The 57,671-nt window shown below is 38.2% G+C and carries 51 protein-coding genes and 1 pseudogene (2 of these 52 running past the window's edge); 21 read left to right on the plus strand and 31 right to left on the minus strand.

The genetic code is table 11. The features are described from left to right. Both hxsB and F938_RS08410 read right to left on the minus strand, forming a co-directional pair. Window positions 1–6, minus strand: partial view of a His-Xaa-Ser system radical SAM maturase HxsB gene (gene hxsB, locus F938_RS08405; RefSeq protein WP_005030889.1) — the 5' end (the start) only. 1,416 nt of this gene lie to the left of the window's left edge; 6 of the gene's 1,422 nt are visible here — the first part of the coding sequence; its start codon is at window positions 4–6; its stop codon lies off the left edge, out of view. A 1-nt stretch (window position 7) separates the two neighbouring features. Continuing rightward, window positions 8–280, minus strand: coding sequence for a hypothetical protein (locus F938_RS08410; RefSeq protein WP_005030890.1), 273 nt, complete (start codon window positions 278–280; stop codon window positions 8–10). Between the two features lie 348 nt (window positions 281–628). On the opposite strand from F938_RS08410, the gene F938_RS08415 reads away from it, so the two are divergent. The 3 genes and pseudogenes from F938_RS08415 to F938_RS08420 all read left to right on the plus strand — a co-directional run bounded on the left by F938_RS08415 (window position 629) and on the right by F938_RS08420 (window position 5,764). Then, entirely contained in the window at window positions 629–4,162 is a 3,534-nt protein-coding gene (locus F938_RS08415) for an AAA family ATPase (protein ID WP_005030891.1), read from the plus strand. Window positions 4,163–4,589: 427 nt separating this feature from the next. After that, window positions 4,590–4,778, plus strand: a pseudogene (locus F938_RS24995) (hypothetical protein); the annotation flags it as partial. A gap of 53 nt (window positions 4,779–4,831) precedes the next feature. Next, on the plus strand, window positions 4,832–5,764 hold the full coding sequence (locus F938_RS08420; protein WP_005030892.1) for an IS5 family transposase: 933 nt from the start codon (window positions 4,832–4,834) through the stop codon (window positions 5,762–5,764). A 1,128-nt stretch (window positions 5,765–6,892) separates the two neighbouring features. On the opposite strand, the gene F938_RS08425 is transcribed toward F938_RS08420, so the two are convergent. The 5 genes from F938_RS08425 to ppx all read right to left on the minus strand — a co-directional run bounded on the left by F938_RS08425 (window position 6,893) and on the right by ppx (window position 12,083). Next, window positions 6,893–7,462, minus strand: coding sequence for a YggT family protein (locus F938_RS08425; protein ID WP_004827896.1), 570 nt, complete (start codon window positions 7,460–7,462; stop codon window positions 6,893–6,895). Between the two features lie 25 nt (window positions 7,463–7,487). Then, complete coding sequence (gene proC / locus F938_RS08430; protein WP_005030894.1) at window positions 7,488–8,318, minus strand: pyrroline-5-carboxylate reductase; 831 nt, start codon at window positions 8,316–8,318, stop codon at window positions 7,488–7,490. Then, window positions 8,315–9,694 (minus strand): tRNA lysidine(34) synthetase TilS, encoded by a 1,380-nt coding sequence (tilS, locus tag F938_RS08435; RefSeq protein ID WP_080740828.1) that lies wholly within the window; start codon window positions 9,692–9,694, stop codon window positions 8,315–8,317. The genes proC and tilS overlap by 4 nt, the downstream gene beginning before the upstream one ends. Beyond that, on the minus strand, window positions 9,631–10,455 hold the full coding sequence (locus tag F938_RS08440) for an acetyl-CoA carboxylase carboxyltransferase subunit alpha (RefSeq protein WP_004827891.1): 825 nt from the start codon (window positions 10,453–10,455) through the stop codon (window positions 9,631–9,633). The genes tilS and F938_RS08440 overlap by 64 nt, the downstream gene beginning before the upstream one ends. Window positions 10,456–10,562: 107 nt before the next feature. Beyond that, window positions 10,563–12,083 (minus strand): exopolyphosphatase, encoded by a 1,521-nt coding sequence (ppx, locus tag F938_RS08445; RefSeq protein WP_005030896.1) that lies wholly within the window; start codon window positions 12,081–12,083, stop codon window positions 10,563–10,565. 293 nt (window positions 12,084–12,376) lie between these two features. On the opposite strand from ppx, the gene trxA reads away from it, so the two are divergent. From trxA to F938_RS08460, 3 genes are all read left to right on the plus strand, one after another. Continuing rightward, window positions 12,377–12,703 carry a thioredoxin gene (gene trxA, locus F938_RS08450; RefSeq protein WP_005030897.1) on the plus strand — a complete coding sequence of 109 codons (327 nt, stop codon included), beginning with the start codon at window positions 12,377–12,379 and terminating at the stop codon, window positions 12,701–12,703. A 344-nt stretch (window positions 12,704–13,047) separates the two neighbouring features. Then, the gene (gene rho / locus F938_RS08455) at window positions 13,048–14,316 is read left to right on the plus strand and encodes a transcription termination factor Rho (protein ID WP_004827884.1); all 1,269 of its coding nucleotides are present in this window, start codon (window positions 13,048–13,050) and stop codon (window positions 14,314–14,316) included. Between the two features lie 381 nt (window positions 14,317–14,697). Beyond that, window positions 14,698–14,970 carry a hypothetical protein gene (locus F938_RS08460; protein ID WP_005030898.1) on the plus strand — a complete coding sequence of 91 codons (273 nt, stop codon included), beginning with the start codon at window positions 14,698–14,700 and terminating at the stop codon, window positions 14,968–14,970. A 1,026-nt stretch (window positions 14,971–15,996) separates the two neighbouring features. Here the strand turns inward: F938_RS08460 and F938_RS08465 are convergent. The 3 genes from F938_RS08465 to pheS form a co-directional block, all read right to left on the minus strand. Continuing rightward, a complete protein-coding gene (locus F938_RS08465) occupies window positions 15,997–16,293 on the minus strand; it encodes an integration host factor subunit alpha (protein WP_004827881.1) in 297 nt (98 codons plus the stop codon). Further along, window positions 16,290–18,671: a phenylalanine--tRNA ligase subunit beta gene (gene pheT / locus F938_RS08470; protein ID WP_005030899.1), complete on the minus strand. Its 2,382-nt coding sequence runs from the start codon at window positions 18,669–18,671 to the stop codon at window positions 16,290–16,292. Before pheT ends, F938_RS08465 begins: the two co-directional genes overlap by 4 nt. 128 nt (window positions 18,672–18,799) lie before the next feature. Continuing rightward, entirely contained in the window at window positions 18,800–19,780 is a 981-nt protein-coding gene (pheS, locus tag F938_RS08475) for a phenylalanine--tRNA ligase subunit alpha (RefSeq protein WP_004827876.1), read from the minus strand. Between the two features lie 217 nt (window positions 19,781–19,997). Here pheS and F938_RS08480 point away from each other — a divergent pair, with 217 nt between their 5' ends. Next, the gene (locus tag F938_RS08480) at window positions 19,998–21,035 is read left to right on the plus strand and encodes a hypothetical protein (protein WP_005030901.1); all 1,038 of its coding nucleotides are present in this window, start codon (window positions 19,998–20,000) and stop codon (window positions 21,033–21,035) included. Window positions 21,036–21,078: 43 nt separating this feature from the next. Here F938_RS08480 and F938_RS08485 read toward each other — a convergent pair whose 3' ends face one another. The 4 genes from F938_RS08485 to F938_RS08500 all read right to left on the minus strand — a co-directional run bounded on the left by F938_RS08485 (window position 21,079) and on the right by F938_RS08500 (window position 23,233). Continuing rightward, window positions 21,079–21,627 carry an NADAR family protein gene (locus F938_RS08485; RefSeq protein WP_005030903.1) on the minus strand — a complete coding sequence of 183 codons (549 nt, stop codon included), beginning with the start codon at window positions 21,625–21,627 and terminating at the stop codon, window positions 21,079–21,081. Window positions 21,628–21,874: 247 nt separating this feature from the next. After that, a complete protein-coding gene (locus F938_RS08490) occupies window positions 21,875–22,405 on the minus strand; it encodes a P-loop NTPase family protein (protein ID WP_005030904.1) in 531 nt (176 codons plus the stop codon). A gap of 90 nt (window positions 22,406–22,495) precedes the next feature. Further along, entirely contained in the window at window positions 22,496–22,693 is a 198-nt protein-coding gene (locus tag F938_RS08495) for a hypothetical protein (RefSeq protein ID WP_004827866.1), read from the minus strand. Window positions 22,694–22,816: 123 nt separating this feature from the next. Then, window positions 22,817–23,233, minus strand: coding sequence for a hypothetical protein (locus tag F938_RS08500; RefSeq protein ID WP_005030906.1), 417 nt, complete (start codon window positions 23,231–23,233; stop codon window positions 22,817–22,819). A 419-nt stretch (window positions 23,234–23,652) separates the two neighbouring features. On the opposite strand from F938_RS08500, the gene F938_RS08505 reads away from it, so the two are divergent. Further along, window positions 23,653–24,522 (plus strand): hypothetical protein, encoded by an 870-nt coding sequence (locus tag F938_RS08505; RefSeq protein ID WP_005030908.1) that lies wholly within the window; start codon window positions 23,653–23,655, stop codon window positions 24,520–24,522. 44 nt (window positions 24,523–24,566) lie between these two features. Here the strand turns inward: F938_RS08505 and rplT are convergent, their stop codons facing one another. Both rplT and rpmI read right to left on the minus strand, forming a co-directional pair. Further along, window positions 24,567–24,926 carry a 50S ribosomal protein L20 gene (rplT, locus tag F938_RS08510; RefSeq protein WP_004723060.1) on the minus strand — a complete coding sequence of 120 codons (360 nt, stop codon included), beginning with the start codon at window positions 24,924–24,926 and terminating at the stop codon, window positions 24,567–24,569. A gap of 11 nt (window positions 24,927–24,937) precedes the next feature. Further along, on the minus strand, window positions 24,938–25,132 hold the full coding sequence (gene rpmI / locus F938_RS08515) for a 50S ribosomal protein L35 (protein WP_002054552.1): 195 nt from the start codon (window positions 25,130–25,132) through the stop codon (window positions 24,938–24,940). Window positions 25,133–25,356: 224 nt separating this feature from the next. Between rpmI and F938_RS08520 the strand changes: the two genes are divergently transcribed. The 3 genes from F938_RS08520 to F938_RS08530 all read left to right on the plus strand — a co-directional run bounded on the left by F938_RS08520 (window position 25,357) and on the right by F938_RS08530 (window position 28,284). Next, entirely contained in the window at window positions 25,357–26,607 is a 1,251-nt protein-coding gene (locus F938_RS08520) for an MFS transporter (RefSeq protein ID WP_004827860.1), read from the plus strand. Window positions 26,608–26,741: 134 nt separating this feature from the next. After that, window positions 26,742–27,527 (plus strand): TonB family protein, encoded by a 786-nt coding sequence (locus F938_RS08525; RefSeq protein ID WP_004827859.1) that lies wholly within the window; start codon window positions 26,742–26,744, stop codon window positions 27,525–27,527. 52 nt (window positions 27,528–27,579) lie between these two features. Beyond that, window positions 27,580–28,284 (plus strand): energy transducer TonB family protein, encoded by a 705-nt coding sequence (locus F938_RS08530; protein ID WP_004827857.1) that lies wholly within the window; start codon window positions 27,580–27,582, stop codon window positions 28,282–28,284. Here F938_RS08530 and F938_RS08535 read toward each other — a convergent pair. From F938_RS08535 to thrS, 7 genes are all read right to left on the minus strand, one after another. Beyond that, window positions 28,281–28,706 carry a YqaA family protein gene (locus F938_RS08535; protein WP_005030910.1) on the minus strand — a complete coding sequence of 142 codons (426 nt, stop codon included), beginning with the start codon at window positions 28,704–28,706 and terminating at the stop codon, window positions 28,281–28,283. The two genes, F938_RS08530 and F938_RS08535, sit on opposite strands and share 4 nt — an antisense overlap. 4 nt (window positions 28,707–28,710) lie before the next feature. Beyond that, a complete protein-coding gene (locus tag F938_RS08540) occupies window positions 28,711–29,133 on the minus strand; it encodes a hypothetical protein (protein ID WP_005030911.1) in 423 nt (140 codons plus the stop codon). A gap of 34 nt (window positions 29,134–29,167) precedes the next feature. Beyond that, on the minus strand, window positions 29,168–29,455 hold the full coding sequence (locus F938_RS08545) for a hypothetical protein (RefSeq protein ID WP_005030913.1): 288 nt from the start codon (window positions 29,453–29,455) through the stop codon (window positions 29,168–29,170). Between the two features lie 82 nt (window positions 29,456–29,537). Further along, window positions 29,538–30,155, minus strand: coding sequence for a glutathione S-transferase N-terminal domain-containing protein (locus F938_RS08550; protein WP_004827849.1), 618 nt, complete (start codon window positions 30,153–30,155; stop codon window positions 29,538–29,540). 196 nt (window positions 30,156–30,351) lie between these two features. After that, window positions 30,352–30,669 (minus strand): DUF7709 family protein, encoded by a 318-nt coding sequence (locus tag F938_RS08555; RefSeq protein WP_005030914.1) that lies wholly within the window; start codon window positions 30,667–30,669, stop codon window positions 30,352–30,354. 86 nt (window positions 30,670–30,755) lie between these two features. After that, the gene (gene infC, locus F938_RS08560) at window positions 30,756–31,307 is read right to left on the minus strand and encodes a translation initiation factor IF-3 (protein WP_080633117.1); all 552 of its coding nucleotides are present in this window, start codon (window positions 31,305–31,307) and stop codon (window positions 30,756–30,758) included. Between the two features lie 5 nt (window positions 31,308–31,312). Continuing rightward, the gene (gene thrS, locus F938_RS08565) at window positions 31,313–33,235 is read right to left on the minus strand and encodes a threonine--tRNA ligase (protein ID WP_004827843.1); all 1,923 of its coding nucleotides are present in this window, start codon (window positions 33,233–33,235) and stop codon (window positions 31,313–31,315) included. A 256-nt stretch (window positions 33,236–33,491) separates the two neighbouring features. Between thrS and F938_RS08570 the strand changes: the two genes are divergently transcribed. After that, window positions 33,492–34,565 (plus strand): hypothetical protein, encoded by a 1,074-nt coding sequence (locus tag F938_RS08570; RefSeq protein WP_005030916.1) that lies wholly within the window; start codon window positions 33,492–33,494, stop codon window positions 34,563–34,565. Between the two features lie 60 nt (window positions 34,566–34,625). On the opposite strand, the gene F938_RS08575 is transcribed toward F938_RS08570, so the two are convergent. The 3 genes from F938_RS08575 to F938_RS08585 form a co-directional block, all read right to left on the minus strand. Then, window positions 34,626–35,786: an alanine racemase gene (locus tag F938_RS08575; protein WP_005030918.1), complete on the minus strand. Its 1,161-nt coding sequence runs from the start codon at window positions 35,784–35,786 to the stop codon at window positions 34,626–34,628. An 85-nt stretch (window positions 35,787–35,871) separates the two neighbouring features. After that, entirely contained in the window at window positions 35,872–37,146 is a 1,275-nt protein-coding gene (locus tag F938_RS08580) for a D-arabinono-1,4-lactone oxidase (protein ID WP_004827835.1), read from the minus strand. A gap of 12 nt (window positions 37,147–37,158) precedes the next feature. Continuing rightward, on the minus strand, window positions 37,159–38,925 hold the full coding sequence (locus F938_RS08585; protein ID WP_005030919.1) for a neutral/alkaline non-lysosomal ceramidase N-terminal domain-containing protein: 1,767 nt from the start codon (window positions 38,923–38,925) through the stop codon (window positions 37,159–37,161). A 121-nt stretch (window positions 38,926–39,046) separates the two neighbouring features. Between F938_RS08585 and F938_RS08590 the strand changes: the two genes are divergently transcribed. The 5 genes from F938_RS08590 to F938_RS08610 all read left to right on the plus strand — a co-directional run bounded on the left by F938_RS08590 (window position 39,047) and on the right by F938_RS08610 (window position 47,205). Continuing rightward, a complete protein-coding gene (locus F938_RS08590) occupies window positions 39,047–40,096 on the plus strand; it encodes an AraC family transcriptional regulator (protein ID WP_005030921.1) in 1,050 nt (349 codons plus the stop codon). Between the two features lie 233 nt (window positions 40,097–40,329). Then, window positions 40,330–41,976: an acyl-CoA synthetase gene (locus F938_RS08595; RefSeq protein ID WP_005030922.1), complete on the plus strand. Its 1,647-nt coding sequence runs from the start codon at window positions 40,330–40,332 to the stop codon at window positions 41,974–41,976. A 164-nt stretch (window positions 41,977–42,140) separates the two neighbouring features. Further along, window positions 42,141–42,668, plus strand: a complete 528-nt coding sequence (locus F938_RS08600) for a hypothetical protein (protein ID WP_005030923.1) — start codon at window positions 42,141–42,143, stop codon at window positions 42,666–42,668. 759 nt (window positions 42,669–43,427) lie between these two features. Continuing rightward, a complete protein-coding gene (locus tag F938_RS08605) occupies window positions 43,428–45,230 on the plus strand; it encodes an acyl-CoA dehydrogenase C-terminal domain-containing protein (RefSeq protein ID WP_010590750.1) in 1,803 nt (600 codons plus the stop codon). A 193-nt stretch (window positions 45,231–45,423) separates the two neighbouring features. After that, window positions 45,424–47,205 (plus strand): acyl-CoA dehydrogenase C-terminal domain-containing protein, encoded by a 1,782-nt coding sequence (locus F938_RS08610; RefSeq protein WP_005030924.1) that lies wholly within the window; start codon window positions 45,424–45,426, stop codon window positions 47,203–47,205. 64 nt (window positions 47,206–47,269) lie between these two features. On the opposite strand, the gene F938_RS08615 is transcribed toward F938_RS08610, so the two are convergent. Next, window positions 47,270–47,614, minus strand: coding sequence for a hypothetical protein (locus F938_RS08615; RefSeq protein ID WP_004827821.1), 345 nt, complete (start codon window positions 47,612–47,614; stop codon window positions 47,270–47,272). A 355-nt stretch (window positions 47,615–47,969) separates the two neighbouring features. Between F938_RS08615 and F938_RS08620 the strand changes: the two genes are divergently transcribed. Beyond that, window positions 47,970–48,464: a phosphate-starvation-inducible protein PsiE gene (locus F938_RS08620; protein ID WP_005030925.1), complete on the plus strand. Its 495-nt coding sequence runs from the start codon at window positions 47,970–47,972 to the stop codon at window positions 48,462–48,464. Window positions 48,465–48,616: 152 nt separating this feature from the next. On the opposite strand, the gene F938_RS08625 is transcribed toward F938_RS08620, so the two are convergent. Then, window positions 48,617–49,114: an RcnB family protein gene (locus F938_RS08625; protein ID WP_005030927.1), complete on the minus strand. Its 498-nt coding sequence runs from the start codon at window positions 49,112–49,114 to the stop codon at window positions 48,617–48,619. A 167-nt stretch (window positions 49,115–49,281) separates the two neighbouring features. Here F938_RS08625 and F938_RS08630 point away from each other — a divergent pair, with 167 nt between their 5' ends. Beyond that, complete coding sequence (locus F938_RS08630) at window positions 49,282–49,728, plus strand: hypothetical protein (protein ID WP_004827813.1); 447 nt, start codon at window positions 49,282–49,284, stop codon at window positions 49,726–49,728. Window positions 49,729–49,754: 26 nt separating this feature from the next. On the opposite strand, the gene F938_RS08635 is transcribed toward F938_RS08630, so the two are convergent. From F938_RS08635 to znuD, 3 genes are all read right to left on the minus strand, one after another. Next, complete coding sequence (locus F938_RS08635) at window positions 49,755–51,149, minus strand: tetratricopeptide repeat protein (RefSeq protein WP_005030928.1); 1,395 nt, start codon at window positions 51,147–51,149, stop codon at window positions 49,755–49,757. A 79-nt stretch (window positions 51,150–51,228) separates the two neighbouring features. Next, window positions 51,229–52,692 carry a phospholipase D family protein gene (locus F938_RS08640; RefSeq protein WP_005030929.1) on the minus strand — a complete coding sequence of 488 codons (1,464 nt, stop codon included), beginning with the start codon at window positions 52,690–52,692 and terminating at the stop codon, window positions 51,229–51,231. A gap of 147 nt (window positions 52,693–52,839) precedes the next feature. After that, the gene (gene znuD / locus F938_RS08645; protein WP_005030931.1) at window positions 52,840–54,942 is read right to left on the minus strand and encodes a zinc piracy TonB-dependent receptor ZnuD; all 2,103 of its coding nucleotides are present in this window, start codon (window positions 54,940–54,942) and stop codon (window positions 52,840–52,842) included. 135 nt (window positions 54,943–55,077) lie between these two features. Between znuD and F938_RS08650 the strand changes: the two genes are divergently transcribed. Then, window positions 55,078–55,848, plus strand: coding sequence for a DUF4184 family protein (locus tag F938_RS08650; RefSeq protein WP_005030932.1), 771 nt, complete (start codon window positions 55,078–55,080; stop codon window positions 55,846–55,848). Window positions 55,849–56,097: 249 nt separating this feature from the next. Then, window positions 56,098–57,671 carry the 5' portion of an aspartate--tRNA ligase gene (gene aspS / locus F938_RS08655; protein ID WP_005030933.1) on the plus strand. The gene runs 214 nt beyond the window's last position, so the window shows 1,574 of its 1,788 coding nt (coding positions 1–1,574); it begins with the start codon at window positions 56,098–56,100; its stop codon lies beyond the right edge, outside the window.

A 57,671-nucleotide genomic window follows, 5' to 3' on the forward strand; every position in this document is an offset into this window, starting at 1 on the left:
AATCATTTTACTTACTTATACTTGCTAAAATAATTGCATCAACAAAAGACTTTTGTTGTGGACTAATTTGCTTATCCAACGCTTGACGTAATTTAAAATCATCTAAGAAATTAAGAATGAGGCTTTTTTGTTGTGAATTCTCAACTTTAAAAAAGAAACGTTGGGAGTCTAATTGCTCCACGTCATAAGATGTTGGACAAAATCTCAATGCCTGTATGATTTCACTCAATGACATCTCAGTATGAATATCAAATCCAAATTGTATTAATTTTTGACTCACTTTTACTCCATAAAATGATAATTTTTATTTAATGTTCTAATAGTAGCTTACGTATAAGCATTTTGATGCAACATATAAAAACATTTCGTTATTGTGCAATGCATATTATAGTCAAAAAATACTCAAATTACGTTTTTTGAAAGCAGTCCATAACACACTTAAAAGTGTCTACAAAATCAGTGGCTATTCAGAGAATAGACTATTTTTGGAGATTGGATCTTACCAAACTAAATATTTTTAAGACCTTAATATTCAATATCCTTCTATAATCTTGCACAATATATTAGTAACTAGCGAATAATTATAAAGCGGTGTTATAGCTCCAAAATATTAAATAGGATTTTATTAATGACAACCCATTTATCTGTGCGGTTAACTTGGCATGACTCAGCTTGGAATGGCCGTATCTGCAAAAAACCATCGTGCAATGTATCTTGTGTGCAACAACAACATATTCGAGAATCAAGAAAACTCGATTTTGAAGAAGAATATGCAAATGTATTGTTTTCCGATCTAGATAAATTACCACCATGTTCCCGAGACGTGGGAGCTTATGGGGAATATGGTTATACGATCACACACAATGATCCACTTGAACACCGGCGTTTACCTAGTGGCTCTGAAGACCTAAGCAGTTTTACCTGCTGTCCTTCACCATATAGATGGATGAGGGAAGAAAACTTGCGAGATATCGTTGAGTCGGAGAGATTCAAACTACAACCAAATGATGATGGCAGAGAGGTAGGCTGGGTATATGAACCTGATCGTCAACGAAAACTGCTTAACCACTTTTGGAACAAGCTAGAACCCAAAAAATCTTTAGTATTTTACTATTTGAATCAATCTAATCCACTATCCGAAGAACACTCACGAATTCTTATTGGTATAGGTAGGATCAACAAAATCGGTCAGCAAGTTTACTTTGGACAAACAGATAGATTTACTGACGACTACCCTATTTGGTCTAGGGCAATAACTCAAGATTTTCCAAATCAAGGCGTACGTTTACCTTATCAAGAGTATCTTGATGCGGGCTTTGATGTTGCGACAATTCTATGTCCAGTCCCAAATTCTGCTGTAAAAGACTTTTCATATGTCGGGGAACATGTAAGCGACGATGTTGCATTAAGTGTTGTAGAACGCTTTATCCAATCAGTTCAACAGGTGAAATTAGAAAACAAAGTCGCTGGCGAGTGGGATAAACATTTGGCGTGGCTCAATGAAATCCTTACAGAATTATGGACTGGCCGAGGTGCTTTTCCTGGAATAGGTAGCGTATTACAGTACCTCGGATGCTCCCAAGGAGCTGCATATCAGCGTTTTGTACTTGCCCCGTTAATAAAAGAAGGCATTAATATCTGGCAACATCTAGTTGGAATTCTAGAAGATAATCGAGAACCCGAGGAGAGCCCATACAAAAGTGGATTGATAGCCGCACGTGCTCGATGGCTGAAACTGACATCACGACGAAAACTGCTAGAAACACTAGCAAGATTTGAATTAACAGCAAAACAAGTTGAGCGAATTGCAAATCCAGAGCTACGAACCATCAGCAGGATATTGCACACCGATGATGAACTGGTATCCAATCCCTATTTAATCTGTGAGCATGATATTGGTACATCGGATTCAGACCCAATCTGTTTAGATACAATTGATCATGGCATGCGACCAGAAGGATATGCTGCTTTATTTCCATCCAATGATGAAGTTTTACAAGATGATCCAAGAAGAGTAAGAGCTATAGCAGTAGATGTACTGAAGCAAGCCGCTGCGAATGGAGATAGCCTGCTATCAATGAGTGAACTGCTTGTGTGGATTAAAAAACGGTTCCCAGAGCACAGACAATGTAAGCCTGATACAGAGCTTCTTGAGTTTGATAAAGATTTTTACGATCTCGTGCTTGCTACCAGCTTTAATGAAAGCCAAGGCTGGGCTGCTCTAAAAACACTCCATGATAAAGAGAAAAGCATAGCAACCCTTATAAAGCGCAGAGTCAAACGAACAAATCAAGTAAATTGGGATAACGATCAATGGCAAAAATATTTATGTAAAAGCCCCAAAATTGGACAACCTACTAATGAACGAGAAAGACAAGCTATCTCTGAAAAACTAAACGCTCTAGAAATACTCTACACTCAACGAGTGAGTGTTCTGACTGGTGGTGCTGGAACTGGAAAGACTACCGTTTTGAAAGTATTTATTGATGGGTTGGAAAAACTGGATGGGAAACAGCCATTATTATTATTGGCTCCAACAGGAAAAGCTCGAGTTAGAATGTCTTCAGCTACTGGGCGTAGAATAGAAACAATTCATCAATTTCTTTTGAAGCAAGGCTGGTATGATCCTGAACTATTTTTTCTAAATCATGAAAGTAAAAAACAGCCCTATATTGCAAAAACGGTAGTCATTGATGAATGCTCAATGATTTCATCAGATATTTTTGCTACTTTACTGGATGCACTTGAGAAAGATCAAATAACTAGGCTTATTTTGGTTGGAGACCCAAATCAATTGCCCCCAATCGGTCCAGGAAGACCATTTGCAGACATAATTAAATGGCTGAAAAATAATGCACCTCAGTGCGTTGCCAAATTAAATACTTGCATGAGAACAATTTCGGACAATGAAGATAGCATCAGCACAGGATTGGAATTGGCGAATAGCTATTGCGCAGATAGTGATAATCCTAGTGATGACGAGTTGTTAAGCTTACTCGCTCAAGGTAAAAATCAAGGGGATGTACGAATTCATTTTTGGAAAGATGAAAATGATTTAATGCAAAAAATACAAGGTTGCTTTAAACAAGATTTGGGAATTGACATAAAGGATTACAAGTCTTTTTCCAATTCATTAGGATTTGACTCCAAACAGTGGAATGCAGTAGAAAAGTGGCAAATTCTTTCACCAACTAGACGCGACTCTCTAGGAACTGATGAACTCAATAGGTTAATACAGGCTCAGTTCAAAGGTGGGCTTTTATCAAATTGCAGAAATCCTTGGCAGAAAAAATATTCAAAACCTTTTGGTGATTCTGAAATTATCTGGTCAGATAAAGTTATTCAGATTCTTAATGAAAAACGAGAAGGCTGGCCCAGAGATAACAGTCTTAATTATATTGCAAATGGTGAAATCGGCTTGGTAGAGAAAACAGAAAAGGACTATTTACAGGTCATTTTCTCAACCCAAACAGAAACCTCTTATCGCTACTACAGAGGACAAGTCAATGGCCTTATTGAACTTGCCTACGCACTAACAGTCCACAAGGCACAAGGTAGTGATTTTGATACGGTTTATTTGATTATTCCTCAATCAGCAAATACTTTAACACGTGAATTGATTTATACAGGTTTAACACGATTTAGGAAAAATCTAGTACTATTAGTCCAAGGTGATATTCAACCATTACTGAGACTCCGACAAGCTGGTAATTCTGATGTAGAACGCCGCAATTCTTTCATTTTCGACCTAATGATGCGACCACAGGAATCTCAAAGATTATTCACCGAAAACCTAATTCACAGGGCTAAAAACGGTGAACCAATGCGATCAAAAAGTGAGGTTATTGTTGCGAATATTCTTCTAGATCTTGGCTTAAACCCAAGGTATGAGGAACCGCTCTATGCAAAGAGCAACGATTTAGACTTTCGCTTACCAGATTTCACAGTCAGCTTTGAAGGAGATACTTATTACTGGGAACATCTTGGTATGTTAACAATGCCATCCTATCGTGATGCATGGAACAGAAAGATACAGTGGTATAAAGATAATGGTTACTGGGAGCAAGTAATAACATCTGAAGATAGCCCAGATGGCGGAATTGATGCAGCATCTATCGTATCTACCGCTAAACTAAAGATACTGTTAGAAGATGATGATTAGATTTTAATACTAATCTCTACGTAATTAATTGTAATTGGAATAGTTAAGTCCAGTATGACTGCTCAATAAGAGTATATTAATTTAATTAAAAATAGAGCTATCAGGCTCTATTTTTAATTCATAATATTTTGGTTTTATAGGATTCCGTTTCATACCCCATCTTAAACGCTTCAATTTTATTAAATCTATTCTTATCATCAGACCTCACAGCAAATTTAGAATGAAGAACTAAAATGCCATCAAGGTCACTTTGCACGGGTGGACTCATATTAGAGAAAGATTCAGGTATTATTGCCAAAAAACCACCTATTGAAGTTGGTGGTTATAAGAAATTAATGGCATGAACGCACTCATCATGATTCTATACAGCGCTGGTTCAGAGATTTTCTCTTAGAAATCTGTTAAATATAATAGATTAACCATTCAGGTAGCATATGACAAAGAAGTTGATATCACTTGCTCTGTAGGTAAACTCCGTCTACCAATTGAAATAAAAGGTCAGTGGCATCGCTACCTTTGGACAGGAGTTGACCAACAACTTGATAAATTATATACCACTGATTGGAGAGCCGAAGGTAGAGGTATTTATTTAGTACTTTGGTTTGACAAGAGAACGGCTTTGTTGCACAAATCTATCGTTAAGGGCTTCTTCAGCAATATAATTTCTGAATGAAGAAACCTGCACCTAAAATTTATCGCACAACCAATTGGTCATCCTACAATCACGCTCTGATAAATCGAGGAAACCTCACCATTTGGTTTGATCCTACAACCCAATGGTATGCCAAATCAAAAGGCACACATGGTCGAAATCAAACTTATTCCGATGCAGCAATTCAATGCTGTCTCATGATTAAATCTCTTTTCCGTTTGTCGTTACGCATGGTCACAGGCTTTGTCCAAAGCCTGATTAAACTGTGTGGTCTAGATTGGACAGCTCCAGATTATTCCACCCTTTGCAAAAGACAAAAGCATATTGATATTCAAATTAGCTATCAAAAGAGTTGCAATGGACTGCATCTACTCGTCGATTCCACGGGCTTGAAGTTTTTAGGTGAGGGTGAATGGAAACTTAAAAAGCATCAGTCCGAATATCGTCGCCAATGGCGTAAACTCCATATTGGTATAGATGCTAAACCCCTACAAATACGGGCAGTTCAGCTCACGACCAACAATGTAAGTGATTCACAGGTACTTGGTGATTTACTTGATCAAATCCCGTTGGATGAGCAGATTGATTCAGTCTATACCGACGGGGCTTATGACACAAAACAATGCCGTCAGGTCATTGCAGATCGGCAAGCGTATGCAGTGATTCCACCCAGAAAAAATGCCAAGCCATGGAAAGATAAAAAGATGGGCTCGCTAGAGCGCAATGACTTGCTTAGAACAGTTAAGCGTTTAGGAAGAACTATTTGGAAGAAATGGTCAGGCTATCATCGGCGAAGTTTGGTTGAAACCAAGATGCATTGCATCAAATTATTAGGAGATAAACTCAGTGCAAGAAACTTTCAAAGCCAAGTCAATGAGATTCATGCACGTGTGGCAGTATTAAATAAATTTACGGAATTAGGTCAGCCACATACCCAAGTTGTCACTTAAATTTGGACAACCCGGGGAAAGTTTTGCTTTTAAATGTTTGTGCAACAAAGCCTATTGTTAATCCCAATTTTTCTAATAAAAAGTAAATATTATTTAACATAGTTTTTAATATTTATTAAAAATATTGATCAGTATACATACGATTCTGTCTGATCTCTTATGATGTTTTTAAATATGTCCTTATGAGTTTTTATAAACTTATAGATTATTTACCTAATATATAAGTCTTTATTGAGGGCTCTAATATTGATAGAGCTAAGCTGAGATCACTGAATACGATAGAATATAAAACCTTAAAAAATATAGCTAAATTGCCCAATTGTTCATACAAAGGTTTTAATTTCAAGCATGTATACTTAATCAACTTTATGCTTTTTATATGAATTTTAAAAAAAGTTTTGTTGAAACAGTTTTTTTATTTTTGACTTACAGATGGTCTTGCTATCGCGAGGCGACATGAATGTCACCATGTTGAGCGGGGGGATATGAGCAAAAACAAAGCACTGCTTTGTTTGCAGCGCAAGAAAGCGACTAAATAAAAATTAGTTAAGCAAAGTGAAGCACCACCTACACAAAACGATTTAGACTTTAGATGTAAGGTTTGGCAATGAAAGCATTCTCTCATTCAAAAATTAATTTAAAATATTGATTTTAAACTATAATTTTTCAAAAGATTAGCGATAGATTTAAATTAACGTGAGTTCGATGCAACCACATCTTTAACTTATTGAAAAACATTAAGTCTCGGCGGAGTCTTGCTGAGTTTTCACCCAATTTCAGGATCAGCCTGCGGCTCGCCATACTTTTGTTTTGGCATGAGGAGCGAAGCTCCGCAAGGGCAACCATCTTGCGCAGCGGTATCTCTGCTCACCGCAAAACTCGTCAACCACTAGCAACATATTTAATTAGTCGCAGAAACAATACCTTGTAGAAGTAGTCCTGCCTCAAACAGTTGCGGATGACGCTTCCAAGTATCATATTTCATCAAGAGTTTTTATCGAACTCAGGTTAAATTAAATTCACGATTAAAAAAGACATCCATAACCTATAAAAAAACCGAGTTGGTTATACAACTCGGTTTTAAATAAAAAATCATCAATTTATTTGACGCTAAAAGCATATTGCCTATTAAAGACCAGTTAGTAGCGCAATTGCAGCATATTCCATGACTTTTTCAGCAATGATCAATGCCAAGATAGCCAAAATAGGAGAAAGATCAATCATCCCCATATTCGGCATAATTCGACGGAACGGCGCCAATAATGGCTCAGCCAACTCTTGAATCACTTCAATATAAGGTGATCTTGATTGAGTAAACATCACCACCCAACTCAAAATAATCGTCGCAAAAATTAAATAACGACAAAAGCGAATCAAGTCCTGAATCATGGTCACAAAAGTGAGAATAATGAGGTGTACAGGACTATTTGGCATTGCACCTTGCAAATACATCATGCCAAAGATTTTGAGTAGATATAACACCACCACTAAAACCAAAGCAGCAGTATTGACACGCCCTTTCGCCATCGTCGGAAAAATTCGGCTAAATAGATCTACAATCTTGGTTGCTTTGACTGTCGACATCACCACAGGGTTGTATGGACTGACCATCGCCAATTGCATTAAAAAACGAAAGAATACGAGCAAAATCGCTACGTTAATAATAATGCCAAAAATTTGCGCAGAATTTGCACCCATACTTGAACGTTCCTAAAATCAAAAATTATTTAATACTGTCACTTAATTCTTGAGCCAATTCCTGACTACGCTTTTGCGCAGCAGCCAAAGCTGTTTGAATATTTTGAGAGATTTGAGCGCGATCAAATACTTCTAAAGCCGCTTGAGTTGTCCCATTAGGGGAAGTTACATTTTTACGTAAATCAGATGGAGCGCTTGAACTGGTAATTGCCATTTGTGCTGCGCCCAATGCGGTTTGCAAAGTCAATGCTGTTGCCACCTTTTCATCCAACCCCATATTTTTACCAGCACGTATCATACTTTCCATCATATAGAAGAAATATGCAGGACCTGAACCAGAAACTGCGGTTACAGCATCAATCTGTGCTTCTGAATTTACCCAAAGGGTTAAACCAGTTGCCGCAAGAACCTGCGTGGTCAATTCACGGTCTTTTGCACTTACTTCTGGATTGGCATAGATACCATGTGCACCAGTTTGAACCAATGCAGGAGTATTCGGCATTACACGGACAATTCGCTCACTGCCCGTCAAATCTGAAATCGTTTTAATTTCAGCACCTGCAACAATAGAGATCAGCAATTTATCATCAAGTAAACCTTTCAAGGGCTTAAGCACGCTCCCTAAAACTTGAGGTTTTACTGCAAATACAACAATATCTGCTTGTTTAATCGCTTCAATATTGTCTTCAGTGACATGGACATCTTTTTCTTGTAACAACAGTCGAATTTTTTCAAAGGGATCAGAAACTGTAATACGTGTAGCAGGTAAGCCACGACTCAATAAGCCACCAATTAGGGCTTGAGCCATATTCCCACCACCAATGAAAGTAATATTACAATTTAAAGCTGCACTCATGAATCACACTCGACCTTAGTTTTTATCTTAGAGATTAAATTTGGTTGCCAACCACCGATTTCACAGTATTCAGACTGTGCCAACCAAAAACCATTTGGTGTAAACACCCCAAGCATAACATTATCTACACTTAATATTTGAATTGTATGACGCATCCAAGGAAAAATATGTGCTTCTTGAATCGCCTTTTTTAAAGGCCAAGTACCTATTCTGCCATAAAGATGAATTTTTTCACCACCTAAACGTGGTTTCAATGTCAGCTTCTGATTAAATAATGCAAAAGACAGACCTATTTTAGAGCGTTCAATTTGAAATACACCAGATGTGAATTGTAGTTGCTGATGAAGTTGAAATTGATATGTTTGCTCGGGAACTTGCTGTTTCGATTGAGCTGCTAAATAGTGTTGCTGTTCAACGCGATATAAATGATTTTGGTAACGCAAGTAATAGAAATGATTCCAATGTAATGCTGCTTGTGAATCTGTTTTAGAGTCAATCACTTCATCCTGTAGGCGCTGCACCATTTCAAAAGCAGGTCGATAGGTGTCCTGCCCCTTCATCCATGTAGATAGAAGTTGGCGCTGTCTTGCCAATGACAATTGCTTGAGTTTTATTAAATCAAGCTTTTCTTCATTTCCACAGAAACTAAGATCTTGTTGTAGCACTTCATTGAGAATTTCATTGGCATCTTGCATCAAATAACTGGTGCGCGCCAATGCTTGTTGCATTTTGGGGTAACGGCTTTGCAAAATATGCCAAAGTTCATGTCTACACCACGCACGATCATACTGGGTATCTAGATTAGTCGGATCATTGACATAGGCAATCTGTAACTGTTGCACCCATTGGCAAATCTGCTCACGTGAGATATCCAACAAGGGTCGCCAAATGGTCAATTGTTCGCGCTGATCTTTTGATTTCATCGCAGATAATCCGGCAACACCTGCACCAGACAATAGGCGTAAAATCAGGGTTTCAGCTTGATCTTGTTGATGATGGGCTAGTACCAATACTTCGTCGGTTTTTATATGTTGAAGGTAAGCATCGTAACGGGCTTGACGCGCTTGATTTTCAAGATTGCCTTCTGCAACTTGAACATTTTGAATAATATAAGGAATCTGTAAGATGGTACATTGTTGAGCAACAAAATCAGCCCATTCATCACTGGCTGTTTGTAGCTGATGATTGACGTATATTGCACGAACGTGATGAGGGAAAAACTGCACCATCAAATGCAGCAATAACATGGAATCCATGCCACCACTACATCCGATGAGGAAATGCGTATTCTCAGCAAATTGAGCGTGTTGTTTTAAGAAGCGAGACCTAAATTGTCGCTGCCAAACTTCATTAAACGTTGATAACGTGCTTCGCATCGATCTTCCGCAGTCATAGGCTGTAATTCATCAAGCGCTTGTTTTAACACATCTTTGAGTTTTTCCATAACCTCAAATGGTTGCAAATGTGCTCCCTCGCCTTCATCGACAACATATTCAACTACACCTAACTCTTTGAGTTTGTCTGCCGTAAGTGCAAGTGCCTCACTGGCTTGTTCCGCTTTGTCCGCTGTTTTCCATAAAATAGAAGCGCAGCCTTCTGGTGAAATCACTGAATAAATACTATGAGAAAGCATAACCACACGATCTGCCACACCAATTCCCAAAGCCCCACCAGAACCGCCTTCACCTAAAACTGTTGCAATAACAGGAACTTTTAAGCTTGAAAGTTGAGCAAGACTGGTTGCAATCGCTTCTGCTTGACCACGTTCTTCAGCACCAATGCCTGGGTAAGCCCCCATCGTATCAATAAATGTGAATACTGGAAGATTAAAACGTTCTGCCATATCCAGCAAACGCTGTGACTTACGATAGCCTTCTGGGTTACACATCCCAAAGTTATGCTGTAATTTTTCACGGGTACTACGACCACGATGCTGACCAACGACCATGACAGGCTGACCATTAAAACGCGCCAATCCGCCAACCATTGCACCATCATCACCATAAAGACGATCGCCATGTAAGGTATCGAATTCAGTAAAAATTTCGCCTACATAATCCAAAAATTGCGGGCGTTCAGGATGACGTGCAATTTGAACCGTTTTCCAAGCTTTAGATTGAGCAGCTTTATTTTTCATAAGTCGAGTATTATCCCTAATTCACCGATGCCTCACACATCGGAAGTTCAGGATCAAGTGCTATTGAATGGTTTATACAATTCATTCAATCAACACAAGACCTTTAGTTAATCGATAAACTGTTCCGACTGAATATTCAATTCAATGTCCCAATGCTTAAATTGCACTTGCTCATCATGCAAATCTGCAACCAGTAAAGGCCATTGCTTGGCATCGCCAGAAACGCTGAGTTGCCATTGTTGCGCATTATCCACTGTCAATTCAATGGCAGGAAGCATCTCATCACTGCGACTGTGATTGAGTAAAACAGCGAGACGGAGGAGCAAACATAGGTGTAGCAGCTTGTTTCCACCTACTTTTAGCACATCAAGTTTGGCATCGGTACGTAATTTACGACGATGGTGAGCGACCAAATGTGACAAATGATTCTGATCAATTTGTGAGAAACCAGGAATGTCGGAATGCTGTAAGAGATAAGCACTGTGTTTTTGATAACCACTATGACTGATTGCCAAACCAATTTCATGTAAATAAGCTGCGCGACGCAATAGATCACTATCATCACTATTTAAATGTAAGGTATTTGCTACACCATTAAAGAGATGTTGTGCTGTTTCAACCACACGTTCAGCTTGTTTGGCATCTGCACCATAACGCCCCACCATCGCTTGCACACTACGGTCTCGAATATCTTCATGTTGAAAACGCCCAAGCAAGTCATACATGACGCCTTCTCGTAATGCACCATCAGAGTAAACCAGCTTATCGATATTCAGTACTTCAAAAACAGCATAGAGAATCGCAATACCCGCAGGTAAAACAGCACGACGATCTTCTTTTAATCCATCAAACTCCATATCGGAGATATGTTTAAATTTTAAAAGTTTGTCTTTTAATTTTTCTAAACCTTCTCGAGTTAAATTCTCTTGTTCATCACTCCATCCCATATTGACAGCAATTTGACGACACGCTTTGATTGTTCCACTCGAACCCACCACAGTGTCCCATCCAGCTGCCTTATATGTATTGGCAATAGAAGATAGTTCTTTACGTGCAGCAACAACTGCTTTTTCAAAAGCTTTACTGTTGATATCACCTTCAGGGAAATAGGCTTTTGTGAATGCCACACATCCCATTTGTAAAGATTCAGTATGAATTGGCTCAAATTCTTCACCAATAATTAATTCTGTAGAACCGCCACCAATATCAATCACCAGACGGCGCCCACTATTGACCATGGTATGAGAAACACCTAAATAAATTAAACGTGCTTCCTCTCGTCCTGCAATGATTTCAATCGGTTTAGGTAGAATTTCAGCTGCTTTTTGAATGAATTCATGCCCATTTTTTGCTTGACGCAAAGCGTTCGTCGCAACAATCCGTAAACGATTCGGTTGCACTGAACTCAATCTACCTACAAAACGTGCCAAACAGGCTAAACCACGTTGTTGCGCTGCTTCAGTTAAGTTTTTATTCTCGTCCAATCCAGCAGCAAGCTGAACTTTTTCTGACATCGAAGCAACTTTTTTAACTTCACCATGATCCACTCGAGCAATTGCTAAATGGAAGCTATTCGACCCCATATCGATGGCAGCAAGTAATTCTTCATCAATCAAAAAATCAGACATTATTTATACAAACTCATACTGAATTGTTGCTTAGATTAATTCACATGCACGCTTTTTAAAAGCCATTTATTTAGACAATTTGATGAGTCATTATTTTTTCAGCATATATGACAATTATGTGACAATTAGATTGAGTTTTCTAAGGAACCGATTGTAAATATCGTGAGCATCAATTGGACATTCTCACAAATAAGAATGAAAATTTAAACATTTCCCTACATTGTTAAAGATGTCTATGTAATACTTAGCTTCATAGATTGATTCATCTTTAAAATATTTTTGGAGCAAAATCCATGTCTGGCAATATCGTAAACACAACTGATGACAACTTCGCAGCAGACGTTCTTGAATCAGATATTCCTGTAATTGTAGATTTCTGGGCAGGTTGGTGTGCACCATGTAAAGCGATTGCACCTGTTCTTGAAGTACTTTCTTCAGAATTTGAAGGCAAAGTAAAGATTGTTAAAGTGGATGTGACTGCATGCGAAGCAACTGCAGTTAACTATAATATCCGTAACATTCCAGCATTATTGATGTTTAAAAATGGTGAAGTGGTTGCTCAACAAATCGGTGCAGTGCCGAAATCTAAACTGACTGCTTTCATCGAAGAAAATATTTAATTTGCTGAATTTATAGATTATTTGTATAAATCTGCAAAAATAAAAAATACGCTTGATTTTCTGGCGTATTTTTTTTCGACTATAATTTGACAAACTTGTTGATCTCACTTATATTTCATGCTCAAGGAACATAAGGATTCTCTGCCTGTTTCTTAAAGGACAACACATAAGATCGCCGTTCGGCAACAGAAATTGTTTTACATATTTCTCCTCGAAAGAACTACATAGACTCTGAGTTTGTTTTTGTGTCTATACAACATCAACTCACCTATTGCACTGTTGGCGACTTTTGCTTCTTTTCTCTTTATCTGTGTTCCACACATCCTTATTCAATCTGACCATTTATGAATTTAACTGAACTCAAGAAAAAACCGATTGGCGAACTCATTAAAATTGCTGAGTTTATGGGCCTTGAAGGAATGGCTCGTAACCGTAAGCAAGACATCATTTTTGCCATCCTAAAGCGCCATGCAATGAATGGTGAAGAAATCTTTGGTGATGGTGTTCTTGAAATTTTGTCTGATGGTTTCGGCTTTCTACGCTCGGCTGCAGGTTCTTATCTTGCAGGTCCTGATGACATTTATGTTAGCCCATCACAAATCCGTCGTTTCAACCTACGCACAGGTGATACGATTACGGGAACGATTCGCCCACCCAAAGAAGGTGAACGTTACTTTGCATTATTAAAAGTTAATCAAATTAACTATGACACACCTGAAAATTCACGTAATAAAATCTTATTCGAAAACCTAACCCCATTGTTTCCAACTGAGCAATTGGTAATGGAACTAGGAAATGGTTCAACGGAAGATTTAACTGCACGTGTTGTTGACTTGGTTGCTCCTATTGGTAAAGGTCAACGTTCAATTATTGTTGCACCGCCTAAAGCGGGTAAAACAATGTTGTTACAGAACATTGCTCAATCCATTGTCCGTAATAACCCTGAATGTTTCCTTATCGTTCTCTTAATTGATGAACGTCCAGAGGAAGTGACTGAAATGGAACGTACTGTTCGTGGCGAGGTTGTTGCATCAACATTTGATGAATCTCCAGCACGCCATGTACAAGTTGCCGAAATGGTGATTGAAAAAGCCAAACGTCTTGTTGAACATAAGAAAGATGTGGTGATTCTGCTAGATTCAATCACGCGTTTAGCACGTGCTTACAACACTGTTGTACCGTCATCAGGCAAAGTATTGACCGGTGGTGTAGATGCACATGCACTTGAACGCCCGAAACGTTTCTTTGGTGCTGCACGTAACATTGAAGAAGGCGGCTCACTGACAATCATTTCAACTGCATTGATTGAAACAGGCAGTAAAATGGATGAAGTGATCTACGAAGAATTCAAAGGTACGGGTAACCAAGAGATTACCTTGGATCGTCGTATTGCTGAAAAACGTGTCTTCCCTGCCATGAATATCAAGAAATCAGGTACTCGTCGTGAAGAACGCCTCATGAGTGAAGAAAACCTACGCAAAGTTTGGATTTTACGTAAGCTTCTCCACCCAATGGATGAGTTAGCGGCGATGGAATTCCTTTTAGATCGTATGAAAGAAACCAAAACCAATGATGATTTCTTCGATCAAATGAAGCGTAAAGCTGCCAACTGATTGGTATAAAAAGTCAAAAAAGGTCACTGATATAGTGACCTTTTTTTTGGTTGACAGAATTTACATAAATATACAATTGCTGATTTTTGGCGTAACAGCATTTTGCAAATAATTGAATATAAAAATCATTCTCGCATATTTTTTATATTTTTTAATAACTTAATTATCAATAATCCAATCTAAAAGTGCGAATTAATTGTAATTAACTGTTAAAAAAGCATCATTTTTTCATCAATTTGGTCAGTTTTTTTCATCTAGACAGTAGCAATTCAAAATGCGCAGTGATAGCATATTCGCATACCAGTTAGACTGCTCATGCAAAAAGCAAAAAACAGGCTAACTTGGGTTTTTTGTCTCAATTAATTTTATGAGAGTGATGCCATGTTATTCAAAAAAATCGCTATTGCTGCTGCAGTTGCTACTACTTTAGCTTTCGTTGGTTGTGCTAAAAAAACTGAAGAAGCTGCTGCTGATGCAAACGCTGCTGCTTCTCAAGCTGTAGAAGCTGCTTCTGAAGCTACTGCTGCTGTTGACGCTGCTGCTGCTTCTGCAACTGACGCTGCTGCTACTGCTGCTGCAGACGCTACTGCTGCTGCTTCTGACGCTACTGCTGCTGCTGCTGACGCTTCAGCTGCTGCTTCAGCTGCTCAATAATAATCGCTTAGATTATTATCAAAAAAAGAGAACCTTTGGTTCTCTTTTTTTTTGCTTTCAAATCAATGATTATCCTCAAATCTGCGAATTGATTCGAAAGACAGCCCTGATTTATCGAATAAATATATTCAGCCAATTTAGAACGCCCCGCTTCGATTCCATACTGTCAAGATGTTATATTGAAATACACTCAAGTAATGAATCCTATATCTCACTTTTAATCATTAAAAAAACGAACATTATTTTTATAATCAAAGTTTCAGACTATTCATACCAATAATTTGACAATCATTTATAGTCAATGAGCTTTATCATTTGATACAAAGGATTAAAAGATCTGCCAATTCATTTATTTTGGCTAGGATCATACTTTTAAATCATAGACCGTCTTTCCATCGTGAAGCCACATAGACGCCATATGTTGGCTAAAGATATATGAGCAAAAACCAAAATACTGCTTTGTTTGCGCAAGAATGCAGTTAAACAAGAAACGGGTTAAGTAATGAGCGTCTTCGCTTACGGAAAACGATTTAAACTTTAGCACTAAAGCCTGGCAGTGAAAGCTTTATATCATCAAACAATATATTGATCACATTGATTTTATTGATCTAAAAATTATATTTACTGTATGGTTTTTCATACAGATTAGCTAGGGTCTGTTGACAATTCATCTATACTTGCGACTATGTGTGTTTTTTAGGCGATTCTAGGCGCGAAATACGAAATTTAGTCATTCTAAATAAGTAGTTCGGAACGAAGAAGCGACAAAAAACACACTAGTCCCGAAGGGTTGTGGCTAAAATTATCTCAGCCTACGTTATGAAACTTGAAAATAGACTCACTATTCTCTTCGTTTCCTTGCGGAGTATACTCCTCATGCCTGCTCAATTTTAACCTACAACGCAAGCTATTTATCAAATGTCAACAGACCCTATAGTTTAATTTATTTTTAAGCTCTCGTATGCGTAAATAATAAAAAACCCCAAGCAAAATGGCTTGGGGTTTTTACAAAATCAAGTGGGTTGATTAACCTTCTTGTTCTGTGCCTACACGTTGTCTAAACTTCTGTCCTGCGCGGAACGTAACAACTCGACGTGCCGAAATTGGAATTTCTTCGCCAGTTTTTGGGTTTCGACCTGGACGTTGACGTTTGTCACGTAGTTCAAAATTACCAAAACCTGAAAGTTTAACTTGTTCGCCTGCAATTAATGCTTGGCTAATTTCGTCAAAGAACAACTCGACCATTTGTTTTGCTTCACGACGGTTTAAACTCGTAAGCTCACTTAAATGATCAGCCATTTCTGCTTTTGTTAATGCTGTCATGAGGCCCTCAATGTCGCTTGGTAAGTGCTTTCTAACACTTGAATGATATGATCCATACCGGATTTAATTTCAGCATCTTCAAGTGTACGTGATGGATGTTGCCATAACAATGCAAATGCCAAAGAGCGCTTACCTTGCTCAACACCTTGCCCTGTATACACATCGAATAACCATGTAGAGTCTAAAAGCTCCCCACCGGTTTTTTCAATAAGTTGCTGAATTTCACTGACATTAATCTTATCACTAATTACAAGCGCAATATCACGTCTAACCGACGGAAATCGTGATAATTCTGTAAAATTAGATACATAAGTTTGCAAAACAGCCGATTGATCAAGTTCGGCAACCCAAGTCGTGCTCAAATCCAGTGCATTTTCTAAAGATGGATGTAAACGTCCCAAATAACCAACCGATTTTCCATCTATTAAAATCTCTGTTGACTGACCTGGATGTAACCATTCACGCTCAGAACGCACATATTCAACTTGAACCCGTCCAGCAGCTAAAACTTCTTCAACCTCTCCTTTGAAGTCAAAGAAATCCATTGCTTGAGCTTTGCCATGCCATGATTCAGCATGTTTTGAGCCCACCGCAATCATTGCCAAAGTTGGAATCTGATTTAAGTCATCAATAGTTTGAGCATTTTGATAATCAAAACGTAAACCTAACTCAAAGAAACGCACACGGCTTTGTTGGCGGTTAATATTGTATTGAACACAAGGAATTAAGCTTGAAAGCAAAGTAGAACGCATTACAGCCAAATCACTTGAAATTGGATTTGCCAATGCCAATGGATTAACTTGAGAATTTAATTGCTTCTCAAGCTTTAAATCAGCAAAGCTAAAACTGATTGCTTCTTGATAGCCCAAAGTCACCAGTGTTTGACGTAATTGTGGCAATTCAAACTGATCTTGATGTTTAGCAAGTTTGACATCAATCACAGGCAAACTAATTTGGATATTGTCATAACCATGAATACGCGCAACTTCTTCAATTAAGTCTTGATAAATTGCCATATCATAGCGATGTGATGGCGGTACAACAGTCCACTCGCCCTCAGCTTTGACTGTTACAACACAACCTAAACGTTGAAGTGCATCAGTAATAAATGCTGATTCAACAGAATAACCAAGTAATTGATCAACTTGTGCTTGAGTTAACTCAATGGCTTCACGTTTAGGTAAAAGCGCGGTACGTTCAGCCACAGTGATTGGACCAAATTCTCCACCCGCCAAACTCTGAATCAATTGTGATGCTCGATGCATCGCGATCATTGGCAATTCAAAATCCACACCACGTTCATAGCGTTGAGAAGCATCAGTATGTAAGCCATAACGGCGCGCACGACCTGCAATATGCAATGGTGCAAAGAACGCAGACTCAAGAAAGATCTCTGTCGTTGCATCTGTTACAGAAGAAGATAATCCCCCCATAATCCCTGCAATAGCGAGCGCTTTAGCATCATCAGCAATGACCATAACATCTTCAGTCAATTCAATTTCTTGCTCATTTAATAAAACAAGTTTTTCATTTGCTGTTGCTTGGCGTACATGGACTGAACCTTGAACTTGACCACCATCAAAAGCATGTAAAGGCTGTCCTAGTTCCATCAATACATAGTTGGTAATATCCACCAAAATACTGTGTTGACGAATCCCTGAACGAGCCAAAGCCTGCTCCATCCATTCAGGGGTAGCTGCTTTGGTATTTACATTTTTTATAACACGACCTAAATAACGTGGACATCCATCAGTGCTGACATGGACTTGTTTTTGATCTGCAATGGTTGCAGCCACTTCTGTAATTTCAGGCGCTGTCACTGGAAGTTGATTAATTACACCAATTTCACGTGCTACACCACGAATACTAAAACAGTCTCCACGGTTCGGGGTAATACTGATATCAATGACATGGTCATCCAGATTTAAATATTCGCGGATGTTTACACCAACCGGTGCATCATCAGGAAGCTCTAAAAGCCCATCAATTTTATCTTCAAGATCAATTTCCGAAGCACCACATAGCATCCCTTGTGATTCAACGCCACGTAGCTTACCTTTCTTGATTTTAAAATCACCAGGAAGTACTGCACCAATTGTCGCAACCGGTGCTTTCATGCCAACACGTACATTCGGTGCACCACATACGATTTGTAGAGGTTCTCCTGAACCAATGTTTACAGTGGTTACACGTAAACGATCTGCATCAGGATGTTGAATGACCGTTAAAACTTCCCCCACCACAACACCAGTAAAGTGTTTAGCGGCTGGTACAAGCTCATCAACTTCAAGTCCCAACATCGTGAGTTGGTCAGATAAAGTATCACTATCAATTGCTGGGTTAACCCATGTGCGAAGCCAATTTTCGCTAATTTTCATTTCTAAAACCTATATTCAATATTTATGAATTCCTCTCTAACTCCCTTTGAAAATTGGGAGAACCCTTCGTCTTTTGTCTAGGACATTCCCTCTTTGTTTAGAAGAGGTTAGGGAGAGGTATAAATTTGTTAAGCAAATTGGCGTAAAAAACGCACATCGTTTTGATAGAACATACGCAAATCGTTAATGCCATAACGTAACATTGCAAAACGCTCTACCCCCAAACCAAAAGCAAAACCTTTATATTTTTCAGGATCAATACCCGCGGCTTGCAATACATTAGGATGTACCATTCCACACCCCAAAACTTCTAACCAGCGACCACGCTCATCCATAATATCCACTTCCGCACTTGGCTCAGTGAACGGGAAATATGAAGGACGGAAACGAACTTTTAAGTCTTTTTCAAAAAACTCGTTCAACAAGTTAATCAACAAGCCTTTTAATTCAGCAAAACTGGTGTTTTCAGCAACGTACAGACCTTCGATTTGATGAAACATAGGTGAATGCGTTTGGTCAGAGTCACAACGATAAACACGACCAGGACATACAATACGAATCGGAGGTTGATTGTTTTCCATAGTACGGACTTGCACACCTGAAGTATGCGTACGCAACAAATGATTGGCATCAAAATAAAAAGTATCATGCATTGCACGTGCAGGATGGTGCCCTGGAATATTGAGTGCTTCAAAGTTGTGATAGTCATCTTCAACTTCTGGACCTGTTGCAACAGTAAAGCCAGCTTTGGTAAAGAATTGGCAAATACGTTCCTGAACTTGAGTAACAGGATGAATACTGCCTACAACCTGTCCACGACCAGGCAAGGTAATATCAATGGTTTCACTTGCAAGCTTTTGTTCTAGCGCTGCTTTTTGTAATTCATCTTGGCGCTCAGTCAATGCTGTAGAGATGGCTTCACGCACAGCATGAATTGCTGCACCCTGAACTTTACGTTCTTCAGGGTCCATTTTACCCAGTGCCTTAGATTGTTCCGCAAGCTGGCTTTTTTTCCCTGTAAATTGCACTCGTACTTGATCGAGTGTTGCAAGGTCTTGAGCTGCTGCAATCGCAGCGAGCGCTTCAGTGGTCAGGGCTTCCAGTGACATAGTAACTCTCAAAGCAATATTTTAGAAAAATAATATAACTGCATATTCTAACAGTTTTTATGCAGTTGGATGAAGTTTCCTCCTGACGAAAAATACGATTAGTCACAACTAATTCTCGATAATTTGTATATTTCCCTGTGCGAATACTGTTGAAACGCTAGAACTCTGATTTATAAACGGTATAAAATAAATCCAATGTCGCTGAGATCTATAAAAAATGGCACTTGATCAAATCTGGAAACGTCAACTTGCACTCGTCACTTATGGCAATCAATATCTGACCCAAGAAATTAGTTTTTCTCGTTGGGTCAATCATGCCATTTTTAATCACCACGCTTTTGGCTTTCGAGATTTAACCACCCAACATCTTCTAGCACAACACTTTCAAATTTGGCTTGAAGGTCTAAAAAAGCAAGGGGTAAATCGCATCAGTTTACATAGCTCAAGTCTTTTGAATGATGAGCAGAACCCCAATGCCAATGTTGAGTTATTGGCGATTCCTCATTTTATTGTCAGTCACGAATCTCAAAAGAAAACTGCTTGGATTTTTGGTAAAGAATTACCGGAATGGTATAGCGCTGACAATGACTATGAGGCACCAGAACAACAACGTCCAAATATTCGAACAGAAATATTTTGGCGTTATGATCTTAATGCGAAACTCATTAAGCGTATTGAACAAGATCTTGTGACCCCAAATTGGGATGATATTCAGGTTTATACAGACAATGAATTATTTGATAGCCAATATGCCAAAGGTTTTCCTGAACCAATCAACAAAGACTTACCTTATTATGGCTTAAATAGTAGTGAATATATCTCGGATAATAGTAGTCTTAAACTTGCCCTTATTCCTAGCGATGATCAAGCAGATTATGCCAATGAAACCCTGTATCGTTTCGATGCGCTCGAAGAATTTATTTCGGCAAAAATAACCCCCCCCTATGATGAGAGTGAACAAAGTCTGAGCCCAGAACAACAAATGAATTTGCGTCACTTCTTGCAGAAGATTGAGGATTTAAAAGCAAAATTTATTGTCAAAGTTGCCAATCACTATCAATCTGCGCGTTTAACCCCGAAAGCTATTGCATCTCCATTTGACAATATTGAGGATATAAAGACAGACAAACGCCAATCGTTTAGTTCTCATCCATCCCATACACAGCATGAGCACAAACCAGCAAAGACAGGCGTTTTTGCTTTAATTATCGTGACTATTCTTATCTGTCTGGCTACTTATTATTTTGGACTATAAGGCTTAATATCCAGATAAAATCTGTACTCATGAGAAAGTAACCCTAAAGTTGCTTTCTCACATCCATCAATGCGAACCCTAATAAATTTAAACCTTTCCATTTCAGTGGGTTCATCGCATCTGCATGATCAGCAGCTAGTCCAATCCCCCAAATCTGATCTACAGGTGAAGCCTCAACAATGATTTGCTCAGAGGTACTCAACAAAAATTGTTGGAGATGGTTATTTTGGGAAAACTTTGCCAGATTTCCTTGAACCACAATCTCGTAACGATGCGCAATCCAAATTTCATATTGATAATTTTTGACCTGACGACCTAATGCTTTTATTTTCTTTGGATCATCAGTATGAAGAATTTGCTGAAAAATATTTTCATCTTTAAATAGTTTAGCTTTCTGCGCCATCATGTATTGTTCGGTATTTTGATAATCCACACCATCAATTTCAAATTTTGCAGGATACCATTGGCTTAAACAGCTCTTGTCTATCTTTTCTGGGGTCTTTTGACGATGCCCCCAAAAACACAAATAACTATATTTTTGTCCACGCTTTATATGTTCTTGTAAAGTTGTTAATAACTGAGAATCACTCATTTTATTTTCCTGTCTGTCTTTCACTTCTATTTTTAACTGATATCACGCAATCATCATAATCGCTATAAATCACTCATCCAACGTCTGTTCCAATATATCGCTTTAATAACCAGCAGTTATGGTATTTGATGCATCTCAATAAAAAATACAGAACATTTCCAAATCAAAAAATCACAAAAATTATTTAAAATCATTCATCATCAAGCCCGTTAGGATAATTAATAAAATTTAGCCAAGCATAAAGGACTTAGAGCGAGCGTAAAAATTGATCGCAATCTTTTCGAGATTTCAGATGTATAAACTGAATATGTGAATATTGAGGATCATTCATCATTGTAATATATTGCTGGCGATTTTTTTGATGAGTTTTGATCATCCACCAAATAATTGAGTCAGCACTGAACATTTTGCCAAAACTTTCCCGATTATTCGAATGTTGCCATAACTTCTTGTTAAAAACTGCCCGAGATATGGCACGTTTTATAGATTGGTAAAGATTGATATGAAAAGGAAAATCTAACCATATAACAGTATCAATGGTCTGCCATTTAACATGTGTTGTTCGCGTATAATTTCCATCGATTACAAAACCATGCTTTGCCGATTCAATTGCCTGTTGAATTTTTAAGAAAAAAGCATGGTCTGAAGTTTCCTCCCAATCATCTAACCAAAACAAATCGTCTAGTTCGATATAATGAAGTTGTAATTTATCAGCAAGCTTTTTTGAAAAAGTTGTTTTACCAACAGCAGAGGTGCCCACCACATTAATTTTATTCATTGGAATTCACTTCTTAAATAAAAAAGTAGCCTGACAGCTACTTTTTATCACCAAGATTTTAAAAATTTTTCTGAGCTGAATGATCAACTTTTAGAAAAGTGGACGAATCGTCAAAATCACTTTATGTTCATTGGCATGCTGATTGATATAGTGTTCTACAGCAGTTACTTCACCTTTTACCTCAGCATCTGCACCATACATCACTTTTAAAGTTTCACCAATTCTTGGCAATAATTGTAATTCGACTTCAATAGCACCTTGCTGTAAACCCGCAATTTCTACACGCATAAATACTCCAGAATATTTTCACTTTTATCATTCTACTCTATGCGAGCTATTTTAAAATCGATAATAGTTTCACGTTGAAATTATGTAATAACGGTACATTTCAACTGCAAATATTCAAATTTATCATTCAGAAGGCTTATGTCTAGCTGGTTCATCAATCAATTCATCCTCATAATCCAAATCATCTTCATCCACATTGATATAGTCCGGTGGTGGCGTAATATCGAATCGAACAGCGTTAATGTTTTGGTGGTTGAGTAATTTTGCCTTGGCAACTCGATGCATTCCATCCATGACTCTTCCATCTGCTGACAGAATAATAGGATAAGCCAAATCAGCCTCTTGGATCAGTTGGAAATGTTCAATTATTTGCTGTGTTGTTGGATGTTTATCTGGAAACCAATACGCTTCGTTCAGTTCCTGTATCTCGGATAATAAAACCTCATGAATGGGTAAATCTCGGCTTAATCCAACCAAACAGTGTACATCCCAAATATATGTGTCTGTACCCACAAGACGGAAATGGTATTGCCTACGCATAGATGCTCCGTAACCTTCTGATTAAAAATTAATGTTACATTGATAGCTCAACAATAAACCTAAGCTTATTCGTTTGCCATGCAAAATAACTATTGGCAATTTAATTTCGTCTTACAACATAATGCCCAACTTTACTTGAATCAACCAAGGAGTGAATACTACCGCCAGCATCCATGATGTTCAGCGACTAATCGCTTATTTCTGGTCCATGATTTGGAAACTCGTGAAGACCAATCAAGTTTTATTGTCACCTCTATATTCTACTTGATCTTATTTTGTGCTATCACAATTGGGCTTTTATACGGTGCGTTTTGACTAGTAACACATTATGAAATTGCCAGATTTGTTGTATTCACCCTTATTATTATTTTCCTCTCCATCTGGTCAAATAAGTAAGAAAAATTGCATAAGGAAGTATCATGAACTTCAATTTAATTTATAGACAAATGGCTTTGGTGATTTATGGCAACCAATTTCTCAATGATCATCTTCAAGATGATTTAAACAAAATGCCTCATTTTCAAATTTTACATCCAATTCTTAGAGATTTTCATTGTGGTCAACTTTTGGCGGGTTCATTACAACTCATTCTTTATCATTTAAAGCACAAAGGCGCGTATAAATTAAGTTTGATCCACGCGCCCCGATTAGCATCGACAATACAAGAATCCCCTATTTTTTATCTGTCTGATCACTTTTATAACTATATGATTTTAATTCAGTACCGGTATGATCACCCACAAATTTTAATCGGTTGTGAGGAAAAAGAGCTATGGTATCTACACCACCAGAACAATAATACTGATTTGTATTTTAACAATGTCAATGCGCTCACAGACAGAATCGCAACCTATACACTGTTCGACTTAAATGAAAGTTTTATTGAGAATTTGGGAGAATTAAAAGCCATAGACTGGAAACATTTTTCGCAATCTTATTTTGACTGCGTTTATATCAATGAAGTCGCTTTTACATTGGGATCTTCAAATCAGATCGAACACCTTGCAAATATTCAATTTAAGGACCATCAAAATTACAATACACATTTTGATCTTTTCCCAAAGGACTTCACAAGCAATTATGCAGCAAGCTTATTAACTCATGCTGAAAATCTTTATAAAAATTATCTACTAGAAAGTGAAACGAGAAATGATCAAGCCTGGTGTAATCAAGCAACTCGTCATGAACTACAGTTATTTGATCAAGCCGTACAAGCCTTAAATAATTTTTATCCATCTCTTATTGTCAATGCGGCAAATCACTACTCAAACGCCAATATTCAAGCATAAAAAAGACCGCTACAAAGCGGTCTTTTTTCAATCATCAAAGATGATTAAGCAGCTAATGCACCTTTAGCTTTTTCAGCTAAAGCAGCAAATGCAACTGAGTCATGCATAGCAATGTCAGCAAGTACGCGACGGTCGATGATCACTTGAGCTTTTTTCAAGCCATCGATCATACGGCTGTACGACAAACCATTTTGACGAGCACCAGCATTGATACGCGCAATCCATAAAGCACGGAATTGGCGTTTCTTTTGACGACGGTCACGGTAAGCGTATTGACCTGCTTTAATTACTGCTTGGAACGCTACACGATAAACACGTGAACGCGCGCCATAGTAACCTTTAGCACGAGCAAGAATTTTTTTATGACGGCGATGAGCCTGTACACCACGTTTTACACGAGCCATTTATAATCTCCTTAGATGTATGGGCACATACGACGAACTGAATTCATGTCACTTACGTGAACCATGACACAACCGCGCAATTGACGAATACGTTTAGCAGATTTTTTGGTCAAAATGTGGCGTTTGAACGCTTGTTTACGCTTGAAACCGTTAGCAGTCGCTTTGAAACGCTTAGCTGCACCACGGCGAGTTTTTAACTTAGCCATAACAACCTCTTTAAACACCTGTTCGGTACGTTCGCACCATTGCGAATACGACCTGCAGGTAAGGGAGGCAATATTCTAAATCATCTCTGTACAAAACAAAAGCAAAACCTTGCACTATTTATCAGTTATTCAGTGTAATTTCCGATGAAAATTCCATCATTTTTCATAAGGAAAATCTGCATTTAATCTTTATAATCGTCACATCATGATAAAACTGGACAGTTATGACCCCTGCACAGGATGCTTTTGCTGCGCTTCGCTATCGAGATTTCTCCATCGTCACGATCAATCAATTTTGCTTAACACTGGCAATTTTGATCCAAGAAATTATTGTCGCCTATTCACTGTATCAAATTACCAAAGATCCACTTACACTCGGTTTGATTGGATTGGCTGAGGCGATTCCTTTTATCGCATTGTCCCTATGGGGTGGTTATTTTGCCGATAAGCTGAATAAACAAAGTATTATGAAAGTATGTTTATTCTTTTCTTTCCCTTTACCCTTAGTGCTTTGGTACTTATTTCACAGTTACGATCATGGACAGATTGGTGTCACCACCCTGTCTTGGGGCATTTATGCTGTGATCTTTGCTTTGGGTACTATTCGTGGTTTCTATAATCCATCTGCAACATCATTAAAACCATTTTTAATTCCCCGTGAACTCTATGCAAATGGTGCAACTTGGACCACGATCGGATGGCAAAGTGGTGTCATTATTGGTCCCATGCTGGGCGGTTTTATGCTTGCTGGAATTGGGCGGGAAAATAGCTTACTTTCTGTATCCATGCTTTTATTTATCTGCTTTTGCTTAATCACACTGTTAAAAAAGCGTACTTTCCCGACCATGGAACAAGACAATCTTTGGGACAGTTTAAGCGAAGGTTTTCGATTTATCTGGAAAACTAAGATTGTACTTTGGGCGATCTCGCTGGATTTGGTTTCAGTGTTGTTTGGTGGTGTCATCGCCTTACTTCCTATCTTTGCTGAAGATATTCTGAAAGTAGGTCCTGAAGGTTTAGGATATCTACGTGCAGCGCCATCGATCGGCGCGCTCATCACGATGATTGCACTCACTAAGTTCCCACCAACACATCACGCTTGGCGAAATATGCTGATTGCGGTTGCTGGTTTCGGAATCTTTACCATCATTTTTGCATGTTCAAACAATCTATGGCTTTCCTTGTTTGCCTTAGGCATGACTGGCGCATGTGACAGTATTTCCGTGGTGGTGCGCCAAACTATTTTACAAGTTTACCCTCCTGAAAATATGCGTGGTCGAGTTGCAGCTGTGAATGGGATGTTCGTTTCATCGAGTAATGAACTGGGTGCTTTTGAATCAGGGCTTGCCGCCAAGTACTTAGGAACGATCACAGCAACGATATTTGGCGGATGCATGACCATGGCAGTCGTTGCAATCAGCTGGATTAAAACCGCTGATTTGTTTTCAGTCGATATTACCAAAGGGCAAAAATAGCGATTGTTGACATAAATAATCGTAAAAAATGCACCTTAGGGTGCATTTTCTATTGCGAGATGAGCAAATTCGATAAATACTTTGCGCAATTAAATTAACCTCATGCACACTCAGTTGCATGGAAAGCTAAACTTATGAATAAAGCTCTTTTAATCACTGGTCTGATGTGCCTTTCAACTTATGGACATAGCGCAGATAAACTCCCAACAATAAAAGTCAAAGGAGAACAATCTGAACGCAATGCCCCATTACACCTCACGACACGTATACAATGGGTTAAATTCCCTCAAGTCCAATATCAAACAGCAGAATTAAAAACACAGGATCGTTCTGCCATCATCCGCGTGAGCGCCAACAGTTTAGGACAAGTCACAGATGCTGAAGTGCAAGAAAGCACAGGAATCACGGCTCTTGATCAAAAACTCATTGATGCTGTAGAGGCTGCCAAGGTAAAACCATATAGTAAGAATGGTAAAGCCATACCGATTGTGGGTTATCAAACATTTACTTTAAATATGGATAATGCCCAAGACAATACACAGGCTCATGCACAACTATCTGAATGTACCTTTGCGTTTAATTCAAAACACTGGATAAAGCAAACTCAAGATAAGTCAGTTGCCTTTCATTATACGCAACAGCCTCAGCTCTCGCTTGACTCAGCTTTACTCAAAAACAAAGATCGAACAGTCAAATTTAAGTTTAAAGTTGATCAACAAGGCAATGTAAAGCGTGTCAAATTAACTCAATTATCAGGTGTAAATGCGATTGACCAACAGGTTATCCAAGCTGTTGAGCAAACTCAAATACAAGTAAAACGCTCTTATCGAACCTTATGGACTTTTAAACCACGTTCATTTAATGATGAAATTCAATTTAAAATCAACGATTGCAACGAGTTTAATCATCAACTCAAATAGATTTGTTGTTTGAGTTGATCAATCTATTTATTTCAAAAATTTAAATAATACAATGAACAAATTTTATCTTGCTGCCATATTACTCTCTCTGAGTAGTCTATTTATGGCATATGCTGAACAAACGCACATAAAAACGCCCGCTACTTCCCCAGATGATGAAGCAGTTTGGCATAAATTACCTAAACTAAAGATTCGTGACTACGAATTACATGGACAAAGTCGCTATATCGATCTTCTTATTTCAGCCGATCCTAGCGGACGTGTGACAGACGTAAAAATTATCCAAAGCTCTGGCTTAACTAGTTTAGACGATAAGGTTGTATATGCTGTACATAAGGCATCATTTAAATCCACAAACTCTCCGATACGGGCTAGACAAGACTTTAATTTTGAAGCAGTTAAAAACTCATCTAAACCATCAGCAAGACGTTGTTTCTTTCGTTTTGATAGCGAGGTTTGGCAAGCTCAAACAAAGGGAAAACCAACCAGCTTTCGCTATCTTAAACAACCCTATTTAGCAGTTAATCCAGCACTTTTAAATGGGGAAAAACGGCATATTGATTTCTCTTTTAAATTGTCAAGAAAAGATAAAGTTTCTGATGTTAAATTGATTCACAGCACCCAAATTAACCAAATTGATACTGAGGTCATTTCTGCTTTTATGAATGCTCAAATCACATCAGATAAAAAGTGGTGGCAAATTTTTAAAACGACACATCAAGACTATATCAGTTTCGATCCTAAAGACTGCAACTAAATCCATCCACTAAAAATCAGGTAGATCACACAATATCTACCTCCTTTAGCAATTGTTACAATCAACAAAAAACGCCAAAATTTTTCTTTCATTAATCCTGCGATAAGCGTAATTGGATCACCAATTACAGGGGTCCAACTGAATAGTAAGGACCAAAAACCATATTTTTGATATATTTTTTCCGCTTTGAGCATATTTTTCTCAGAAACAGGAAACCATTTTTTATCTTTGAATTGTTCTATTTTCAGTCCTAAATACCAATTCACACATGAGCCTAATACATTTCCAATGGTTGCAACGATTAGAAGCAAATATACGGAATACTGTGCTTGTACCAGGAGCCCAACCAACACGGCTTCTGACTGTAAAGGTAATAGCGTCGCTGCACCAAATGCAGAAAGAAATAACAGCAAATAAGCCATAACATTAGTTAAAGTTGGGTTTAGGTTTTAAGGTATAAGTCAAGAATGACAATATAAAGGGAATAAGAAAAGCCAACCAAAATGAAAGTTCTGATTTAAAAAATTTCTGCACCAATGTAAGTTGAGCTTTACCCTCTGAAATCGCTTGCCAATCGATTTTGATATGAATAAAACCGTAAAATAAAACAATAAAATAAAGCGAAAGCAAAACGACTAAAATCGTGGTATTCAAAAGACTTTGCTTTAATGTACTTTGAAAAAAGCCAAAGAGCATAGCAAAAACCAAGCCTGAAACACTCACAATGCTCAAAATAATAAACCAAAAGTAATCATATGCAGAGTGATACTGCAAGATGCCACAAAGCATTGCTGTGATTAACATTACACCCAAAGAAATAAGGAAATGCCAAACAAATTTTTGCTTCATACTCCTCCTGATGAATATACGACTAACAGTTTAATCATACTAAATTTAGCATTTTTTTGGTTTTACGATACTGAAAAATTGCCCCTATTAAAGCAACAATAATCAATGCAATACGTGACCATTGATACCGTTGTGCAATCGGATCGATTACAGCTCGGATCAACTGAACATCCTGCCCCTGCATTTGACCCAGTATATTTTGAATATGCACAATTTCAGCAATATATAAAATCAGACAAGCAACGATACCAACAATGACACTCCAATAAATTTTTGGATTGGTCTCTAATATTTTCGTAAAATTTAAAAAGAAATCTTTCATGACCAAACCTTTCAATTGTGCAAAAATTTACATCTAAAAAAAACCACACAAGGTGGTTTCTTATTTTAACATAAAATGAATTTTACACTTTGATCGAGAGTGCTTTCTGTATCGCTGGTCGAGCAGTTAAACGTTCTACATACTCTTTCACATACGGATAATCATTTAAGTCGATTTGTTGCCATTCATAGCGCAAAACCCACGGTAAGATTGCCATATCGGCGATTGAATATTCGCCTGCAACATATTTTTGTCCGATAAGCTGTTTATTTAAAACACCATATAAACGTTTTGTTTCAGTGACATAACGCTCAATTGCATAGGGTATTTTTTCTTTGGCAAATTTTCCAAAATGATGATTTTGCCCCAACATGGGTCCAAAACCACCCATTTGCCACATCAGCCATTGTTCCACTTCAACACGGTCTTGTTCATTGCTTGGATAATACAAACCTGTTTTACGACCAAGATATTGTAGTATTGCACCTGATTCAAAAACTGAAATAGCTTCGCCATTGGGACCATTTTGATCGACAATCGCTGGAATTTTATTATTTGGGGAAATACGCAGAAAATCAGGTTGAAATTGATCATTTTCTAAAATGTTAATTGGAAAAATCTGATAATCCAATCCCATTTCTTCAAGCGCGATGGTAATTTTATGGCCATTGGGGGTTCCCCAATAATAGAGATCAATCATATTTCGTCCTTCTTCATTTTCACGTATTTTCTGAATTTTATTACGTTAATGGTTTTCTTTTATAACATGAATTCTTCGTCATCTGTAGGCAATAGACATAGATTATTTTAATAATCTATTCTTAAATTCAGTTATTCGCTTTTTCTTAACAAGATGATTTCTCATTCTATGACATTTATATTTAAAAATATCTTGATCATTGTGATGCTAAAAATTGCTTGGCTTTTTCTCCGACAAAGCGACGTCCTAAATTATCTCCTGAAATCCATTCATCAGGACTAAATAAATCAAATAATCCAACTTTGATCAAAGTTGGAATGGCAAGTATCAGTTCTTGTTCAACTTCCTCTCTTAAACCTTGGTTATATAAATCAATATTGTGCAACATGGTCGCTACAGTTCCTGTTTGCACTTTAGTCCCATCTTTCAAAGTAACCGCTGGGAGAACTTCACCCTCTTGAATAATTTTCTGGTTAATACTCGATAGTTGGTTTGAATTTTGGATTGATGACATCTTTATTCCTCAACATTTAACATATTTTCTTTTCAATAATAAAAAAAGCACCGCTTTAAGCAGTGCTCTTTTCTACAAATGTAACATTACTTTTTCTTTTTAGGTCCAAGTAACATACCCATTTGACGGCCTTCCATTTTTGGTGCTTGTTCAACTACACCTGATTCAGCGACGTCTGCTTCAATTTTTTGTAATTGCGCAAGACCCAACTGTTGGTGAGCCATTTCACGACCACGGAAACGTAGAGTAATTTTGACTTTGTTGCCTTCTTCAAGAAACTTCAGAATAGCACGCAACTTAACATTGTAATCACCAACGTCTGTACCAGGGCGCAACTTAATTTCTTTCACTTGAACTTGATGCTGTTTCTTTTTCGCATCTTTTTGCTTTTGCTTCAGGTCAAATAAATGTTTGTTGAAATCCATGATTTTACAAACAGGTGGCTCTGCATTCGCCACGATCTCAACAAGATCAAGATCAGCTTCTTCAGCAGCACGCAAAGCTTCAGCAAGTGAAACGATGCCTTTTTGCTCTCCATCTGCAGCAACGAGACGCACTTCTTTAGCTTTGATCTCATCATTTAATGCAGGACGATTGCTTTTAGCACCTTGTTGTTGGTTACGGTCAGGCTGTTTAATCTTTCTTACTCCACAATATACCGGCCGCGTTCGGCTACGGCTGCTTTCACTAGGTCAACAAATGCATCTATCGACATAGTACCTAAATTTTTTCCAGAGCGAGTACGGACATTCACAGTACCTTCCTCGACCTCACGATCTCCGAGTACTAATAAGTACGGAATACGCTCTAATGTACGCTCACGAATCTTAAAGCCGATTTTCTCATTTCTCAAGTCTGAAATTGCTCGAATTCCATTTTCTTTGAGTTTGGCGACGACTTGTTCACAAGCTTCCGCTTGAGAATCGGTAATATTCATGACACATGCTTGGATTGGAGCCAACCATGGTGGCATAAAGCCTGCGTAGTGTTCAATTAGTATACCAATAAAACGCTCAAAACTGCCAAGAATTGCACGATGTAACATCACAGGATGGTCACGATCGTTATCTTCTGTTACATATGAAGCGTCTAAACGTAACGGCAAGTTAAAGTCACACTGAATTGTACCGCACTGCCAAATACGACCTAAGCAATCTTTCAGTGAGAATTCAATCTTAGGACCATAAAAAGCACCTTCGCCAGGTTGTTCTTCCCAAGTTAGGTTCGCAGCATCTAGCGCATCTGCTAGAGATTTTTCTGCGACATCCCAAAGTTCATCGGCGCCAACACGTTTTTCAGGACGAGTAGACAACTTCATTTGAACGTCTTCAAAGCCAAAGTCTTTATAAACGTCTAAAGTGAGTTTAATAAAGTCTGCAACTTCTTTACCAATTTGTTCAGTTGTACAGAAAATATGCGCATCATCTTGAGTAAAACCACGTACACGCATAATGCCGTGTAACGAACCTGATGGTTCATTACGATGACATGAACCGAACTCTGCCAAACGAATTGGAAGATCACGGTAAGACTTTAAGCCTTGGTTGAACACTTGCACATGACATGGGCAGTTCATTGGTTTTACAGCATAGTTACGACTTTCTGAATGTGTCGTAAACATATTTTCTGCATAGTTTGCAGCATGACCAGACTTTTCCCACAGTGTAAAGTCTACAATCTGTGGTGTTTTAATCTCTTGGTAGCCATTATCCTGCTGAACTTTACGCATATATTGTTCAAGCACTTGGTAAATCGTCCAGCCATTGGCATGCCAGAACACCATACCAGGCGCTTCTTCCTGCATATGGAACAAGTCTAAGGCTTTACCAATTTTACGGTGATCACGTTTTTCAGCTTCTTCGATACGCTTAATATAAGCAGCTAATTCTTTTTTATCTGCCCAAGCTGTACCATAAATACGCTGTAATTGTTCATTCTTCGCATCACCACGCCAGTATGCACCAGAGATTTTAGTGAGTTTAAATGATTTTAAGAATTTAGTATTTGGAACGTGTGGACCACGACACATATCTAAATAATCTTGATGATAGTACAAGCCCATTTGAGTTTCTTCAGGCATGTCTGCAATCAAGCGCAATTTATAATCTTCACCACGCGCAGTAAATTCAGCAATGACTTCATCACGAGGCGTCATTTTTTTAATGACATCGTAATCTTGATCGATAAGCTTTTTCATACGCTCTTCGATCGCAGCCATGTCATCTAATGTAAATGGACGAGGCATCCAAATGTCATAGTAGAAACCTTCTTCAATGACAGGACCAATCACCATTTTAGCTTCTGGAAAGAGTTGTTTTACCGCATGACCCACCAAGTGTGCACAAGAGTGACGAATAATCTCGACACCATCTTGATCTTTTGGAGTGATGATTTGTAATGTTGAATCTTCGGTAATTAAATCACTTGCATCGACTAAGCGATCATTTACTTTCCCTGCAACTGTATTTTTAGCCAGTCCAGGTCCAATACTTTGAGCAACTTCCATAACGGAAACAGCATGATCAAAACTTTTCTGATCGCCATTTGGCAATGTGATAATAGGCATATTTAAAAATCCTTAAGGAGTGATGCCCCGTACAATGGAGCATGTCACCGCGAGATTATGATCGAGGAAGATCCTCAAGATAAAATCGGTGGAACAAAATAAAAAGTGTGTCAAATTTTACACCTTTGCTGAATATTTATAAACCTTTGTCTTCAATTAATCTAAATTTTAGTTTTTGATTTTGTCGAAACAGTCATTTATCATCGCCGCGTGACATTTTATTGACTTTAAAAACATAAAACGAATGGATAACTAAATGAATTCGGTAAACTTAACTAAACTTAGTTCAGCAATACTTGTCGGCTTGGCATTAACAGCCTGTGGTGGCGGTTCTAGCAATAACGAACAAACATCAAATATAGCCAATACACAAAGCCAATCTGAAAAAATTGAATGTAGTAATGGACTTCCCAAAAATCTTAAAACGACTGGACAAGGCTTTTTTAGTGATGAAATCTATTCTCTAGAGACACAACCCAATGACAGTGGTGATGAAAATGTTATCGTATTATATTCAAATAAGCTTACCAATGGTGTGATATACCAAAATCTCACGACCTTACTTAAGAATCAACCAAAGCAAATAAATATTGATTTTTTAGAATCATATCTTTTAACGAAATCTAAACTCGATACCAGCTTTAAACAAAACAATTTGACGATTGGCTTTCCACTAGGGTATCTCATCAGCCAAGATGACAACTCAGCAATATTCAATAGTTTTACCGATAAGTGTACGATTCATATAGAAAATCAAATTAAATTAAATTTAAAACACATCGATATTTCGGGAATGACTATTGCTGATCTCTTTAAATATTACGACTATCCAAATGCTGGTAATGTAGAGCGTTATATAAATTCAGACCTAGCCCAGATTATAATCAACAACCATAAAGGTTCTTTAGAAAAATTATTAGCAAATCAGACAAAGTTTCCTTCTGGTTCTAAACTCAGCTATGTTGAGCAATCAATATTTAATACACCTACAATTACATTTAATGACAGTGATCTAACTGATTATAAATCCTTAGAAGAGTTTACTGATAACACTGAACTTCCATCTGGATACATTTGGCATAAAGATCAATTTGCAGGTTATAAAGTTGTCTATCCAATCAATCCAACTACAGGTATCTCCAAGAGCTTTATTGATAACTATACTGGCGTAGAAATGAATGGAAAAATATATCAAGCATATCAAGTTATTTCTGGAGATTTAATAAAGGATCAAATGGCTCCATTAGAAGACAAACTTGATATGTCAGAAACTTACTTCAATAAAACAGCAGTACAAACTTTAGCGGATGCGCTAAATCAAGCACTTTGATTTGATCTATCATTTTTTATTTTTAAAACCGCTATTTCTATGGCGGTTTTTTTTATATATTCACTCTCTAAAGCTTTGCCATTTTTTAAAACTTCGATCTAAATAATAAGTCAGCTGAGCAAACTGAGGAATAATGGCTTCACTTTGAGTCGGTCGTAAAAATACAAAATCATCAACTTCGATTTGAGTTGTTTTTGGTACATTCACCATTTCTTGATTGGTACTGCGCCCATATAACACATGAGGATGAATCCCTTGAGGATAAACATAGTCAGCCATCCAATAGCCCCCATAAACAAATAATGCTTTAGACCGATGTGGAAGCTTATTCAAGATCGTTAAACCCGGTAATTGGGAATATGGCAATACTTTTAGTACAGCTGTTGCAATCCATAGACACGCCTGCAAAACACGCAACCCTTCACTGTCGAAGTCACTTGGTTTAAGCAACATTGAACCAAAAGCAAGATCATTACACACACTCTGTTTTACGTGCAGATAAAAGGTGGGACTTCCCCCACCATTAAAACAAAGATGAGCATGCCAAAGCTGAGGAAATTGCTGTTGAATGATATCTTTGTAGCATTGGTACGTTGCTTGTGACTCCTGATACGCCACCTCAACTTTCTTGATGACAGGGGGTAATTTTGTTACATGGGCATCATAACCCATCAACCCTGAAAATTTTAAATTGTCAGGATGCTGCTCAATCAACCTGAGTAGTTCAATCATTTGCGCTTTTGAGTCTACACCTCCACGATGCAAACCCACATCTATCTCGATATTGATTTGAAGCTGAATTGCTAAAACTTTCGCCACTTCAAGATATTGTAATAAACGTGCCTTGGTATCTACCAACCACTGAATATTGGCGTGTTCCGATTGAGGATGCTGGGTATAAAACTGCTGTACAAGCCTTACAGGCATCGGCTTTCCCAGTAAAACATCAGCTTCTGAAAAATTTTCCAAAATCGGTAGCAATTGAGGTAAATGGAAAACCATAAAACGTTGTGTGGACAACTTAGCACTTACCGTCTTGAGCAATTCCATAGATGCTAAAGATTTGACCACAAGACGAGGCTGTAAATGGGTTGCGTATTTAAACTTGGTTGTTGCATATTGCAAATTTTGCTCCAAAGCTTGACCATCAATGATCAATTGCGGTAGCGCATCTGCAGATTGTTTTAAATCACGATTTAATTGTTCAAAAAAATGATTCATCGCATATCCTTATATTTTACTATTCATTTGCGGTATACCCACTTGATTCAGTCTTATTGATCCATCATTGCGCCAATACCCTGAATTACGCTGTAAAGAATAACTTTTCTAAATACGGATTTAAAAACTTTTGCGTAGGGTCCAACTGAGCCCTTAACTGCATAAAATCATCCCACTTTGGGTATAAGGCTTGGAGCTGTGAAGCCCCCATATTATGCATTTTCCCCCAATGTGGGCGACCTCGATAATGCTGAAAAATCGGTTCAATTTCATCAAATAATTGGTTTGGAGCTTGTTTGTGATATTGATGAACTGAAATTGAAATCGAATCTTGCTGATAAAACGGACTCAACCAAATATCATCGCCTTTGACAAAACGAAACTCTACTGGAAAAAATGTTTGTGCTTTAGCATGTTTTAATGCGGTTAATACTGCTTCTAAACATTCCATACCAGACTCAACTGGAATCTGATATTCCATCTCATTAAACTTTGTTTCGCGTGGAGTTGGAAAAATTTGACTGGACCAATCGACGAATGTGGTGGGTTTGATAAAGACACCTAATAATTTTTGCAATTTTGGATTCAATGCAGGAAAAGATTTCGTCAAACTACAGCATATCGTAAGTAAGGCATCTTCTGATGGCCATGATAATTTTCTCGGTTGAATATCCTCATCTGTGATGTCGAGTGTTTTTAATATCAATTGGTCTGCGTGTGAAAATGCAAAGCACTCAATATGGCGATGTTGCGTTTTCCAAAGATCGATATTTTCAAAAAATTCTTTAACTGAACAAAGTCGCACATGCTCCTTCAACTTATAACGAGGTTTGTTTTGCATGGTGATCTTGGTGAGTATTCCTAAACTTCCTAAAGATACACGCCCTGCTTCAAAAATATTGGGATTGTCTTGGCGACTACACGTCAGTATATCTCCTGAAGCTGTTAAGAGTTCGAAGGCTTCCACATAAGCAGAAATACAGTGCAAATTCAGACCAGTTCCATGTGTTCCAGTCGATACTGCCCCAGCCAAGCTTTGTTGATCAATATCCCCTTGTTGCATTAAAGACTGTTGTATTGGTTCTAAATATTGATCCAAATTAAACAACCGTGTTCCTGACCAAATATTGGCTTGTGTTAATGCTGTATTTACGTTCTCTACACCAGAAAAATGATCTAAGGATAATAGTGTCGCATCGGTACAAACCAACGGGGTAAATGAATGACCAGCACCTACCACACGAATTTTATGATGGTTTTGAACAATATTTTTTAATTCATCTATACTACTGGGTTTTAAAATATGTTCTGGTTGAGAATGTTGAAACCCAGACCAATTGTTCCATTTTTGCTGATTCATAATGCTGATCCTTTAGCGCACTGCGGTTTTTACACTGCCATGATTTGTTCTCAGGTCTATTTCGTGTTGTGAAATTTTTGTAGGACGAGTGACTTGATCAAACTTGCGTTGCGACTCATCAATCATTAATTGGCTTGCAAGATATTGAAACTTGTATTGAATTGCAGCATGTGTCCACTGCCCATATAAGGTGTGCGCGCCTTCATAGGCTTGCTCTTGATACTCTTCTTGTGTGGTAATGTATCCCATATAATCATTGCAGTAAGACACTAGAGCCGTGGTTGAAATCATCTGATGAGTTGTCATTTGCTTTGCCACTGTTTGAATCAAACGCTGCCCTGCTGTCGTGGTAATCTCTCCTGGACAGCACACCAATGCCAATGCACCAATGTGAATAATCTGTAAAGGAATAACACTCGGAACAAGTGGACTGGTCTGAATCGCACCTGCTTTCACTTGTCGATTCATTTCTGCAATAAGAGGATCAACAAAACTCGGGGTGAAATCCAGCGGCTTACCCAATAATTGATTGTCAGGGCTTTCAAGCACAATATCTTTGGGAAATTGAGCGTCATACAATGCTTTATATTTTGCATAATCTGGTGCATTTGGATCTGCTAAACGTTTCTTACGTACTTGCCTTGACAGCAGTGTTAAAATTTTAATGATAGGCTTTGACGCACCTTGACCATCAACGGGTGTTCCGCCCATAAATCCAACACCATGACAAGCAGCACTGGTTCTCATCTTCTCAGACTTTTGACTGAACTCGCTTGGGATTTCAACCTGACTTAAATCAACATAACTCAAAATGGCATCTATACCGCCTTTTAGACACATGCTTCCAATCGCACTTTTATTTTGATTCTCAGAATTTTGAAGATCTATTTTAGTTAAAGCCTTGATGGCTAACTCACTTTGATAGCGCCCATTTTGTTGGGCATATTGATATTCTTTTTCACCTTTGATTCGACTGCGAATTATATTTTGTTTCGGACCATGAAAATGTGGAGATACATCTCCAGCTGTGGCTTGTGCAAATATTGCAACAGGATTTTGCACACCTTGTTGCAATAAATACTCTTCACTCTGTATCGCAGCATATCCCTTGTTATCACCATCATGTGCATTGAGTTGATTACCCAAACATGTAGCATGTACGCCAAATAATGAGATAAATGCAACAAGTTGCTGATCACGATAAAATCCAATTAATTGCATTTCACGATTTAAGGCAAGGTGAGTTTCAGCCTCAGTTCGATGTATCACGTCTGGATTGCGATTATAGGCATCTAATGATCGATTCCATGCGACTGGTGTATCTTGAGGAAATTGACAGGTTTGATAAAAAATTTCTGTTTCTTGTTCCGATTGAATCGCTTGAAGAATACTGGTCAAAGCAGCATTGACCACAGCATTTAAATGCTCAGGAACAAAACCCGGCGTCGGCATATTATATAATGCTTCATAGGCACAGCCACCTGGTCCAGAATGGGTATGCGTCGCCATCAATACCAATCGTTGCGGATTAAATTGTTCGTTCAACTTTTCAGTTAAAGCTTTAACTACACCTTCACGCATTGCATAGGTAATACAACCTAAATCCAAACAGCAAAATAATAAGGGTTGTTCTGAGTCTGAACGGCGAATACTGAAACTTCGTGCAAATAAGGCTGTACGTTTTACATAAGCGCGATGTGACCACATGCCATAACCAAACATGGCATAACCTTGTGGTTGGATTTCAATCTCTTGCTTTGCCCAGCCTACCCTAAACATATATGGTATTCCTTTATCTTTTTATGTGATACATCAGCAGAACTAGATTGAATATTAATCAAAAATATGCGATACCAACTAGGGTAAAAGCAACAACAATATGGGGGGCTAAACGGACTTTATGGGCTCACAACAAAAGGAATCTGCCAATTCGCAATTTTATATTCCGCCTATGATCCTTACCAGTTTGATTCATTATGGGGAACAACAACATTGGCAATATGCAGATTGGTTTAAATTACACAATCTTGATTTGGAACAGATTCGCCAAGGGCAAGGTTTCGTTGCATTTTCGGAACTTTGTGGCGTTATTCAAGATGCACTCAACTGTACTCAACAAAAGCATTTAGGTTTATTGCTGGGTAGCCATGAGGGTCAAATTTCTATTGGTATTTTGGGTTTTGCAATGCAAGCGTGTAAAACTGTTGCAGAAGCACTGGAAACAGCTTTGCAGTACCACCCTATTTCAGGCAGTGTTTTGGATTTGAGTGTTCATTTGAGTCAAGATTATTGTGAAATCGAGCTGATAGAACGCAGTGATTGTGGTCCACTCAAAGCATTTTTTTGCGATGAAGTTTTTGCCAGCATCATGACCTGTTTAAACATGATGTTAGATCGAGATTATGAACTGATTAGCTTAGAACTGAGTTATGATCATTCTGCTTATTCACAAGATTATCAACGTATTTTTCAATGCCCTATACTTTTTAAAAGCAACAGGAATTTAATTCGATTTCCAAATACACTATTAGCCAAAACACTTAAAAATCATAGTCCAGTCAACTATCAAATTGCGATTCAAATGTGTCAGCAAGCATTAAAGCAATTTAATCAAATCAACCAACACAGCATAGTTCAGGTATTACAACATTTAATTGAGAGCCATTTGCCAGGGCGTTTTGATATGCACCAAGCTGCACAGCATTTCCATTTAAGCGAACGCCACCTAAGACGATTACTACTCAATGATGGTCTGAGTTTTCAGCACTTAAAGCAACAAGTCTTAGAAAAAAAAGCCAAACAATGGCTTGAAGACAATCAATCAATCAGCCAAATCAGTTTTAATTTAGGCTTTAGTGAGCTTCGAGAGTTTCGTCGCGCATTCAAGAAATGGACAGGATTTTCTCCAAGTGAGTATAAAAAAACTAAACTCTTAAGTTCAGTTTCTTAGTATTTAAATAGGTAAATATATATACAGTATAGACATGTTCCAACAGCCAAAAACTTCTTAAAATATTTATTTAATTCATATTTTTGAAAGTAAACTTTCAACGCTCAACAGGACAACACTATGTAAACATATTTACATTTTACAAATACTCGACTAAAGCATAAATGAATTTTAATCATCTTATGCCTATCTTTTAAGCATGGACATTAGAACAAATAGAGACGGAGCTCAACATGGTCAGTGCATATGACGAATTACCACGCACACCTGCAAATTTTGTAGCATTATCACCTTTACGTTACTTAGAACGCGCTGCTTATATTTATCCTGATCAGGATGCAATTGTTCATGGTCATCGTCATATTTCATGGCGAGAAACTTATCAACGTTGTCGCCAATTTGCGCATCAATTACGAAATCTAGGCATCGAGAAAAATGATACGGTTTCTGTTCTCTTACCGAATATTCCAGCCATGATTGAAGCGCATTTTGCAGTCCCTATGGCTGGCGCAGTATTAAATACCTTGAATACCCGTTTAGATGCCAAAACCATCGCATTTATGCTTGAACATGCTGAAACTAAAGTGCTTTTGGTTGACCCTGAATTTGCGACATTGGCGCAAGAAGCTGTAGGCATGCTGTCTCAGAATATCTATATCATTGATGTTGCTGACGTTGAATATGACAAAAATGACTCTACTTCTCGCATTGGTCAAATCGAATATGAACAGTGGCTTCAAGGGGGTGATACTGATTTTGAATGGCACTTACCTCAAGACGAGTGGGATGCTATTAGCCTAAACTATACTTCTGGAACTACTGGTAACCCGAAAGGTGTGGTCTATCACCATCGTGGGGCTTATATCAATGCTGCGAGTAATATTATTGCCTGTGGAATGACCCCTCGTTGTAAATATCTTTGGACACTTCCCTTGTTTCACTGTAACGGTTGGTGCTTTGCTTGGACGATCGCAGCAAATGGTGGCACCAATATCTGCTTACGGAAAATTGATCCTGAACTGGTCTACCAACTGATTGATCAATACAAAGTTGATTATTTCTGTGGCGCACCGATTGTTTTGTCAATGTTGATTAACACACCAGAAGATAAGCAAATTAAATTTAAACATCATGTTGAAGTCATGGTGGCTGGTGCTGCACCTCCAGCAGCGATTATTGAGGGTATGCATCATATTGGCGTTCAAGTGAATCATGTTTATGGACTTACAGAAACCTACGGTCCTTCTGCATTATGTGCATCACAAGCCGGATGGAGTGATTTGTCAATTCAAGAGCAAGCTCAATTACATTCACGTCAAGGCGTACCTTATCCTTTGCAAGATGGTATGCGTGTTCTCGATGCAGAAACCATGCAGCCAGTTCCAAATGATGGCAAGACCATGGGGGAAATTATGTTCCGTGGCAACATTGTCATGAAAGGTTATTTAAAAAATACTCAAGCCACTGAAGAAGCATTCAAGGGAGGCTGGTTTCATACGGGCGATTTAGCTGTCTGCCAACCAGATGGTTATGCAAAAATCATGGATCGCTCCAAAGACATCATTATTTCTGGTGGGGAAAATATTTCCTCTTTAGAGGTCGAAGAAATCCTCTATACCCACCCTGCTATTATGACAGCAGCGGTCGTTGCTCAACCTGATCCACGTTGGCAAGAAGTGCCTTGCGCCTTTATTGAGCTTAAGCAAGACGCAGAAACAACTCCTGAAGAAGTGATTGAGTTTTGCAAACAACATCTGGCACGTTTTAAAGTACCAAAGAGCGTGGTGATTTGTGAGATTCCAAAAACTTCAACAGGAAAATTACAAAAATTTATCTTACGTGACTGGGCAAAAGAACGCGCTGTAGGTGAGTTTCAGTAAGGATTTAAATGTCGTGATTCTCTCTTCATAGAAATCATCTTTGGCTCGTCTAAGCAAAGTGAATGATCTAAAAGAGAGGACACGATAAGCCCTGATGATAGACTAAGTGACTCCGATAGGTATGATTTTTTAGTCCCTTGTTTTATACGATAAAATACTAAGCCATGAATAAATTACGTATAGAAATAGAACCCGACTTCGAAACGGCACAACAACTTTATCCGACTGTGCTCGAATTAATTGCAAATTACACCCGCTTTTGTGATGAATTCGGTGATGAAGACTCCGTGGAATATCAAAAACTCAGTGAAAAACTTACACAAATCACCCTTAAAGATATCAACCAATATGATCTCTGGGAGTGGTGGGAAGCCGAAGGAATTGAAAACTTAAGCTTTGATATTTGCCTACCCGAGCCTAAAATCATTAAGGATATTTCAAAACAAGAACTAACTGAAATTGTACAACGTATTAAAAAATCAGATTTTACGACTCAACATAAAAATAATTTTATTCATTCTTTTTATATTCGCACCGTCTTTCCGGGTGGTTATTTCTATAATTTTTTAAAACTCAATTTTAAATATTTTCATCATCGCCTATTTCAGCGTAATAAAGATCAGAATGGTAAATACTTTGAATATTCAACTGAAGAAATTGTAGAACAACTCTGGGCTAAAAAATCTAAATAATGCTCAACTATTTTAAAACTTCTATGAGTAACTGATGTTACGCACTTGATTTAAATTAAGTAGGTGAAAAAGAAAAAGCTAAATTTACACGACGGAGTCTTACATCCAAGGTTTAAATTTATGGAATAGCCTTCGGCTCGAGGTACTTTTGTTTTGGCATGAGGAGCAAAGCTCCGCAAGGGCAACCATCTTGCGCAGCGACATCGCTGCTCACCGCAGAACTCGTTCACTATCGTCAAAATATTAAAAGTTTCGCAGAAACTTTACTTATTAGAAGGAGTTCTGCCTCAAGCAATTGCGGATGACGTTTCCGCGTAGCCACATTCTTCTCGCTCCAAAATTTAATTTTAGAGTTACTGCGTAACATCAGTGAGTAAATGTAATGGCTTGTTCTCATCACAAAATCAGCATAAAACACCGTTTTTTATAAAACTCTTCATTACTTGAATAGTTTAGCTATTTTGTAGCCAACCTTGATCTAATAGCACCTACTTTTACAGTCATTTTATTGGACACAACTTTTTACGATTTTGACTATTTGTATCCTTATTTTTCAACGAAAACTGTTTACACTCAATGCACTTACAAGTTTCAAGCTATTTTTCTTTGACTTTACAGTCACAGAGAAATAACCATGAAATACTTGTACGTCACTATAAGATGTTGCACGATGTAGCAGAACAAATATGTGTCATAGAAGACACACATCGTATTTATGAAGATTATAAATCTGGTTTAACCAGTATTGAGGAAACCGATATGCCACAATACAAAGCACCCTTACGTGATATGCACTTCGTTTTGCATGAATTATTAAATGCAGAAGAACATTACGCTAAACTCCCTGCGTTCCAAGAAACCGTAAGCCGTGAATTGATTGATCAGTATTTAGAAGCTGGCGCGGATTTCTGTGAAAACGAACTTTCTCCTTTAAACCAGATCGGTGATCGTGAAGGCTGTAAATGGGATGATGGTGTTGTGACTACACCAACAGGCTTCAAAGCAGCTTATGACAAATATGTAGAACTCGGTTTCCCTTCTCTTTCGGTTCCTGAAGAACATGGTGGTCAAGGCTTACCAGGCTCATTAGCAACAGCTATTTCAGAAATGGTAGGTTCAGCAAACTGGGCGTGGGGCATGTATCCTGGTCTTTCTCATGGTGCGGTTCGTACTATCGAACACCATGGTTCTGCTGAACAAAAAGCAACGTATTTGCCTAAACTGGTTTCAGGTGAATGGACAGGTACAATGTGTCTAACAGAATCTCATGCAGGTTCAGACCTTGGTATCATCCGCTCTAAAGCTGAACCACAAGCAGATGGTAGTTATGCAATTTCTGGCGAGAAAATCTTCATTTCAGCTGGTGAGCATGATATGGCTGAGAACATTGTTCACATTGTTCTTGCTCGTTTACCAGGCGCTCCTAAAGGCACCAAAGGAATTTCATTATTCATCGTACCAAAATTCAATGTCAATGCGGATGGCTCTATTGCAGACCGTAATGGCGTTCGTTGTGGTTCAATTGAACACAAAATGGGTATCCATGGTAATGCCACATGTGTGATCAACTTTGATAATGCGAAAGGCTTCTTGATTGGACCAGAAAATAAAGGTCTACACTGCATGTTCACCTTTATGAACACTGCACGTATCGGTACAGCGGTTCAAGGTTTAACAGCATCTGAATCATCTTTCCAAGGCGCACTTGCCTATGCCAAAGACCGTTTAGCAATGCGTTCACTTTCTGGTCCAAAATCACCAGAGAAAGAAGCAGATCCAATCATCGTTCACCCTGCTGTACGCAACATGCTCATGACGCAAAAAGCATTTGCTGAAGGCGGTCGTGCACTTGTTTACTTCTTGTCTCAATATGCAGATATCGTTGAACAAGGCGTTACTGAAGAAGATCGTAAATTCGCTGACAACATCTTGTCTTTATTGACACCAATCGCAAAAGCATTCTTAACTGAAACAGGTTCAGAATCAGCGAAACATGGTGTGCAAGTCTTTGGTGGTCACGGCTTTATTTCTGAACACGGTATGGAGCAAATTGTACGTGATACACGTATCTCTTGCTTATACGAAGGGACGACTGAAATCCAAGCACTTGATTTGCTAGGTCGTAAAGTATTGGGAACTCAAGGTGCAATGTTGAAAGACTTCACCAAGATTATCCATAAGTTTGCAGAAGCAAACAAAGACAATGCTGATCTAAAAGAATTTGTTGAACCATTGGCTGCTCTGAATAAAGAGTGGGGTGATTTAACCATGCAGATCGGTATGAAAGCTATGCAAAACCCTGATGAAGTGGGTGCTGCCGCAGTAGATTACTTATACTTCTCTGGCTATGTAACACTTGCATTCTTATGGGCGCGCATGGCGCTTGTTGCTCAACAGAAATTAGCTGAAGGTTCTACCGAAACTGGTTTCTACAATGCAAAAATCAAGACTGCTCGTTTCTACTTCAAAAAGATTCTTCCACGTGTTCGCTCACATGTAGATGTGATTGCAGGTGGCTTAGATCCTTTGATGTCCCTAGATGCTGAAGATTTTGCATTCTAAGTAGAATGTCGAATTAGACATTTAAAAAACTGTACTCAAGAGTGCAGAAATAGAGAAAGGACGGTCATAGCTTTGACAGTCCTTTTTCTTTATAAATAGACCGTAATTTTACTTAGATCATCTAACAACATTCATCATTGTTGATTAGACTGATCTGAGTCTACAGATTCAAACAATAAACAGGTGAACGAACATGCCAATTTATAATGCGCCACTTGCAGATATGAAATTCATTTTAAATGATGTTTTCAATGCAGAACAATTCTGGCAAGCCAATGAAAAGCTTGCACATGTTGATGCAGCAACGGCTGAAGCGATTTTAGAAGAAATGGCTAAATTTGCTCAAAATGTTACGCTTCCACTCAACCGTACTGGTGACGAAGAAGGCGCACATTATGAAAATGGCAAAGTAACCACACCTGCTGGCTTTAAAGAAGCTTTCCAACAATACGCTGAAGGTGGTTGGATCGGTTTAGGTGCAGATGAAGAATGGGGCGGTCAGGCAATGCCGAAAATGCTGACTGTCCTTGCAGACGAAATGCTATTTGCAACCAACCCTTCTTTCATGCTCTACCCGCTTCTCTCTGTGGGTGCTGGTATGGCGTTAAACAGCTACGCCTCTCAAGAGCAAAAAGAAACTTATTTACCTAAAATCTATTCAGGTGAATGGTCTGGAACCATGTGTCTAACTGAACCACATGCAGGTACGGATTTAGGGATCATCAAAACTAAAGCCGAACCAAATGAAGATGGCTCGTACAACATTACGGGTACGAAAATCTTTATTACTGGTGGTGACCACGATTTAGCTGAAAATATCATTCACCTAGTTTTAGCAAAAACACCGAATGCTCCAGCAGGTTCACGTGGCATTTCGCTGTTTATCGTACCTAAATTTATTGTCAATGCTGACGGTTCATTGGGTGATCGTAATACTGCTGGTCCTGGTTCAATTGAGCACAAAATGGGGATCAAAGCCTCTGCGACATGTGTCATGAACTTTGATGCTGCTAAAGGTTACTTGGTCGGTAAAGAAAACGAAGGTCTAGCTGCAATGTTCGTGATGATGAATTACGAACGCCTGTCGATGGGTATTCAAGGTCTTGGTGCTTCTGAATACGCTTATCAAAATGCAGCTCAATATGCGACTGATCGTCTGCAAGGTCGTAGCGCAAATGGCGTTCAATCTCCAAACAAACCAGCAGACAGCATCCTTGTTCATGGTGATGTGCGTCGCATGTTATTGAATGCACGTGCCAATAATGAAGCATCTCGTGCCTTTGCTGTATATGTTGGGCAACAACTCGACATTACTAAGTTTTCTACTGATGCCGAAGCGATAGCAAAAGCCAATAATCGAGTTGCACTATTAACCCCAATTGCGAAAGCCTATTTAACTGATACTGCTTTTGATGCAGTAATTGATGCGCAAATGGTTTTCGGTGGTCACGGATTCATTCGTGAATGGGGCATGGAACAATGCGTACGTGATTTACGTATTGCCCAAATCTATGAAGGTACAAACGGCGTACAATCACAAGATTTGATCGGTCGTAAAACCATTAAATGCAATGGCGAATTTATTGCCGAATATATTGCTGAAATCCGTGATTTCGCTAATGATTTAGACACAGATCTTAACTTCATCAAAGATGCAACCTTAGACGTTGCGACTGAAGTGGACATGATCACTCAGCACATTTTAGAACGTGCCAAAGAAAATGCAGATTTCGCTAATGCTGCTGCTGTGGACTATCTACACGCTGTAGGCTTGTTAAGCTTTAGCTATATGTTTGCACGCATTGCCAATGCTGCAAAAAATAAAGACGGTCAGTTCTACCAAGATAAATTGGCATTAACGCATTACTTCATTCAACGTGTTTTGCCTGATTTACATGCACGTATTGCAAAAATCAAAGCAGGTGCAGAAGTATTAATGAACTTCAGTGAAGACTATTTTACGACGCAAGCTTAAGTTCAAAATGAATTGAAGCCAGTAATCAAAACGCCCGATTCATCGGGCGTTTTTCATTGATCATTCATTCAAGTAGTTTTGGATCTGGAAATGGTAATTTATCCTGAGACTCGCTAGGCATTGCAACCCATTTACCTTTGTCTTGGTAAAAATCAGATTGTGTTTCATTGGTTGCAGCGCCTAACTTGACTGAAATCGTACATGCAATTTGTTCTGGATGTGTCGGATTTACAGCAGGAATACATGTACCTAATTTTATTTCTGAAATCATTGCGCCGATTTCTGTTCCCAACAACTCAGCTGTGGCTTGTTTTGCTTCTGCAACTGTAGGGACTTTGATCGTATCAGCACTCGAAAACTGGCTAAATAATAGAATATTGAAACATGCAACTATGCGGGTTATTTTCATCTTTTCTATCCGTTGATCATTAAAATTTAATTTAAAAAATTATCGACATCACAATCTAACATGACTGAATATTAATGACTTTACACTATTGGTTTATCTTGTATAGAGACGATACAAGAATTTTCACTGATTCCACCATAGTGAAAAGTTTGTTTTATTTTGATTGAATTTATAATGAAAGACGATTTTATCAAATAGCTGATCACGTGAACTTTATTTTCAACTTGTAATCATAGATCCTACTCTTTAAGTTGCTGAAACAAATCCATGATAAAAACAAAATAAATATAACTTTGATGTGCATGAAATTTGCATGATGTTTAATTCACAATACAACATAGAAATGGAGGAAGTTATGAACAAAGATCCACGTATAGAAAAAATAGAAAACCTCCTCGATAAATTAGGCAATATTGCCGTAGAAGCATTTCACTATATTGCACTATTTATTATTGGTTGCATGATTGCATGGTCCGCAGTGCATACCATCATCGAAATTTTGACTGTAAAACAATACGCCAGCATTGATGATATTTTACTCTTATTTATTTACCTAGAATTAGGGGCAATGGTGGGGATTTACTTTAAAACCAATCATATGCCTGTACGTTTTTTAATTTATATCGCGATTACAGCACTGACTCGATTATTGATTTCAGATATCCAACATGACCATAAAGCGGATATTGATTTGGTGATTATTACAGGTTCAGTTTTAATTTTGGCAATTGCAATCTTGATTGTACGTTATGCATCTTGGACTTATCCCTCTGTGATTCGAGATAAACATAGTGAAAAACCATTGGCACATGGAAAAACGCCACGACCAGAAGATGATGAGTTAGCCTAACATCAAATTTCTTTATCTATATTTGAAATAAAACCTTCTCAGCGTTGTGAAATCAACATCAAATTTGATTCACATCGCCAAAGAAGGCTGCGATCATGTTTAGATTAGTGTGTTCAGATTTCATTTCCAAACATAATCCATAGTAAACAGAATTAACGATCATTCGGCACTTGTAAATAACGTCCACTTTCAAAAATCCAATGCATTCCAACTTGGGGATCAGGTAAACCATAACGACGCCAATCACTAATTAAAGTGTAATGCGAGCTTTCAATCTGACCACCCTCTCCATTCACATAACCATAACTATTGCCTGAATACTCTGTTCGTGTTGGAAACTGATGGTTATAAATAATCGTCACACCATTTTGTGGTGGATAATTTGGATAGGGTTGATTTGGATGAGGATAAGGTCGATTTGGATAGCTTGGATAAGATGGATATGGTCGTGGGTGTTGTGGACGGACAGGAATTTCCTGCGTCATTTGTCGACCATATTGATCTGTGTATTTGTACGTCGTGGTCGGATATCTCTTTTGAGGGCGTTCAACACTGCGATAGTTGCCCCAATCTTTACCATCTGCCCATGTCGTTGCCGAAACACCTGAAAGAATCAACATCAAGACACTTAAACTGAGTATCTGTTTCATTTCAACCTCCAAAGTTCAGCAGATAGATTATTTTAATACATCATTCCAGAGAAATTATGGATAAATAACAAGCATTATTTATCTTGTTTAATTGTTTATACATCAACTTGGGCAAATTCTGACATCAATCTGATAAAATATGATTTTAATCTGATGAGTGCTGTATTGTGGCTGAACTGAGCTTTGACCGTTTACATCAATTTTTTTGCAAAGTCCCAAGTGTGCAAGAAGCATTTATTGATAGCTATGGTTCAGATGGTAAACAGGCTTGGTGGTTCAAGTTTCAAATCAATATTGACCATCCACTCGCATGGCAAACTGTACAAGAACTGGGTCATGTTTTAAATTACATTTCTAAAAATGAACGGCTTCCTACTCAGTTTCTACCTGTTTCACCACCGCCCTATATGAATGGTGAAGCAAAGCAGTTTTTAGCCTGGGTCATTCAATGTAATCATCCAGACTTTTCTCCAGATGTGGTCTGTGATTGGTTAGAAGCACGTTTACCCAAGCCGGTAGATGACCTTGAAAAATGGAAAATAAAGACCGATTTACATGAGTTGGATCAAGTCTCTGATCAGGATTTGGATCAGATTATTCCGCCAAATCCATAATCTGTGTAAAATTCTAAGAACCGAATCTATCTTTTTCGGTTCTTAGATTCGGTTTCAGCTTGCTCACTATCATTATTCAAACTTTTCATCAGACCACTGAGGTTATTATTGAATTGCGCACGCATCTGAATATAGGTTTTAAGCTTTCTCGCTTTAACAGGGTCTTTCGTTGTTCCCTTACCTGTTTGATACGCCTCTAAAGCTTTGCTTTGCGTATCTTCCTCAGATGATCCATTTTCATAAGCTAAAACCGCCCAACGATAATCCTCAGGCTGATCCATAATACGCGCAAGATTATCCATTGCATTGACTGATCCTAATTCCGCAGCCTGCTTAAAATATTTTTGGGCAAGCACTTCATCATAATCTTCATTTTCTTCATTGAAATACCAAACACCAAGGTAATTTATTGCTTCAGGATCGTTTTGGGCAGCCGCTTTCTTTAAATAATCTAATCCCTTGTGAATATCTTTTTGATCTTCATCATTCACCAACAAATAATCAGATCCAAGCTCGGTTAATGCAACATGATTATTGAGTAAAGCCGCTTTGCTATACAAATCTTGCTTATCTTTATCTGTGTCTTTTTTTAATGCGAGCATCAAATACGCATCACTTGCCCCTTTGGCAGCTTGTTTTTCATAGTGTGCTAAAATTGAATTTTCTAGTTGCTTAATCTCCTTGTCTGATAAATATGAGTCTGAAGCATAATCATCAAGTAATTTGATTTTTGCATCAATATCGCCTTGATTAGAACGTTGCTGAAGCATTTTAAAATAAGCTAAATCACTGTCTTTATAAGCTCTTGCATAGTCTTGTTTAGTCTTTGCCCCCAGTCTTTTTAATATTTTCTCTGGACAATTTTGAATCAGCGCTCCAGCTTTTAATGTGTCTCCTTTTTGGACTGCCTGAAATAACCACTGACACTGTTCATCACTATACCCGTCAGCATCATTATCCAATGCATAAACTAAAGTACGCATTGCACCTGTATCACCTTGTTCAGCAAGTTTTAAAATTTTCGGGCGAATTTTTAATAAATTTTGCTTAATATCGTTAGAAATACCAAAGCCTTCAGCCACTTCTGCTTCTAAATCCAATGATAAATAGGCATCAAAATTTCCACGCTGTGCAGCTTCTAAGCGTAATTTTTTATATAAATGATTATTTTCAGGTAAAAACCGATAATCTGCTGAATTAGAATAATACTTCGCAAGTAAAAAGTAAGCTTCTGCGTCTCCTTGATCGGACGCCTGTTGAAGTAATTGAATTGCTTTATCCGTATTGATTAAAACAGTTGGGCTACCTGTTTGCAATATTTTTGCTTGAGTTAATAAAGGATTTTCAGCAAAACTCAATGGTGAAATAATAAGACTGAATGTAAAAAAGGATTTTAAAAATGAAGTTTGTAAAGTTCTCATAAAAAGCTCAGCTTTGTTATTAAAATATACTCAGCTGAAGATTATGTACCGAAAACCATTCATTTCGGTACATATTTTTTTAAAAGGTGGATAAACCACTCCACTCCATAAATCGGTAAACTCCATATTTCAGTTTCGAATCATCCGCATATTTGCTGTAATCCACACTCATTTGACGACCATTGAGATTTGACCAAGCGGTATTAAAATAGTGTTCAGCATCAATAAATACTTGCTGCTGTGGATTGCCTAAGACCCGTAAATCGGTTTCTAAATTATAGTTTTTCAAATTACGTGCGGTAAAATTGGCTGAACCTAAAATCAACTCTGCTGATTGTGCGTTGCGTTTTACAATCATCTTACTATGGCATTGCTCGCCTTGTGTATTACACCAACGGACATCAATACCTTCATTATGTAATTCTGAAGCAACCTGTCGATTTGGAATACCATTTTTCTGACGACCAAAAGCGTCTTTATTGGGGTCGAGTAAAATTCTTAATTTTACCCCACGTTGTTTTGCAGCAATCAATGCTTGAACAATCTTGCGCTCAGATAAATAAAACATCGCTAAGTCAATTTGATCATTGGCTTTTGCAGATGCCAGCATGTTTAAAACTGCCTCATAAATCGCTTTTTCAGTCAGCACTTGCACTTGCGGAGCATTTGGGTTTTCTGGCAATTTCCCAAAAACAATAAACGGTGTATCTGCACCAGATAAATGCGCAACAGCTTGTTCTGATGTCAAAAGATCTGTTGCGATCGCACCATTAACCAACAAAGCAACATTGGAATGGCGAGAGCTTCCATCATGCGGGTTGGCAGAAGTGACTAGCGTTTTCCAGCCTTCATCCGTATCCACGACTATGGTTTTACGATGATTGGCCTTAAAATTAAATAAGTTTAAATAACTACGTACGGTGATTTTTTCTTTACCAAAAGGATTGTTCAACCATCCTTTTTCAGGATTATTTCCAATATCCTGACAGCACAGATACCAAATCCCAGACCATGCTGGATTCGAAGCTCGTAATGGCGTTAAATTGGTTTCGATGACCTCAATTCCACCCAAGCGTAATTGCCGATATTGTTCAGGTTGAATACCACCATACACAGAATTAATTGGATCAGTAATAAACTTAATTTCCAATGCTGGATTCACAACTTTCTGATTGACTAAAGCTTGCGTCAACTGTTGAGTTAATGCACGTTGCTGAACTTTTGATTCACCTACTTCGCTATTAAACAAAAACATATCTATGACAATGGTGGTTTTTGCTTGTTTAATCAATTGTAAGACTTGATCAAAAATATGCTGATCAAGTTGTTGTTTACCCTGCGCATCGATATAGGTTTCATCGGCAATGAATTTCACATCTGCATGACGCAAAGGTCCAGTAAAATTTAAACCTTTCGGCATCGGTTTATAGGTGTGGTAAATCGCTGATGCGAAATAACCCAAAGCCAACACACTCAAAATAATGCCGAAATAGCGGCGTTTTGACCAATTCAGCTTGCTGTGAATTCTATTAAAGATACGCATAAAAAAGACCTAGACTAATTCAAGGTCTGTACAATTAATCACTCACTTACGTTTAAGTAAAGATTGATCAATCATGAACAGACCCTTAGAGCCTAGGTCGAATTCCTTTATTTTTCAATAACGATTTGGTGAATGAGAATAAATAACTTAGAACTTATAGTCCATTCCAATCACAAAGTTACGTCCAATTTGCGGAATGTTCGCTAAGAAAGAAGTGTGATTATATACTTTCTCATCTAACAGATTGTTTGCTTTAAAGAATATTTTTGCTTCTTGCTGATTTGACATTGGGTATTTATAAGCCAATCCGACATTCACCATATTATAACCTTTGGTCTCTTGCTCATAAGACGCAAATTTGTCTTGGTTAAATACATGCGAATATTCAGCAGAGCCAGACCAATGATCGTCAAAGTCAGCATTTACACGTGCACCTAAACGCCCTGCTGGAACACGTGGAGCATTTTCATCTTCGATTTTGCCACGAACATAATCACCAAACAAACTGGTGTTATAGACTTCATTCCATTGATATGCAACTTCACCTTCTGTACCGTAGAACTTGGCTTTGTCTTGGCTATATTTAATTAACCGGAAGTTTTCATATTGATCTAGCGTTTTGGCATAAATATAGTTGTCAAACCAATTGTGGTATACATGCACATGATAGCTGAGCTTATCATTGTCAAAATGTAATCCAAGTTCAACGTTGTTTGACTTTTCTTTATTTAGGTTTTCATTGCCCAATTCATATGTATTGGTTGCATAATGTTTACCATCCGCATAAAGCTCTTGCGCCAAAGGTAAACGTTCTTGATGAGAACCAGTTAAAGAGAGCGTGTAATTCGGTGAGAAAGCCCAATTTACAGCACCTGAATATGAGAATGCATTTCCATCGAAATCTTTTTGTTCAGAATCGACATCTACAGTTTGGTGATCAAAACGGGTACCTAATTCAACATGGAAATCACCAAATTGACGGTGTTCTAAGCCAAACAGACTATATTTTTGTGTCTTATTTGGAGCAAGAACAGCTTCTTCTCCAGTAATATCTAGCTTTTGTTGGCTTGCTTGCACACCCCAAACACCTTCCCATGTAGCAACGGGATTATGTACCAATTCGACACGACCTTCATAGCCTTTGCTCTTGAACGTTGTCATTGGCGTACCATCTTCAATTTCATCATGCTTGTAGTCTGTATAACTTGCCTGCGCTCTGAGTTTCTTGAAGCCCGCAAATGGCTCATTTAACTCAGAACGGAAATCATAACGATCCGTTTTCATATCAATCCATGGACCGGCTTCTGCATGATCATGACCCTCTTCACCATGATCATGTCCAGCATGATCATCGTCATTTCCATCATCATGCGCACCACAATGTAATGATAAACCATGCAAATGGCATGACTCATACTCATGACTGTGTCCAGGCAAACCATACTGATCTTTACGATTACTATAAGAAATTCCGGCGAAACCACGCTCACCAATCCATGACAAACCGACGTTGACATTATCCGATTCTGAGAAAGTATTGCCTACACGACGTTCTTTCGTTGTATGTGCGTGATCACCATGCTCTTCTGTGACCATATAGTCTGGCGTAATGTAATCATTCGCATCACGTTTTAATCCTTCAACTCGCAAAGCCACATTTGAACCCAGTCCAACGGTGACGCCTGCATGTGCCATTTTTTCATCATTGCCTGTGTTATAACGAAGTCCCACATTCCCTTCATAACCATTTTCAGGCATTGCAGTTGGGATTTTGCTATCAATCACATTGACTAAACCACCGACTGAACCTGCACCATAAAGTAATGTGGACGGTCCACGAACAATTTCTACTTTTTGTGCAAGCTGTGGATCTACAGTGACAGCATGGTCTGGAGATAAACTAGAAACATCCATCGTTTCCGTCGCATTTTGAGTAACTTTTACACGAGCCCCTTCCTGACCTCGAATGACTGGACGGCTCGAACCTGTACCAAATGTATTAGAGTAAACCCCTAACTCATCTTTCAGCGCTTCCCCCAAAGTTGTTCCTGATTGTTGTAATTTTTCACGTGAAACAGTTTCATCTGCAGCACCAAAATCTTGGCTAGAAGGAACCAGTGGATGACCAACAACTGTAATGGTTTCTAATTGTTGTGGATTTTTCTCTGTATTGGTCTGATCTTCTGCCCAAATAGAGGTCGAAATGATCGCTGTTATTGAAAGTGTCAGTACGCTTTTAGAAAAAGACATGAGGTGCTCTCGAAGCTCGATGTTTTGAATTTATGTTATATTATAACATTTCAATATTTTTGCAATAAAAAACATTCTAGCTTTATTATTTTGTTTAGAATCAAATTAAAATCATGTTTGCAATCTTACAACTCAATGCCGTTTACACTGTCTCATGCTGTTTTAGCGCCACCACTGTCTAAACTTTCAGGTAATCGTTTACCGATCGCAGCGCTCGCAATTGGCACAATGACGCCTGATTTATATCGTGTGCTAGTACAAACTGAAATCCATTTAAATCATCAGTTTAAAGGTCTAATTTATCCAGATTTGTGTGTTGGATTGTTATTTTGCCTATTGTGGTATGTACTGTATCGCCCCTTATTGTTCAAGTTTTTGGGGCTTTCTAAGCCACTTAATGTCCATTCAGCTTTAAGTTTCTTTAAATTTTTATTCTGGATGATATTGGCGATTATATTAGGCACAGCTACCCATATTATTTGGGATGGTTTAACACATTTAGATTTTAGAACTTTTGCTTTTAACGACTTTTTAGCGCAACCTGTCTCAATCCTTGACCATATTTACCCAATGCATAAAGTCCTACAAATCGGTTGTTCAGTTGTTGCTTTACCATTCTTATTCTGGATGGGACTCCACTATTTTTTTAAATATAGAAGTTCTGAACCACTTAACCGCAAAGTATTCATTTTCTGTCTATCTTTATTTGCAATTTCATTCTTTAGTGGCTGTCTTTATTACATTCATACAGCAAATGAAAGTGGCATAATTCCCCAACAAACAGATCTTTATGTACTGATTGGTTTCTTTATGAAAGTTTTTACTCAAGCTTCCATGATCTGCTTTAGCTTAGGTTGCTGTCTTTTTCTGTATTTAAATCATAAAAAATATTTTGACTCAGTTTAGAGTCTGTTGACACGTCACAAATACATGCTTGCATTGTCAATAGACACTAAATACTTTCGTTTAAGCTTTGCAGGTTGAGTCAACAAAATTTCACACAAATTGGCTTAACTTCATCAGGCAATGTTGTAGTTTTTAGCACAAGTCCTTGTGACTCATCGTCCAAAGAGGCATAATCTCACATTACATTTTTAGGCGATGCGCTGTTTACGTATTCGCTTCCTTAACCCATATAGTTGGATTTCTAACGCTATGATGCGAACTCATTATTGCGGTTCTTTAACCGAAGCTCAAATTGACCAAACTGTAACCCTGTGTGGTTGGGTACATCGTCGTCGTGATCACGGTGGTGTAATTTTCCTTGATATGCGTGATCGTGATGGTCTCGTTCAAGTGGTCATTGATCCAGATACACCAGAAGCATTTTCAACCGCTGATAAAGCACGTTCAGAATATGTATTAAAAATAGTTGGTCGTGTACGTCGTCGTTACGAAGGTACTGAAAATGCCAATATGGTGAGCGGTCAAATTGAAGTTTTAGGTAAAGAAATCGAAGTTCTTGCTGCATCTGAAACCCCACCATTCCCATTGAATGATGAAAATGCCAACATTTCTGAAGAAATTCGTCTGAAATATCGCTTCCTTGATATTCGTCGTCCAGAGATGATTGATCGCTTACGTTTCCGTTCTAAAGTAACAACATTAATTCGTAACTACTTAGACGAACATGGTTTCCTTGATGTTGAAACACCTATTTTAACACGTGCTACTCCAGAAGGTGCACGTGACTATTTAGTGCCAAGCCGTGTTTCAAATGGTAGCTTCTATGCTCTTCCACAATCACCACAATTATTTAAACAATTGTTAATGGTTGGCGGTGTAGATCGTTATTACCAAATCGCTAAGTGTTTCCGTGACGAAGACTTACGTGCAGACCGTCAGCCAGAATTCACTCAAATCGACATCGAAACATCGTTCTTAAACGATGACGATATTATGGATTTGATGGAAGGCATGACTGTGAAGATGTTCAATGAACTTCTTGGCGTGAAATTCGATAAATTCCAGCGTATGACTTATGCAGATGCAATGCGTGACTATGCATCAGATAAACCAGATTTGCGTATTCCTTTGAAACTTGTAGACGTTGCCGACATGATGCAAGACGTTGAGTTCAAAGTGTTTGCAGGTCCAGCTAAAGATCCTAAAGGTCGTATTGTTGCACTACGAGTTCCAGGCGCAGGTTCTTTACCACGCAGCCAAATTGACGAATATACAAAATTTGTTGGTATCTATGGTGCAAAAGGTTTGGCTTATATTAAAGTCAATGAACTTGAAAAAGGTGTTGAAGGGCTACAGTCACCTATCGTTAAATTTATCGAGCCAATCGTACTCGATCTATTAAAACGTGTTGGTGCTGAAAATGGTGATATCGTATTCTTCGGCGCAGATAAAGCCAAAGTCGTAAATGATGCAATGGGTGCTTTACGTATCAAGATCGGACATGACATGAACATGTCGACTTGTGAGTGGGCACCGCTTTGGGTGGTTGATTTCCCAATGTTTGAAGAAACTGATGATGGTAAATGGACCTCTGTTCATCACCCGTTCACACTACCAAAATCAAGTGTTGAAGAGGTGAAAAACAATCCAGGTCAAGCACTTTCAGTCGCTTACGATATGGTACTTAACGGTACTGAAATTGGTGGCGGTTCACTTCGTATCTATACTTTAGAAATGCAAAAAGCGATTTTTGAAGCATTAGGTATTGGCGAAGAAGAAGCTGAAGAGAAATTTAGCTTCTTATTAAATGCATTAAAATTCGG

This window comes from Acinetobacter bereziniae LMG 1003 = CIP 70.12, from assembly GCF_000368925.1.
Lineage (GTDB): Bacteria > Pseudomonadota > Gammaproteobacteria > Pseudomonadales > Moraxellaceae > Acinetobacter > Acinetobacter bereziniae.

Excerpts from the sequence above, each read along its gene's own strand:
- rpmI (WP_002054552.1), bottom strand. The coding sequence starts at position 25,132 with ATGGCTAAGTTAAAAACTCGCCGTGGTGCAGCTAAGCGTTTCAAAGCG.
- F938_RS08465 (WP_004827881.1), bottom strand. The coding sequence starts at position 16,293 with ATGACAGCATTAACAAAAGCAGAAATGGCTGATCATTTAAGTGAGCTT.
- F938_RS08490 (WP_005030904.1), bottom strand. The coding sequence starts at position 22,405 with ATGAATAAAATTAATGTGGTGGGCACCTCTGCTGTTGGTAAAACAACT.
- pheT (WP_005030899.1), bottom strand. The coding sequence starts at position 18,671 with ATGAAAATTAGCGAAAATTGGCTTCGCACATGGGTTAACCCAGCAATT.
- trxA (WP_005030897.1), top strand. The coding sequence starts at position 12,377 with ATGTCTGGCAATATCGTAAACACAACTGATGACAACTTCGCAGCAGAC.
- F938_RS08420 (WP_005030892.1), top strand. The coding sequence starts at position 4,832 with ATGAAGAAACCTGCACCTAAAATTTATCGCACAACCAATTGGTCATCC.
- F938_RS08550 (WP_004827849.1), bottom strand. The coding sequence starts at position 30,155 with ATGATTGATCTCTATTATTGGGGAACCCCCAATGGCCATAAAATTACC.
- rho (WP_004827884.1), top strand. The coding sequence starts at position 13,048 with ATGAATTTAACTGAACTCAAGAAAAAACCGATTGGCGAACTCATTAAA.
- F938_RS08460 (WP_005030898.1), top strand. The coding sequence starts at position 14,698 with ATGTTATTCAAAAAAATCGCTATTGCTGCTGCAGTTGCTACTACTTTA.
- F938_RS08570 (WP_005030916.1), top strand. The coding sequence starts at position 33,492 with ATGAATTCGGTAAACTTAACTAAACTTAGTTCAGCAATACTTGTCGGC.
- F938_RS08500 (WP_005030906.1), bottom strand. The coding sequence starts at position 23,233 with ATGCGTAGGCAATACCATTTCCGTCTTGTGGGTACAGACACATATATT.
- F938_RS08625 (WP_005030927.1), bottom strand. The coding sequence starts at position 49,114 with ATGAAACAGATACTCAGTTTAAGTGTCTTGATGTTGATTCTTTCAGGT.
- F938_RS08600 (WP_005030923.1), top strand. The coding sequence starts at position 42,141 with ATGAATAAATTACGTATAGAAATAGAACCCGACTTCGAAACGGCACAA.
- F938_RS08530 (WP_004827857.1), top strand. The coding sequence starts at position 27,580 with ATGAACAAATTTTATCTTGCTGCCATATTACTCTCTCTGAGTAGTCTA.
- F938_RS08555 (WP_005030914.1), bottom strand. The coding sequence starts at position 30,669 with ATGTCATCAATCCAAAATTCAAACCAACTATCGAGTATTAACCAGAAA.
- F938_RS08605 (WP_010590750.1), top strand. The coding sequence starts at position 43,428 with ATGCCACAATACAAAGCACCCTTACGTGATATGCACTTCGTTTTGCAT.
- F938_RS08575 (WP_005030918.1), bottom strand. The coding sequence starts at position 35,786 with ATGAATCATTTTTTTGAACAATTAAATCGTGATTTAAAACAATCTGCA.
- F938_RS08585 (WP_005030919.1), bottom strand. The coding sequence starts at position 38,925 with ATGTTTAGGGTAGGCTGGGCAAAGCAAGAGATTGAAATCCAACCACAA.
- F938_RS08480 (WP_005030901.1), top strand. The coding sequence starts at position 19,998 with ATGGCACTTGATCAAATCTGGAAACGTCAACTTGCACTCGTCACTTAT.
- znuD (WP_005030931.1), bottom strand. The coding sequence starts at position 54,942 with ATGTCTTTTTCTAAAAGCGTACTGACACTTTCAATAACAGCGATCATT.
- F938_RS08620 (WP_005030925.1), top strand. The coding sequence starts at position 47,970 with ATGAACAAAGATCCACGTATAGAAAAAATAGAAAACCTCCTCGATAAA.
- F938_RS08440 (WP_004827891.1), bottom strand. The coding sequence starts at position 10,455 with ATGAAAAATAAAGCTGCTCAATCTAAAGCTTGGAAAACGGTTCAAATT.
- F938_RS08650 (WP_005030932.1), top strand. The coding sequence starts at position 55,078 with ATGCCGTTTACACTGTCTCATGCTGTTTTAGCGCCACCACTGTCTAAA.
- F938_RS08520 (WP_004827860.1), top strand. The coding sequence starts at position 25,357 with ATGACCCCTGCACAGGATGCTTTTGCTGCGCTTCGCTATCGAGATTTC.
- F938_RS08505 (WP_005030908.1), top strand. The coding sequence starts at position 23,653 with ATGAACTTCAATTTAATTTATAGACAAATGGCTTTGGTGATTTATGGC.
- F938_RS08495 (WP_004827866.1), bottom strand. The coding sequence starts at position 22,693 with ATGCGTGTAGAAATTGCGGGTTTACAGCAAGGTGCTATTGAAGTCGAA.
- F938_RS08540 (WP_005030911.1), bottom strand. The coding sequence starts at position 29,133 with ATGAAGCAAAAATTTGTTTGGCATTTCCTTATTTCTTTGGGTGTAATG.
- F938_RS08485 (WP_005030903.1), bottom strand. The coding sequence starts at position 21,627 with ATGAGTGATTCTCAGTTATTAACAACTTTACAAGAACATATAAAGCGT.
- F938_RS08610 (WP_005030924.1), top strand. The coding sequence starts at position 45,424 with ATGCCAATTTATAATGCGCCACTTGCAGATATGAAATTCATTTTAAAT.
- F938_RS08635 (WP_005030928.1), bottom strand. The coding sequence starts at position 51,149 with ATGAGAACTTTACAAACTTCATTTTTAAAATCCTTTTTTACATTCAGT.
- F938_RS08525 (WP_004827859.1), top strand. The coding sequence starts at position 26,742 with ATGAATAAAGCTCTTTTAATCACTGGTCTGATGTGCCTTTCAACTTAT.
- ppx (WP_005030896.1), bottom strand. The coding sequence starts at position 12,083 with ATGTCTGATTTTTTGATTGATGAAGAATTACTTGCTGCCATCGATATG.
- F938_RS08580 (WP_004827835.1), bottom strand. The coding sequence starts at position 37,146 with ATGAATCAGCAAAAATGGAACAATTGGTCTGGGTTTCAACATTCTCAA.
- F938_RS08425 (WP_004827896.1), bottom strand. The coding sequence starts at position 7,462 with ATGGGTGCAAATTCTGCGCAAATTTTTGGCATTATTATTAACGTAGCG.
- F938_RS08415 (WP_005030891.1), top strand. The coding sequence starts at position 629 with ATGACAACCCATTTATCTGTGCGGTTAACTTGGCATGACTCAGCTTGG.
- F938_RS08535 (WP_005030910.1), bottom strand. The coding sequence starts at position 28,706 with ATGGCTTATTTGCTGTTATTTCTTTCTGCATTTGGTGCAGCGACGCTA.
- F938_RS08615 (WP_004827821.1), bottom strand. The coding sequence starts at position 47,614 with ATGAAAATAACCCGCATAGTTGCATGTTTCAATATTCTATTATTTAGC.
- proC (WP_005030894.1), bottom strand. The coding sequence starts at position 8,318 with ATGAGTGCAGCTTTAAATTGTAATATTACTTTCATTGGTGGTGGGAAT.
- thrS (WP_004827843.1), bottom strand. The coding sequence starts at position 33,235 with ATGCCTATTATCACATTGCCAAATGGCGATCAGAAAAGTTTTGATCAT.
- rplT (WP_004723060.1), bottom strand. The coding sequence starts at position 24,926 with ATGGCTCGTGTAAAACGTGGTGTACAGGCTCATCGCCGTCATAAAAAA.
- F938_RS08640 (WP_005030929.1), bottom strand. The coding sequence starts at position 52,692 with ATGCGTATCTTTAATAGAATTCACAGCAAGCTGAATTGGTCAAAACGC.
- F938_RS08590 (WP_005030921.1), top strand. The coding sequence starts at position 39,047 with ATGGGCTCACAACAAAAGGAATCTGCCAATTCGCAATTTTATATTCCG.
- tilS (WP_080740828.1), bottom strand. The coding sequence starts at position 9,694 with ATGCGAAGCACGTTATCAACGTTTAATGAAGTTTGGCAGCGACAATTT.
- pheS (WP_004827876.1), bottom strand. The coding sequence starts at position 19,780 with ATGTCACTGGAAGCCCTGACCACTGAAGCGCTCGCTGCGATTGCAGCA.
- F938_RS08595 (WP_005030922.1), top strand. The coding sequence starts at position 40,330 with ATGGTCAGTGCATATGACGAATTACCACGCACACCTGCAAATTTTGTA.
- F938_RS08545 (WP_005030913.1), bottom strand. The coding sequence starts at position 29,455 with ATGAAAGATTTCTTTTTAAATTTTACGAAAATATTAGAGACCAATCCA.